We start from the raw sequence: 57,671 nt of genomic DNA, 5'->3' as shown, positions 1-57,671 counted from the left end.
CTGATCGCCTGCCAGCAGCCAAATACCGCAATCGCCAGAATGACCATACCGGCGGTGACCGATCCGACACCAAGCCAGGTAAAGGCCGACCCGGCAATCACACAGAGCGCCATGGCAACAGCAAGACCGGGAATATCCCCGACAAAGGCAACCTGTTTGCCGGTATCGCCATCCACACCCGCAAGCGGGAAGATCAGCGCCAGCAAGGCCGCAATCGCCGCGACGAGACAGAACTTGTCCAATTTCGTCCAGGTCATGACTTCACCCCCATCCGCGCAAGAACCCTGCGTTCACACCAGCCGACGATGACGACAAGGATGGCGGCCACAAACGCCGCGGTCAGAAGGGCCGACCAGATTTGAATGGTCTGTCCGTAATAGGAGCCCGCCAGCAAACGCGCACCAAGACCCGCCTGCGCACCGGTCGGCAATTCGCCGACGATGGCACCGACCAGACTGATCGCAATCGCAACCTTCAGGCTGGCAAACAGATATGGCATGGCGGATGGCAAACGAAGCTGCCAGAAGGTCTGCCATTTCGAGGCATTGTAGGTCCGCATCAGATCAAGCTGGATCACCTGCGGGGAACGCAGGCCTTTCACCATGCTGATCGTGACCGGGAAGAAGCAGAGATAGGTCGAAATGACCGCCTTTGGCACCAGTCCCTTGATCCCGATGGCGCCCAGAACAACGATGATCATCGGCGCGATGGCAAGGATCGGAATGGTTTGCGATGAAATCACCCATGGCATCAGGCTTTTTTCAAGCGTCATGACATGGACAATACCGACCGCCAGCAACACACCCAGCAACGTACCGATCCCGAAACCCAGAAGGGTCGAGGAAAGCGTTACCCAGCTGTGATACACCAGCGAGCGTTTCGACGTGATCTTGATCGCGAAGATGGAGTGATACATCTCGACCGCCACCTGATGCGGGGCTGGCAGGATCGGGCGATCTTGTGCCAGGGTATCTTCGATCAGCTGGCCCGTAGTCCAGGACTGATCAGCACGGTTGTAACGGTCAATCTGGGTCGGCGCGTTCATGAAAACTGCCCCGACATACCACAGAACAAGAAGGGCGATCAGAACAACGCAGACCGGCCCGGTCTGGCCAGACATCATGCGCGTCCAGGTCGATGGTCCGCGAACGGATCCGGTCATGGCAGCAGTGTTACTCGTCATTGCTGTGCCCCGCACGCAGCCCTTCCCGCACCCGATGCGCAATCTCGAGGAATTCCGGCGTTTCGCGGATATCAAGTGTGCGGTCTTTCGGGAAGTCGGTTTCGATCACGTCAATGATCCGCCCCGGACGCGGTGACATCACGACAATCTTCGACGACAGATACACCGCCTCGGGGATGGAGTGGGTGACGAACGCCACCGTCTTGTTGGTCCGCGCCCACAATTTCAACAACTGTTCATTCAGGTGATCGCGCACGATTTCATCAAGCGCACCAAATGGTTCGTCCATCAACAGCAGGTCGGCGTCGAACGACAGGGCACGCGCGATTGATGCGCGTTGCTGCATGCCGCCTGACAGCTGCCATGGGAATTTCTTTTCAAAACCATTGAGCTCAACCAGTTTCAGGGCCTCCTGGGCGCGCTTGACGCGCTCTTCCTTGGAGATCTCCATGATTTCGAGCGGCAAGGTCACGTTGCGTTCGATCGAACGCCACGGCAACAGGGCCGGTGCCTGAAACACATAGCCATAAGCACGCTTTTCACGCGCTTCGTGTGGCGTGACACCATTGATCGAAATCTCGCCGCCGGTGGCTTGTTCAAGGTCGGCAATCACGCGCAAAAGTGTGGTTTTGCCGCAACCCGACGGGCCGATAAAGGAAACAAAATCGCCTTCCTCGATGGTCAGATCGACATCGGAAAGGGCGTAAACGGGACCGTCTGCCGTCTGGAAGGTCAGCGACAGTTTCTTGATATCAACAACTGCTTTTTTCGATGCGGGCATCTCAGCAACATTATTGACGACTTGTTTTAGCGTCATGGGGTTTCCCCTGATCGTATGTCTCTCTCAGAACCAAAAGCGTCTCTTTTGGCACAGTCGATGGAAGCCTCCCTCAGGGACGTTGCCCTGAACCTTGTCGACATTGATCAAACGCATAAAGCCTTTGCCCGGTCGTTGCCGGGAACGGAGAATGATACCCCACCTGTCGATCAAGGCAAAACGGCGAGCAGCGCTTTGACCGCTCGCCGGTATCATGAAATCAGTTTCCGTCCGTCAGACGGGTATAGGTCGACGGGCGACGGTCACGGAAGAACTGCCAGTTGTCGCGAATTTCACGCACCATCGACATATCCATGTCATGGACCAGCAATTCGTCATTATCGCGCGATGCCTGTGCTTCGATTTCGCCGCGTGGATTGACGAAATAGCTCTGGCCGTAAAACTCGCCAATATCCCACGGCTGTTCGCGGCCAACCCGGTTGATCGCACCGATAAAGCACCCATTGGCGACGGCCGATGCCGGCTGTTCGAGTTTCCAGATATATTCCGACACCCCTGCGACCGTGGCCGACGGGTTGACGATATATTCCGCGCCATTGAGTGCTAAGGCACGCCAGCCTTCCGGGAAGTGCCGGTCATAGCAGATATAAACGCCAAGTTTGCAATACTGGGTATCAAAGACCGGCCAGTTCGATACGCCCGGCTTGAAGAAGAATTTTTCCCAGAAACCGGCGACATGCGGGATGTGGGTTTTGCGGTATTTGCCAAGATAGGTACCGTCGGCGTCAATCACGGCAGCGGTGTTGTAATAAACACCGGTAATGTCTTCCTCATAGATCGGAACAACGATCACCATTTTGTATTTGGCTGCCAACTCACACATCAGCTGTGTGGTCGGGCCATCAGGGATTTTTTCTGCGGCCGCGTACCATTTCTTGTCCTGGCTCGGACAGAAATAGGGCTGGGTGAATACTTCCTGAAAGCACAGAACCTGCACACCTTTTTTGCCCGCCTCTTCGATATAGGGCAGGTGCGCGTCGATCATGGCCTTGCGGATTTCTTCGGGGGACTGATCGGTTGAACCCTTAAGGCTCATTTGAATCAGGCCACCTCTCAGCTTTGACATCCGAGATACCTCCTTGATCTGATATTTTTATGTCCTTGCCACTTGTGTGGTCTGACGGACTTATGCCCGAACGCGCCCCAAGAACCCTGTTTGTTTTTTTACGGGTCCGTTCCCAGACAGGACGCGATCAGAAAAATCGCGAAACAGTTGTTTCCTCCGTGGCGTTGCAGACCCGTTTGTTTTTATTGGTTCTGCAAGCCGGGTGTCCCCTGCCCGATTGCGCAGGCAGGGAACGAAAATCGTAATCCTAGTCGATCTCTTTAAGCACTTCGCGCAATGTGCCGAACAGTTGATCAATGTGTGATTTTTCAAGGATCAGTGGCGGCGACAGCGCAATGATATCACCCGTGGTGCGGATCAGGATGCCCTTCTCAAATGCCTTGAGGAAGGCATTGAAGGCACGCTTGGTCGGGAAGCCTTCAATCGGCTCCAGCTCGATCGCACCGATCAGGCCAAGGTTACGGACATCCTTGACCAGCGGCAGGTCGATCAGGCTGTGCACCGCATCTTCCCAATACTGACCAAGTTCCTTGCCCTTGGAATACAGACCTTCTTCTTCGTAGGTCTCAAGCGTTGCCATGGCAGCCGCACAGGCAACCGGGTTGCCCGAATAGGTGTAGCCATGGAACAGCTCGATCATGTTTTCCGGGCCGGTCATGAAGGCATCATGGATTTCGTCGGTGGCAAACACCGCACCCATCGGGATGGTGCCGTTGGTCAGGCCCTTGGCGGTCGTGACCAGATCCGGCTGAACACCAAAGTAATCAACCGCAAACGGTGCACCCAGGCGACCGAAACCGGTGATGACTTCATCAAAGATCAACAAGATGCCATGCTTGGTGCAGATCTCGCGCAGGCGTTCCAGATAGCCTTTCGGCGGGATCAGAACACCGGTGGAACCTGCAACCGGCTCGACAATGACGGCCGCGATGGTCGACGGATCATGCAGCGCGCAAATGCGTTCCAGATCCTCGGCAAGGTATGCGCCATGTTCGGGCATACCGCGGGTAACACCGTTTTCATCCGGCAGGTAAGTGTGACGCATATGGTCCACACCGCCCAGCATCTGGCCGAATGTTTTGCGGTTACCCGAAATACCACCGACGGAAATACCGCCAAAGTTCACACCGTGATAGCCGCGTTCGCGACCGATCAGGCGGGTCCGCTGTCCATCGCCGCGTGCACGGTGATAGGCCAGTGCGATTTTAAGCGCGGTTTCAACCGACTCAGAACCGGAGTTGGTATAGAAAACGTGGTTGAGATTGCCCGGCATCAACTGTGCCAGACGGCTGGCCAGTTCGAACGCCTTGGGATGGCCCATCTGGAATGCCGGGGCATAATCCAGCTCGTCCATCTGTGCCTTGACCGCTTCGACGATTTTCGGACGCTTGTGACCGGCGTTGCAGCACCAAAGGCCTGCGGTGCCATCAAGGATGTCGCGGTTATCGTCGGTTTTGTAATACATGCCATCGGCCGACACCAGCATACGCGGGGTCTGCTTGAACTGACGGTTGGCAGTAAAGGGCATCCAGAACGCCGAAAGATCGTTCGGACGGCTAATTTTCGTGGTGGCTGTCATCAAAAGGTCTCCCGTACCTTTTCAAGTTCTTCCCTCGACCGGTTCGGTGGCGGGCCACCGTGCACCGGCATCTGATATTCTTCATCCCGTTTTCGCGAAAAGGTATCTGGCCTAATGACCAAAATGTCGCACATTCGTTTTCCGGGACGGCCCGACCTGTTGCGGGCACACAAACGTCGTTAGCATGAGACATGCCCACGCACTAGCGCTTTAATACCACCGCGGAACTGTTTCGAATATTCGACTGTCAAACACCATTTCGGCGACCCTGATTTTTATTTACGGCGTCTATTTTGTGTTTATCTTTCATCGGTACTGTTCGATATTTCGGACAAAACCGACTCTTGACCATGGCTTGGAACGACGCGCATAAAAAGTTTCTTTTTGATATTTGCAGTAGAGGTTATTTTAACCTGACCAAACGGTCAAGATAAATGACGCGATTTAGACAGCACGATTGAGATCCATCAAAATCGGCGCGAAACGGGACACAAAAATGAGCACAAAACCCGCAGTAAACGGCGCACACAAGGCCGCGATCCGACAGGAAAACGAAGAACAGATTCTGGCCGCTGCCGAACGGGTCTTTGCCGATTTCGGGTTCAAGGGGGCGACCACCGCGCGGATTGCCGAAATCGCCAATGTTCCGAAGGCCAATGTGCATTATTATTTCAGCACCAAAGAGGCGCTTTATCGTCGCATCATGGAAGATGTCTGCGACCACTGGCTCGAAGCGGCAATGACGTTCGATAACAGTGCCGACCCCGCCTTCATTCTGCGCGGCTATATCGAGGCCAAGATGGATTTGTCGCGCGTGCGTCCATACGGCTCACGGCTTTGGGCACATGAAATCATCCGTGGCGCCAAATTCTCGTCTGAATATATCTCGACCACGGTAAAAAACTGGCTCGATAGCCGTGTGGAGGTCATTCGGGGCTGGATTGACGAGGGCAAGATGGATGATGTCGAACCCTATACCCTGATGTACATGATCTTTGCCACCACCCAGCACTATGCCGACTTTGGCCGCCAGATCGAGATTTTCAATAATGACAAGCCGCTGACCGACGCACAGTTTGCCGAGGCCAAGGAAAATGTCGTACGCATCATATTGAAGGGTGTTGGCCTCGCCTGATCCTCAGGCGGAGCCGTTTTTGCGCCTTAAGCTACGTTTCTTGTGAACGCAAGTTGAATAGATTAGGCTTCGTTCATATCTGCATAATAGATAACAACGAGGAAACGAACGGGGCGGATCAAATGCGGCAAAAGCTGCCTTATGCCAAATTTATTAGAATATTCGCACTTTGCGCTATAATCTTGTCGACAACCGGAATTTTATCGCCGCTTGAGGCGCAGCAAGCAGACGCCAGAAAAACAACCTGTGACACCATCACCGTTGGTGGTCCGGCAAGCTGGCAACCGGTTTCCTATATCGCATCCGACGGTCGGCAAAGCGGTCTTGGCATCGATATCATCAAGGAATATGCCAAACGCCACGGTATTAAGGTTGAAATCGACATCGAACTGCCGTGGGCAAGAACGCTTGATTTGTTGCTTCAGGGCAAAATTGATGTCACTGCCGGTGCCTATTTCACTGATGAACGCCAACGGGTGTATCAATACAGCGATCCTTTCTACACCGATGAGATCATGGTCTTTCAGCATGTGGATCGGCGTTTCGGCTATAGCAAGATTGAAGACCTTCGGGGATATCGCGGGGCACGCCCGCATGGCGGCAGTCTTGGCAAAAAGATAGACACCTATTCAAGCCAGCAGCTCGACGTGATGTATTCACCGACCAATGATCGCATCTTTGACCTGCTGCGTGCGGGGCATGTGGATTATGTCCTGCTTGCGCGCTATGACGGATTGGCAACACTTCACAAACTTGGCGCGCAAGACACGATCATCGCGGTTGAACCACCTGTCGATCACAATCCGGTCCGTCTTATGTTTTCGCGCAACAGCCCGTGCGTTAAACATGTTGCACAGATCAACATGCTCATTGCAGAACTTGGTCAAAACGGAACCATTGATGACCGCACCAAATATCATCTGGAACAGACAGTGTTCAGCCTTGAAACCGGAAGCTAGATTTGGCTGAAATCCGCCCACTTCTGTATAGTTGTTTAGGATTGCGAGGAACCCAATCTGAGGTATTCCTCATAATCACAAAGTTTCAGCCACCCATGCTGTGCATACGACAATCACTTCGCGCTCTCTTTGCTTGTATTCCCGGGATATTGATCGGGGTCACGGTTAACCTGATGGCGCTTCCTGCCAATTCGCAAACCGCGGTCGCCCCGCATGAACGGAACACCACACCTGACAAAATCTGCCGAAAATTATCGGTCGGTGGTGCAAATGGTTGGGAGCCGATCGCCTATATCCGCGGCGACCAACAACAAACCGGACTTGCGATCGATATTTTGCAGGATTACGCCGAACGCAACGACTTGCGCCTTGATCTCAATCTCGACATTCCCTGGACACGCGCCATTCAGATGCTCAGCAAGGGCGAACTGGATGTGATTGCCGGCGCTTATTTCACCCAAGAGCGCGATCAGGTCCACTTTTACAGCGCGCCATTTGCCAATGACGACATCATGGTCTTTCAACGCAACGACAATCGTTTTCCGGTTGTCGAGCTGAGTGATCTGATCGGGTATGACGGCGCGCGTCCGCAAGGCGGCAGTTACGGCGATTATATCGACCGCTTTGCCGAGCAACGGCTGAACATGATTTTCTCCCCCACTGGCAATCGCATCTTTGACGTCCTGATGAATGGCAGGGTCGATTATGTGATGCTGGGACGCTTTGACGGGCTGACCAATATCTATCGCGATAATCTGATCGACGACATCTTCGTGGTCGAACCACCGATTGACAGCAACAAAGTCCATTTCATGTTTTCACGCAAAAGCCCCTGCATGGGCCATGTCAGAAACCTGAATATCCTGATCGAACAGCTTGCCGAAGACGGAACGCTTGATCAGTGGACCGAGAACCATCTTCTTGATGTGTCCGAAGGGGCGAGTTAACGGCGGCGTGTTGCCACAATAAAAAAGCAGGGCGCACACAACGCCCTGCTTTGTGTTTGGTCACCGTGATATATCGGGACCCTATTTTTGCATCACCGTTTCATCGGCCTTGGCCAGAACTGCATGCAGCAGAACCTGACCACCGGCATCCGACCAGTGTTTGTGGACTTCTTCGATCTCGTTATGTGAAATGCCATCAACACACGGGATGAAAATCATCGCGGTCGGGCACACTTGCGCCAAATAGCAGGCATCATGCCCCGCCCCCGAGACGATTTCACGCGCAGAGAACCCGCCAAGTTCTGCCCCCATGCGCACCGCATCGACACAGGATTTATCGAACGGCACCGGTGCGTAATAGAAGATCTGCTCAAGCTCGGTCTGAAGGCCGATCTCCTTGGCAATCTTTTCGACACCTTCACGCAGCGCCTTGTCCATATCGGCCAGAACCGCATCGTCGGGATGACGGAAATCGACGGTAAAGAACACCTCGCCCGGGATGACGTTGCGCGAGTTCGGATGGATTTGCATCATGCCGACCGTCGCACAGGCAAGCGGGGAGCGATCCAGACCGATCTTGTTGACCAGATCAACCACGCGTGCCGCACCAAGCAATGCATCCTTGCGGGTTTTCATCGGGGTCGGGCCGGCATGGGCCTCGACACCGGTGAATTTGATTTCATACCAACGCTGGCCCTGGGCATCGGTGACAATACCGATATCCTTGCCTTCATCTTCAAGGATCGGGCCCTGTTCGATATGGGCTTCGAAATAGGCCCCCATCGGATGGGCATCAATGGTCGCCTCGTCCGGCCCCATATAGCCGATCCGCTCCAGTTCCTCGCCCATGGTTTTGCCATCAACATCCGCACGGGAATGACCGTATTCAAGGTCAAACACCTTTGCAAAGACGCCAGATGCCACCATGGCCGGGGCAAAGCGCGAGCCTTCCTCGTTCGTCCAGCAAACGACTTCAAGCGGCGCTTCGGTTTCGTATTTGGCTTCATTGAGTGTGCGGATCACTTCAAGACCCGAAAGCACCCCGTAAACGCCGTCATACTTGCCACCGGTTGGCTGGCTATCAAGGTGGCTTCCCATCACCACTGGCGGCAGATCAGGGTTACGGCCTTCGCGGCGGGCAAAGATATTGCCCATCTTGTCGATCCGGATCGAGCAGCCCTCTGCCTTGCACCAGTCGATGAACAGATCACGGCTTTCACGGTCAAGATCGGTCAGCGCCAGACGGCAAACGCCGTCCTTTGCGGTTTTGCCGATCTTGGCCATTTCCATCAGGCTATCCCAAAGGCGGTCACCATCAATTGACAGGTTACGTACACTGGGTTGAGCAGTCATTCGTCAGTCCTTTTGGTTTTGGTGGCGTTTGCGCAGATGGCTTATTCAGCAGCCACGCGCATGGGATTAAGCGGATGTTCCGGCCAGGTCATCGGCGGCTTGTCGGTCTTGACCGGTTCCATGGTGATGCAATCGGGCACCGGGCAGATGTGATAGCAAAGGTTACAGCCAACGCATTCCTCATCGACCACTTCAAACAGACGGCCGCCTTCGGGCTTGTCGGTCATGGTGATTGCCTGGTGCGAGGTATCTTCACACGCGATATGGCAACGACCGCACTCGATGCAGTTATCCGGGTTGATCACCGCCTTGGTGTCGAAGTTCATGTTAAGCTCGTTCCAGTCGGAAACCTGCGGCACCGCTGCACGGGTGAACTGTTCGACACTGGTGTAGCCCTTGTCATCCATCCACTGGCTCATACCGTCAATCAGGTCATCAACCACGCGGAAGCCATAGATCATCGCAGCCGTGCAAACCTGAACGGCGTTCGATCCCAGCGCCATGAATTCAACAGCATCTTTCCAGGTGGTGATGCCCCCGATACCGGAAATCTCAAGATCGCGGGTTTCAGGCGTGCGGGCGATTTCAGCAACCATATTCAGCGCAATCGGCTTGACCGCCGATCCGCAATAGCCACCATGTGTGCCCTTGCCGTCAACAACCGGTTCCGGGATCATGTTGTCGATATCGACCGACACGATGGAGTTAACGGTGTTAATCAGTGATACGGCATCCGCACCGCCCTTCAACGCGGCTTCGGCCGACCACAGGATGTTGGTGATGTTCGGGGTCAGTTTGGTAAAGACCGGAATATCGACCGCATCCTTGACCCAACGGGTGACCTGTTCGACCATTTCAGGCACCTGACCGATGGCCGAGCCCATGCCGCGTTCGCACATGCCGTGCGGGCAACCAAGGTTAAGCTCAAGCCCATGCACACCGCTTTCGGCGATCTGCTGGGCCAGGTCCTTCCAGGCGCGTTCCTCGATCGGGGCCATCATCGATCCGATGATGACGTGATCAGGATATTCTTTCCGGCATTCACGGATTTCCTGAAGGTTGGTGGCAAGCGGACGGTCGGAAATCAGCTCGATATTATTGATCCCCAACAGACGGCGGTTCTGGTCATGGTGCGCGCCATAGCGCGAGGATACGTTGACCACGGGCGGATCGATGCCCAGCGTCTTCCAGACAACCCCGCCCCAGCCTGCTTCAAAGGCACGAACGACGTTGTATTTCTTGTCCGTCGGCGGCGCGGAGGCCAGCCAGAACGGGTTTAGCGAATCAATACCGGCGATTTTGCAGCTTAGATCAGCCATTTTCTCTCTCCCTTTGGCTAGCGTTTCACGCGGATTTCAGGAATGCATCAATGGCGATGGCGGCCTGTTTGCCGTCTTCGACCGACTGAACAGTCAAATCTTCGCCACTCTTGATGCAGTCCCCACCGGCGAACACGCCCGGGGCGGTTGTCTGATAGTTTTTATCGACCACGATCTTGCCGCCGGTGATCTCCATGCCGGCAAGGTCATCGGTTTTGATTTTCTGTCCGATGGCCTTCAAAATCTGGTCTGCACGCACTTCAAAGGTTTCGCCTGTGCCAACAAGCTTGCCATTGGCATCAAGTTCGGTTTTTTCGAACTCCATACCCATCAGCTTGCCATTGGCCTTGATCGCAACCGGCTTTGCCCAGTAACGCACGACAACGCCGTTGGTTTTGGCCAAATCCTGTTCGAACTCGGTCGCGGACATGTTTTCCGCACCCCGGCGGTAAACAAGGGTGACTTCCTCAGCCCCCAGACGCTTGGCCTGAACCGCGGCATCGATTGCGGTGTTGCCACCGCCGATGACGATGACGTTGTTGCCAACCGGCATGTCGGATTTCGGTTCGGTCTGACGCAGTTTTTCGATGAAATTGATTGCATCATCAACGCCCGGGAAATCTTCGCCCTTAAGACCCAGATCATTGGTCGACCCAAGGCCGACACCAACAAACACGGCGTCGTATTTGGCTTTGAGGTCGGCAAGGTTGATGTCCTTGCCAAGCGCCTTGTTATATTCGATTTCAATCCCGCCAATGCCCAAAAGGAATTCCACTTCGCGCTGGGCGAAATCGTTGGTCATCTTATAGGCGGCCAGACCATATTCATTAAGTCCGCCCGGTTTCGGCTTGGCTTCGAACACGACAACGTCATGGCCGAGCATCGCCGCACGATGCGCACATGAAAGGCCTGCCGGACCGGCACCGACAACGGCAATGGTCTTGCCGGTTTTCGGTGCACGTTTGAACGGATGAGGCAGATCGCGCGCCATCAGATGATCAACCGCGTATCGTTGCAGGCTGCCGATCTCAACGGCGGTATCTTCGGCGACGTTACGAACGCAGGCCTCTTCACACAGCACTTCGGTCGGGCAGGCCCGCGCACAGGTGCCGCCCATGATGTTGGCCGACAAAATGGTCTTTGCCGCACCATCCGGGTTGCCGGTGCTGATTTTGCGAATGAAGGATGGAATATCGATTGATGTCGGGCATGCGGTCACGCATGGCGCGTCATAGCAATACAGGCAGCGGTTGCTTTCCGCCATGGCCTGAAGCGTGGAATAGGCCGGATGCAGATCGGAAAAGCCGTCATCTGCGTCATTGTGACCAGCACCGCCATGAACGGCACCGGATTTTGAAGCTTGCTTGGCCTGCAAGGTGGTCATTTGTTTGTCTCCCTGCCAAAAAGGCGTCCTCTCCTGACGTCATCGAGAGACAAAACAAGAATGACATTACAATCGACCGCGGGCCAAAAATGATCGCAGCTACTGTGCGATCAGAATGCAATTATGGCGTTGCGTGGACGGGCGGGCCCGACCAACTCAGGGTCTCTCGTACTGACATTCTTGGCGTATCCGTCCGGCTTGAGCCGGATTGTTTCCCAGTATTTGATCTGCCGTGTGGTTATAGTTTCGGGGTTATCCCCGGTTGATACACGTGCAGATGCCTCTCTCTGACGGATACAGCATGTCCAATCCTGATCATTTGGTCAAGATTAAAAATCCGAATTCTTGGTTGGGTCGCAAAACACCTGCATCCACGCCGAAAAACCGGGGCCCGACACCACCAGACCCACATCGGATTACAGGCCACCGGACATCCGGTATGTCCCTGATTTGGCAACATTTTGTGCTGGCTTTATTTAGACAAACTAAAGTAACGTCATCGGACAAACCCACTTCGGAAAGCCTTCGATGACCCTTGTAAACGAGCCACCGACACCCTCCCCGACCGTCAACCGTCGGTGCGTGCCGTTGCCATGCCGTCTGATACCAACCCGACCGGGGATATCTGTGGCGGCTGGTTGATGTCGCAAATGGACCTTGCCGCCGGAACCGCCGCCGCACGCCGGGCCAAGGGCCGAACCGCGACCGTCTTTGTCGACAGCATGTCGTTCCTGCGTCCGGTTCATGTCGGCGATGAAGTGTCGTTCTTCACCGAAATCATCCATGTCGGGCGCACATCCCTTCGCATCCATGTGCAGGCCTGGCGCCAGACCCGGTTTGAAGAAACATCCGACAAGGTGACCGAAGGTATCTTTACCTTTGTCGCCCTTGACGAGGATGGCCGCCCGCGCCCGCTTGATCCCGACCCGGAAGACGCCTTGTTAGAGGCCTGATCGATCCGGTCGGACCCACTTTTTTTAAGCGTTCTTGCAAAACATTCCCACGCGCGCCGAAAAGTTCGGCGCGTTTTATTTTGTTTGGGCGTCAAATCACACGCCAAAACAGAACATCTTATTTTTATATCTCAACTTTTTGGCGAATTAGTTTCAGTTTTATGTATCATTCCCCGATGTCGTTTCACTTGGCGCTGGAAATGAAATTCGGGGGAACCGTCGTGTGCTGGTGTCAGGGACAAGGATGACATGGTACAGGCCGACACCTGTATTGCGAGAGGAAGTGGGAGAGCCTTATCCGACATTTCAGTCTCTGATCAGGAGAAGCACATGACCGATCAGCCAATTCTTGTGGGCTATGACGGAACAGATGCAGCACAGCGTGCCGTGGAATTCGCGGGCAAACGCGCAACAGCCGAAGGCTGCGCCATTCATCTGGTTTACGTTCTTGAATGGTCCCCCTACAGCTTCCTGTCGACACAGGAACTTGAAGAACGCCATCAACGGCGAACAGAAGAACTGTCGCGGGCGGAGGAAACCCTCAAGCCCGCGTTGGATGCGCTTAACAAACTTAAAATACCGGTAACTTCGGAAGTCCGTTACGGCCATTCCGGCGAGTTGATCTGCAAGATCGCCGAAGACAAAGGCGCCTGCCAGATCATCGTCGGCAGGAAGGGTGGTTCGACATTGAGCGCGCGGCTGCTGGGCAGTTTGCCGCTTACCCTGGTTCAGGCGTCGCCTGTTCCGGTCACTGTCGTTCCGTAAGGCAATCACGAATTTAAACCGGAGAACCATCATGTTCTGGAAAAAGACAGCAGCGGCCAGCGCCGTTGCAATGATGTCGGCCACCCTGCCGCAAATCGCACTTGCACAGGAAGTCGGCCTTGATGAAAGAATCAATCAGGCAATCGCACCGATTTCAAATGTGATTGCCGGCACCATGTTCTATTCCGTGCCGATTGCCGGCACGGCGTTTCCCCTTATTGTCGGCTGGCTTGTTGTTGCCGCCACCATTTTCACGCTTTATTTCGGCTTTGTTCAGTTCCGTCGCTTCGGCCATGCCATAGCGCTGGTCAAGGGCGACTATTCCCACCCCGAGGATGCCGGGGAAGTTTCCCACTTTCAGGCCCTTGCCACCGCCCTTTCGGGCACGGTCGGGCTTGGCAATATTGCCGGTGTCGCCGTTGCGGTTTCGATTGGCGGACCGGGGGCAACATTCTGGATGATCCTTGCCGGGTTGCTTGGCATGGCATCGAAATTCACCGAATGTACGCTGGGCGTTAAATACCGTAACGAATATGAAGACGGGCGCGTTTCGGGTGGCCCGATGTATTACCTGTCCAAGGGCCTGGCTGAAAAAGGCAAACCGGGATTGGGCAAGGTCTTGGCCGTCGTCTTTTCGATCTGCTGTATTGGCGGCGCTGTTGGCGGCGGCAATATGTTTCAGGCCAATCAGGCCTTCCAGCAGGTGGTCAATGTCACCGGCGGGGAAAACAGCTTCCTTGCCGGATCGGGCTGGCTGTTTGGTTTGGTGATGGCAATCATTGTTGGCGTCGTGATCATTGGCGGCATCAAATCCATCGCCAAAGTGACCGAAAAGATCGTGCCGATTATGGCGGTGATTTACGTCACCGCAGGCATGATCATTATCCTGTCGAACATCACCATGGTTGGTGACGCCTTTGCCCAGATCTTTGTCGGTGCCTTTACCGGGGCCGGTGTTGCCGGCGGTGTAATCGGCGCATTGATCCAAGGCTTTAAACGTGCAGCGTTTTCGAACGAGGCCGGCATTGGCTCAGCCGCCATCGCCCACGCAGCCGTCCGCACCAAGGAACCGGTGACAGAGGGCTATGTCGCCCTTCTTGAACCGTTCATTGATACGGTGGTGATCTGCACCATGACTGCCCTTGTGATCACCATCAGTGGCGAACTTAATTCCGGCCTGACCGGGGTTGAGCTGACCTCGGCGGCGTTTGCGTCGGCCTTTACGTGGTTCCCGCTGATCCTGGCACTGGCTGTCGTGCTGTTTGCCTTCTCGACCATGCTGTCATGGTCCTATTACGGGCTGAAAAGCTGGACCTATCTGGTCGGTGAAGGCAAGGGCAAGGAGATCATTTTCAAGCTGTTCTTCTGCCTGTGTGTGATCGTCGGTGCGTCCATGAGCCTCGGCCCCGTGATTGATTTCTCGGACTCCATGATCTTTGCCATGGCGATCCCCAACATCATCGGCCTTTATTTCCTGATGCCGGTGGTGCGCGGTGAGGTCAAACAATACTGGGCCAAGATCGAAAGCGGCGAGATCAAGAAGGTCAAGTAAGCCAAAACTTTGAAACGATTCCAAACACCCCTGCCCCTTGGCGGGGGTGTTTTGGTTGGCGCCCTGCAAGTCCGGCATGGCAGCTCATCACGGCCATAGCTATGCAAGGCTTGCGAAATATGCGATTTTAATCGGCACAGGCAGCAGGCTGTGATAGAAGCCGCGCCAGAGAGATTTCCCGCAGACGACCAAATAGAAAAGACCCGCAAGTGATGAGTAATCAATCGCGCCGTTCCGAATTGCTGATGCCCGCAGGCTCGCTCGAAAAGCTGAAAGTTGCTGTGCTCTATGGCGCAGACGCCGTTTACATGGGCACGCCGGACCTGTCGCTGCGTGTTAAAAGCCAGATGTCACTTGATGACGTGGTCGAAGGCATCGATTTCGCCCATAGCCATGGTGTGCGCGTTTACCTCACACTGAACCTGTTTTCGCATAACAAGGACATCGACAAGCTTCCGGAATATGTCGATACCGTGCGCAAGGTCCGTCCGGATGGCCTGATCGTGGCTGATCCGGGTGTTTTCATGTTTGTCCGTGAACATGCGCCGGAACTTGATTTGCATGTGTCGACACAGGCAAACGTATGTTCGTGGCAGTCCGTCAAATTCTGGCAAAGCATCGGTGCCAAGCTGGTCGTTCTCGGCCGTGAAGTTTCCTATGAGGAACTGACCGAAATCCGCGAAAAATGCCAGGACATCAAGATCGAGGCCTTCGTGCATGGTTCGATGTGCATGACCTATTCCGGTCGTTGCCTGCTTTCGAACTTCATGGCCGAACGTGGTGCGAACCAGGGGGCATGCGCCAACTCGTGCCGCTGGAAATACAAGGTCCACATGAAGCTTAAGGACGGCACGGTCAAGGAACTCAAACTGACCGAAGAAAACCTCGAGATGTTTGACTTCTTCCTCGAAGAAGACATGCGTCCGGGCGAGCTGATGGAAATTCAGGAGGACGAGCGTGGATCCTACATCCTGAACTCGCGCGATCTGTGCATCATGCCGAAACTTGAGGATTACCTGAAAATCGGGGTCGACAGCCTCAAGGTCGAGGGGCGCGGCAAAAGCCCGTATTACGCCGGGCTTGTTGCGCGCGCGTACCGCATGGCGATTGATGACTGGTACAAGGATCCGGAAAACTGGTCGGCCGAAGAATATATGAAGGAACTGGCGACCATCCCGAACCGGGGCTACACGCTGGCCTTCCATGACGGTCGCCTGACCAACTACGCACATGGCTATGACAGCAACACGAACGTGTCGGATTGGGAATTTGCCGGAATGATCGAGGAAGTCGAAGACGACGCCTTTATCATGTCGGTCAAAAACCGCATGCTGCCGGGCGACGTGATCGAAATCGTGCCGCCGCGTACGCGCCAGACGATCTTCATCCGCATGTATGAATTCATCGATGCCAAAACCGGCAAGGTCGGCGAAGCGGTGCATGCCAATACCCATCCGCGCATCCGTCTGCCGTTCAGCCTGTTTGAACAGGAAGACCCGGAATTCCTGAAACGTGAAATCCTGCCGATGACCATCGTGCGCAAGGAAAAGGCCCTGTCGGAAGATGAATGGCAGCGCCTGAAACTTGATCAGGAAGGCCACAAGATCGAGATGGGCAAAGGCAACGAAGAACGCTACGACGCGAAACGCGAAGCGCTTCAGACCGCCCTTGATGATCGCCAGAAAGAACGTTCTTTCCGCACCCCGCGTGTTGGCACCAAGGGCTGCTGTGGCCGGGGCTGCAATGGCTGCCTGATCTTCTGGCACGATGAAAGCTACGCCAAGGCGCGCGAAATTCTTGCCAAACGCAAACAGGGCGAAATGCTTGAAAAAGACGGCAAGACGATTGCTGCTGAATGAGCAGCCCACTTATCGCAAAGACAAAAACGGCAGCATTCGATTTCGATGCTGCCGTTTTTTTATTGGGTTACTTGATGGCGCGTTCGGCCTGTTGCTCAAGCCGATCAATCCGGCGGAGTGCAAACCAGCCCAGCACAAGAAACACAATCAGCAAGATCGGGCTGAGCATCGCAAGGTTTTGCTCAACCAGTTCGGACATTCCCGCTCCCAGGCTATGGCCAAGCCCATAGTAAAGCCCGACCCAAAGCAGGACTGACGCGATGCTAAGCGGCAGGAAGCGGATAAACGACATCGAACTCATGCCAACCGGGAACACCCCAAATGATCGCACCCCGTGCGGATAGCGGCACAGCAGGATATAGGCGACACCGTAATGCTCAAACAATCGCAGGGTCTTGCCCATCCAGTCTGACAGGGATTTGGGCAACTTGCGGACAATCGCATCGCCGTATTTACGCGCAAGGCCAAAGCGCAGCACGTCGCCCACAAGCCCACCGGCAATCATCGACGTAACCGCCGGCACGATCATCAGGCTTTCGGCCGCGACCAGCATGCCGGCAAATACCGGCAGGATGCTGGATTTGCTGACGCAATAGGTGAAGATCAGGATATAGACCAGATCCTGATGATCCTGAATCCACAGATTAATCGTCTCAAACACGGCACGTCCGCCTGCACTTATTGGATGGTGGTTCGCCTTCTAGGCCAAACCGGGCACACTTGAAAGTGTGCCCGATCACAGTTGCGGTGATTACGCCAGTTCGAACCGGATAGACTGAGCACCTTCCCAAAGCGTCATCTTGCCAAGCTTTTCAAGGTCTTCGAGATTGCTGGTGACCGTGATGAAATGGTTGCCCGCAAGCTGGCCGACCTTGGATGCGAAATGCACCCCGCCATAGGCCAGCAGGATTTCGGTTTCGCTGATGCCACCCGGATAAAGGATGATCTGGCCCGGGGCCGGGAAGCTGGTGTGGTTTTCGTAATCGACACCGAACTGATAATCGCCGAGTGGCATCCACACCCCCTCGCCGCTCCAGCGGACATGCACCGCCTTGCTTTCAAACGGCATGCGATCAAGGAACGCCTTGCAGGTATGTGGTGCCTTTTCGATTTCGAGCACCGCATCAAAGGTAAACGGACCGGCGGTAATTTTGATATTGGACATGATGTTTCCTATGAAATCAGGATGACCCACCCCAGCGACAGCGCCAGACTGATCAATGTAACGGGCACGCCAAGGCGCGCATAATCGATAAATGAAATCACCGTTCCGGCCTTTGCGGCCTGTTCAACGGCAATGATATTGGCAACCGAGCCAACAATCAGGAAGTTGCCCGACAATGTCGAAAAAATCGCCAGCGCATGCAACATTTCCGTGCTCCATTCCGGACCGAGTGAGAGCAACATCATCACCAGCGGCACATTGCCAATCGTATTTGACCCGGCCAGCGACACACCGGCCAGAACACCCGGATGATGGATTTGCAACGTGATCAGGACATCGCGAAACAGGCTGGCGATCACGTCATTTTGCGCCATTGCGCCGGTGACGATAAACAACCCGCAAAACAGGGCCAGCAAATGCCAGTCGACCCGCCCCAGAACCTGATCGGTCGAGAGACGCCGACTAAGCAGCAAGGCCCCCACCACCAGAAGCGACCAAAGCGCACGGTCTTCAACAAAGACAAAAATCGCGATCACGGCGATGGTCGCCAAAACCGCCTTGGTCAGGATGGTTTTATCAAGCGGGCGAACCGGTTGATCAACTGATCGCGCACTTGCATTTACCCCCGCCGCGGCGGCATGTGTTTGCCCGCGCATCATCGGGCTTCGCAAAATCACGACATAGACGACGCCAAGCGCCAGGAGTGCGGGCACAGCACAGGCCAGAACAAAGCCGATAAAATCAAGATTGCCAAACTCGGCAATCATCAGGTTTTGCGGATTACCGATCAGGGTGGCTGCCGATCCGGCATTGGCCGCACACGCCACCGCAATCACATAGGGTTTGGGATCAAGTCCGCGGGCAATCACACCTGTGATCAATACCGGCGTCACTGCCCAGACGACAACATCGTTGGTCAAAAAGGCCGATAGCACCCCGCACATGACGATCACCCCGGCCAGCAACCCGCCCGGCCCGCATTTCAGCGCGGTGATCCGATGCCCGATCCAGTCAAAAAAGCCGCTTGCCGCATATTGTGAAGACAGCACCATCAATGTCAGCAACACCGCAAGGGTGGCAAAATCAATCGATGCCAGCGCGCCATCGCGGTCAACCGCCCCGCTGATCAGCAAGATCACCGCGCCAAACACGGCAATGCCGGTGCGATTGATCGCAAGCCACGGCCAACGGCCCAGCGCCATGCCGATATAGACCAGAACAAAAACAACGGCGATCAGCCAATTCATAAAATGCCCCCATGACCACGGCGACTGCCGGGTTTCGGATAATGGCTACAGCGCCGCCGGGAAACGGTCAATCGGCTTGATATTCACGTTCCGGTTATGCGCAAATTGCAATGCCCCATACCGAAATGCGCCAACTGAAATTCTTGCAAAGCCCGAACGCAGCCATTTGAGCCATTTTGTGCGTTGCGACATCAGTTCTTCGACGATCCTGCGATTGTTTCATGACAAAACGGATGAAAATTTCACTTGCGCAGAAAAAGCAACGGGCGTACATGCGGACTTGCCCAAAGTCGCACGTGCCTGTGGTGGTCCTGCTTACTGGAACCCGTAGGACTTACTTAAAGCAACGACGGTGTAGGGCTTTTTTGGTCTCAGGTGGCGTCCAAATCCACCGACACTAAAGAGGCACACCATCATTGCCCACGTGCGGAACGGGAATTCCCCATTCCATAGCGAGGCAGACTTAACTTCGCAGTTCCGGTTGGCCCCGGGGCTAAACAGCACGCAAGTAGTCCGCGTCATTGCGCCTCCACCGCGCACACGCATCAGGTACATGCACGCTGCCATATCGTGGAATGGGAGAACGCCCCAATGGCAACTCAGCGTATTATTGATTTTCTCGCACAGAACCGCCCGGAAGGCCCGTGCCTTGTTGTTGACCTCGACGTTGTTCAGCGCAACTACGAGACCTTTACCCGTGCCCTGCCGAGCTCGCGCATTTTCTATGCCGTCAAAGCAAACCCGGCACCGGAAGTTCTGAGCCTGCTTGCCGATCTTGGCAGCAACTTTGACACCGCATCCGTCCCGGAAATCGAAATGGCGATGGCCGCTGGTGCAAGCCCGGACCGCATTTCGTTTGGCAACACCATCAAAAAGGAACGCGACATTGCGCGCGCTTTTGAACTCGGTGTGCGCCTTTATGCGGTTGATTGCGTCGAAGAAGTCGAAAAAATTGCCCGTGTCGCACCGGGTGCGCAGGTTTTCTGCCGCATTCTGACCGACGGCGTTGGCGCAGAATGGCCGCTGTCGCGCAAATTCGGTTGCGCGCCGTCCATGGCGCTCGAAGTTCTTCAGCATGCCCATCACATGGGTCTGGATGCGTATGGCGTGTCCTTCCACGTCGGGTCGCAGCAGTGCAACCTTGACGCCTGGGACACTGCCCTTTCCGAAGCATCGTCGATCTTCCGTACCTTGGCGGAAAAAGGCATTCACCTTCGCATGGTCAATATGGGCGGGGGCTTCCCGACCCGTTACCTGCGCGACATTCCGGCAACCGAAGCATACGGTGCGGCGATTGTTGATGCGCTTCACAACCACTTTGGCAACCACATGCCCGAAACCATTATCGAACCGGGCCGTGGCATGGTGGGTGATGCCGGCGTGATCAAAGCCGAGGTTGTTCTGATTTCGCGCAAACATGCCGACGATCCGGTGCGCTGGGTTTACCTTGATATCGGTAAATTCGGTGGCCTTGCCGAAACCATGGACGAAGCCATTCGTTATCCGATCACCACGATCCACGATGGCGGCGAAGTTGCCCCGTGCGTTCTGGCTGGTCCGACCTGTGATTCGGCTGACGTGCTGTATGAAAAGACCCCGTATGACCTGCCGGTCTCTTTGACCATCGGTGACGAGGTTCTGATCGAGGCAACCGGTGCCTATACCACCACTTATGCATCTGTGGCGTTCAACGGCTTCTCGCCGCTTGCCGCCTATATCATCTGACCCCATTCGGGAAAGATAGGCCAATGATCACAATTGATCGCGAAGGCGCATATTCGCACATTGAACGCGAAAAGCTGCTTGATCGCGTAATGGGTCAGGCGCGGTTTCAGAAATCGTCTGAAATCCTGCGCCGTAATCGGCTTCCGGCGGACGGTCTTGCGTTTGTCGCCCACGACGGCAAACAAATGATCGGCACCGTCCGGTTGTGGAATGTCAATGCTGGCGATGCAGGGGATGCATTGCTGCTCGGCCCGCTTGCCGTCGACAAGATCTATAGCGGGTCCGGCGTGGGTGCCGGTCTGGTTTATGCCGCCCTTAATGCGGCACAGGCAGCCGGTCACCGTTCGGTTCTTCTGGTGGGGGATCCGGACTACTACGCACGCTTTGGCTTCCATGCGGCCCCCGCAAGCGGGCTTTTGATGCCCGGCCATTTTGACCGTCATCGGTTCCAGGCGGTCCATCTTGGCAACGGCGATGGCTTGAGTGGTTCAACCGGCATGCTGCGTGCAACCGGGGCCATGGTCCACTAAGACATCAAAGCGATACGACAAAAAAATCCCGGCCCGGGTTGCCCCGGCCGGGATTTTTGTTTTCCGATCTTTACCGATCAGATCAGCAGGTCTTTTCCGACAACCAGCCGATAAACACGCCGTTCTGTTCAAGGCGTTCATGGGCAAAGCATTCGCCACCGGGATAGGCGCTATTGGCCGGGGTGTAGCGCACAATGTCTTCGCCGGGCAAAATGTTGGTCGTGGTTTCGACCTGTTCGGTATGGGCGGTGCCCATGCCATCAGACGTCACAAGACAATCATAACGCCCGCCATTGCCGTTGATGGTGCGGACACCGACCATGCCATGATCCATCGGCCAGGCTTTCAGCACCGACACCAGATCACCGGGATTTTTGGCAAGGCAGGCGGTGATGGCGGGCATCATGTCATCGAAATAACGTGTCCAGATGCCATCGCCCTGTCTTTTGAGCTCGGCCACCGAGACCACCGGGAAATCACCCGGTGCACGGGCCAGACTTGCGGCCTCGACCGGCATCGATGAAACCGCACAATGGAAATCGCCCGATGGCGTTGTCCAGATTGCATCGGCCCCCTTGCCCCGCAATTCGTACATGTCATTGCCATAGCCATATCCCGAACCGGTCGGCATCTGTGCCAGACTGATCGGTTCGCGTCCGCGCATTTCGACAATGGCGCGTTCCGCGTCATGATCAAATGTCACGGCAAAGCGGCTTTGATCATCGCAGATAAACAATTCCGGGCCGGTCATCGGATCCGGGGTGCTGTTAAGCTGGCTTAACATCGCCTCGATCCGGCTGAGCGCCACCTTGCTTTGCGATAATGCGCCGCTGATTTCATGTTCATCGGGCTGGCTGGATGTGCCGTTGACGGTTTTGGTGCCACTGGAAAAGCGCCCCTGGGCGAAATCAAGTGTCAGGGTGTAATGCAGCGGTGCGTCGCTTTGCTCCCCGCCGTAATTGACCCGTTTGGCGTCCTCTGCAAAGCGCAGCAATTGACCGTTGCGGTAATAAAGTTTGACGTCGCTTGATCCGTAATCACCAAGATCGCGATGTTCATCAACCAGAAGCGGTTCGCCATCCGTCGTCACATAGGCCTTATAGGTCACGGTGTGATCGGATGCGGAATACTGGCCGGGAATGACACGCATGTCGGCCAGTTTGGCCTCGATCGCTGCGATGTCGTCAGGCACGTCCGAACCGTCGCCATTGCGCGCACCGTCACCCTGAACGCGCGACACCTGGCGAACGACGATATCGACATCGCTTGGCGCACCGCGGGTCAGGACCGGGTAGCTTTGATCATTGCGAAACAGAAGATCGCCATTGGCATTGACGATTTTGGCTTCGACCGCATAGCTGTGACGCGGCTCGATATCATCAAGATCATAGGGCAGGATGAAAACCATCGGCGGGTTTGCCACCGGCTGGCGCAGCGATGCGATTTCCACCGATGGCGCGTCAGCGCGCGAGACATCAAGCAACCGCACGACAAGGAAGGTATTGTCCGGCGAAAGTGCGATCCGTTCACGGTAACTGACCGATCCGGTGACGCTGTTGCTTGGTGATTGCAGGGCGGCACAGCCCGACAATATTGCGACCACGCCAAAGGCAATAAGCGCCCTTGCCCACATGGTTGCGGCGGTAACAGGTTTCATTTTAACCCCGGCTTGCTCGTATTTTTGGTGATGTGTTCTGCCACCACATAATGGTGACGCCAAACATACTGAAAACCAAGGCCAAAAATGGGCAAATCGCGCCAATTACCCGATTTAGGGCACCCAAGGGGCTGTTTGGCGCGATTTGCCCGTAAGGCGATGCAATCCTGACGGAAAATGCCTAGCCGGCAAACGGGTGGCACAATTGACCAGCGACCTCTGTGCGGATCGACAACAGCGCGCCTTCAAGCGGATTGCCATTGCCCTCCAACCCGACCGCGGCCGAAGTGATATAAAGCGTCTTGAGATCCGGACCACCAAACACGCAACTGGTCGGCTGGGTCACCGGCAGTTCGATGATACGATCAACACTGCCATCCGGCGCAAAGCGGATCAGACATCCCCCGCCCCACCGCGCATTCCAGATATAGCCATCGGCATCCATCGCCGAGCCATCCATATTGCCGCGATCCTGCGGACCAAAGAACACCTTGGGATTGGATGGCACGCCGGTTTTCATGTCAAAGTCATAGACATTGAGCGTATTGGTGATGGTATCGCCAAAGAACATCTTTGTGCCATCGGCCGACCACAACAGCGTGTTGGAAATGCCGATATTCTCGCCAAAACGCGATGTCTCGCCGTCCGCCGTGACACAGTTCAGCGTCCCGGTCGAAATCGTGACGGGCAGGTCTTCGCCATTCGGCCCGATATTGTTTTGCATGGTCCCGATCCAGAACCGGCCCATCGGGTCGACCCGGCTTTCATTTGATCGGTTGCCCGGATGATCGCCATCGGGGGCGACAAACGGGGTGGTTTTGCCACTGTCGGGATCCAAAAAGGCCAACCCGTCGGCAAGGGCTACCAGAAGCCCGCCTTTTTGCCGTGGCACGATGGCGGCAACCGGCTGATCAAATACCCAGCTGCGCGATCCGCCGTCATCCGGGCGGAGCGCATAGGCTGTCTTTCCGACGATATCGACCCAGTACAGAACGCCATCTTCGGCGTCCCAATGCGGGCCTTCCCCCAGTGTGCATCGCAGATTTGGCAAAACGGTTTTTACGTTAGACATGGGTTCTCCCTGATCACGGCGCGTCTGTTTTGGCGCCTTGTAATTGTATGACCATTCTTATCGCGGCAAACCGCCCGATGCGATCAAAATCATAAGCTTTCATTGCTAACCGGAATGATGCCCGCTGAAAAGTAATTTTATATGATGATTGGATAGGCTGCTTTAATTTTCCGCAGGCTGCAATCGCAACTCGGTTGCATTTAGAGAAAGTAATTGATAAGCATTCTCAGACTTTACAGCGCGCCTGCTTGCCGCGATCCGGCGATGGCGCAGTTTCCATTTCCCGGCGCATGAGTTTCCGTCCATGTTCGACCTGAAAGACGTCGCTTTCAAAAGTGATGGCAAAAAGCCAAAGACGCTGCTTGAGGACATCACGGTCGGCTTTCCGACCGGGGCGTTCAGCGCGATTGTCGGCCATAACGGATCGGGCAAAAGTACGCTGATCAAGCTTCTGGCGCGCAAAAACAAACCGGCATCCGGGGCCATCGCACTCGACGGACAGGACCTTGCCGATCATGGCACGCGCGATTTCGCCCGCAAGGTGGCCTACCTTCCGCAAAACCCGGTTGTCCCTCCGCATTTAAGCGTGCGCGAACTGGTGGCCTTTGGCCGCTATCCATGGCGCGGGGCGTTTGGGCGGTATCGCGACGAAGACCACGCCAAGATCGATCGGGCAATGGACCTAACCCACGTGACGGAGTTTTCCGACCGGCTGGTCGCAAGCCTTTCGGGTGGGGAACGCCAGCGGGTCTGGCTTGCCATGCTGCTGGCACAGGATGCGCCGGTGCTATTGCTGGATGAGCCGACTTCTGCCCTTGATGTCGGTCATCAGCGCGACATTTTGCAACTGGTCGCCAACCTTAAGGATCAGAACAATCTGACCGTCATTGCCGTCTTGCATGACATCGACATGGTCGGGCGTTTTGCCGATCACATTCTGGCACTGCGCGGCGGGCGCACTTGCTGGCAGGGCACGCCACACGATTTCATGAATGGCGATACGCTGCGCGATATTTTCCAGACTGATATCGACGTCATCAAACTCAGCAACCCGGACCGCTTCATAAGCTATGTCGCCTAGCTGCTTGCGCACGTCTCCACATCAACAGGGATCAGGGAAATCATGATATCAAAACCTTGGATTGGCTGCATTGCGGCGCGCCTTGTACTTGTCACCGGAATGGTTAGCGCATGTGTCACGGCCCAGCCCGTCATCGCCGAGGAAACCTTTACTCATGAGTTGGGTGAGATCAGGCTTGATACCCACCCGACCCGCTTTGCGGTTTCCAACTGGGCCCTGACCGAAAGCCTGATCGCGCTGGGCATTGATCCGGTGGCGATCCCGGAATCTGATGGATACCGCGCCTGGGTGGTGGAACCCAAACTGCCCGAAAGCTTCACCGACCTTGGCACCCGACGGGAGCCCAACTTTGAAGCCCTTCGCGATGCCAAGCCGGACGCCATCCTGATCAGCACCGATGTCGCCATGGCTTATGAAAAGCTGTCTGGCTATGCGCCGACACTCGTTTATTCGATCTATAATACCGGCAGTGACGAACCCGCCATTGACCGGGCAGAAACCCTGTTGCGCAATGTCGCCAAACTGGCCGGTAAACCGGACGCCGCCGAGGATGTGATTGCATCGGTCAATGCCCGGATCGAAGCCGCCGCCGCGCGCATCCGCGATCATGTCGGCGATGATGCGAAATTCGCTGTTGTCCGCATTCTTGATGAGTCGCATTTCCGCATTCATGGCAAGACGTCGCTGTTTGGCTCCGTCCTTGGCCGCATGGGATTTGCCAATGCCTGGGACGGGGATGTCAATGGCTGGGCGTTTCATAATGGCGATGTGTCAGATCTGGCCAAGATGGGCGATGTGCAATTCGCCTATGTCGAGCCGATCGCACCGACCACACGCGAAACCCTGTTTAATTCCGCGATCTGGAAAGCCATGCCGTTTGCGCGCAACGACCACGTCCATGCCATCCCGGCAAGCTGGACCTTTGGCGGGGTATTGTCCGCGGCACGCTTTGCCGAGTTGCTGGCCGACGCGGTTACCGGGACTGACACCGCCGCAAGCGGTTCGTAAGGGACATCTGGCATGAACATCCTTCGCGCGCTTGTTTGTCCGGTTTTGCTGTGTGCTGCCCTGATCGGTGCACATGCGTCAACCGCCATTGCCGATCCGATCGAGATCGAACATGAACGCGGCACTTTGCGCCTCAATACCCCGGCCACGCGGGTGGCGACCATCAACTGGGCCTTTACCGAAAGCGTCATTGCCCTTGGCCTTGATCCGGTCGCCATTGCCGACCCGCAAGATTACGTCGACTGGGTTGCCAAGCCGGACCTTCCGCAAAGCTTTGTTGACCTTGGCCAGCGTTCATCGCCCAATCTGGAAGCCCTTCGTGCGTCAAAACCGGACCTGATCATTTCCGTGCCCGATCTCGGAATGTCCTATGAAAAACTGGCCGCGATTGCGCCGGTTCTGGAACTCAGACTGTTTGATGGCAAGCGCCCCGCCTTTGAAACCGCGCGCGAGGTCTTTGGCAAAATCGCCAAGGCCACCGGGCGCGAGGCAGAGGCCAAAGCCTATCTTGCCGAATTTGATCAGGAATTGATCAAGTATGGCGACCGCATCAAAACCGCCATCGGGCCCGATCAAACAATCAACGTTGTGTTCTTCTTTGATGAAAGCAATGTCGGTATCTTTGCCGATATCTCGCTCCCCGGTTCGGTGATGACGGCAATGGGCGTGCCGGTCGCCTATGACGGGGAGGTCAACAAATGGGGCTTTGGCCGCGGCGGGCTGGAGATACTTGCCCCCTATGCCAAGGAAACGCTGGTCTATACCAATCCGGTGCCCGAAATTGTGCTTGATAAACTTCTTAATTCCCCGATCTGGAAGGTGATGGACTTCACCCGCAACAACCGGGTTTATGAATTGCCGGTGGTCTGGGCCTATGGCGGGGTGCCGTCCGGGCTTCGTTTTGCCAAACTCCTGACCGAGACCATTGAAAACGGCCCGCAATAATGAGTAACTCGGTACTTCAAGCTTCAGGCAGGTCCGGCTTTCCCGGGACGCTGTCCATTCCAGCAATTCTGACAGGCATTCTGGGACTGTTGACCCTTGCCGTGCTGGTAATTGATTTCTGGCCGTATCTTGCCGGTGGACAGGCAACACAGGCCCTGTTCAGCCCGGATGAAACCGATTTCGATCAAATCCTGTTTCATTACAGCACCCTGCCCCGCCTTGCGATGGCATTTCTGTGTGGGGCGGGTCTTGCACTGGCCGGGGCCGCGATCCAGACAGTTTTGCGCAATCCGCTGGCATCGCCAACAACCCTTGGTGTCGGGGCAGGTGTTGAATTTGCCCTGACTCTGTTTGTGTTGCTGGCCCCGGCATCGCTTGCCATGTTTCAGGAGGCCTTTGCCCTTGCCGGTGGTTTGATTGCACTGGCGGCGGTTTATCTGATTGCCGCCAATCGTGGCAATGCGACGCTGTGGCTCATTCTCGCCGGGATGATCGTCAATCTGCTGTTGCAGTCGGGATCGCAGATCATCCTGCTGTTTAACGAGCAATATCTGCAGTCGATCTTCATGTGGGGGGCTGGTGATCTGGCCCAGAATGGTTGGGAGGATACGCAGTTTGTCTGGCCGCGTGTGCTGATCGGCATGATTGCCATTCTGGCCCTGTCGCGCCCGCTTGATCTTCTGGCCCTTGGCGACGATACGGCAAGTTCTCTGGGCGCGAAGGTTACGGTTCTGAGGCTGCTGATCCTTGGACTTGCCGTTTTCATCACCGCATCGGTGATTTCGGCCGCAGGCATGATCGGCTTTGTCGGGCTTGCCATTCCTGCGGCCCTGCGGATTGCCGGGTTGTCGCGATCGCGTGATTTGATGATCTATTCGGTTTTCACCGGTGGCTTTGCCCTTGTCGTGATTGATTTTCTGGTGCGCCAGTTTAACGAATTTGGTGGCGATCCCTTGCCAACCGGGGCCGCCACCGCACTATTTGGCGCACCGTTCATCATTTTCATGTTGCGCAAGGCGCGCATCATGCCCGGCAGTCAAAGCGACGATCAGCACAGAGATCAACAGATCGTCTCGAAAACCGCCCTTTCGATTACGCTTTCTCTCAGTCTTGTCATCGGTGTGGTGTTTTCATTGTTCGTCTCGCTGGATGGCAATGGTTTTGTCGTTCTGGGCTGGCAGGATAGCAGTTTTGATATCCTGATCGGGCGGTCAGAACGCACCTTTGCCGCGATGATTTGCGGCGCCGCCCTTGCGGTTTCGGGCACGCTTATTCAGCGTGTCGGGCGTAACCCGCTGGCAAGCCCGGAAATCACCGGGGTCAGTTCGGCCACCGCACTCGCCATGATCATGGCACTGGCGATTTTCGGTTTTGGCCAGCGCGCGGAATTGATGGTGATCGGGGCTGCGGGCGGAATTGCGTCGCTTCTGGTGTTGCTGGCACTCTGTCGCAAATTCACCCATGCGCCGCATTACATGTTACTCAATGGTCTGGCCATGACCGCCATTTTGGGCGCGATTGTCCGCATTGTTTTGACCCGCGGCGGCACGCAGACATCGATGCTGATGTCCTGGCTGGCCGGGACGACCTATTTCACCAATATGGACGAGGTGATGATTGTCGCTGCCGTCACCGGTGTGCTTCTGGTGGTGGCAATTGCGCTCAAGCGTCCGCTTGAACTGGCATCGCTTGGCACGGATCAATCCGTGTCATTGGGTCTCGGGATATCCGGCTTTCAGTTTGCCATGATGCTGCTTGCTGCCATTCTGGCGGCCAGTGCAACCCTTCTGGTCGGGCCGCTCAGCTTCGTTGGGTTGATGGCACCGCATCTGGCGCGCGTGGCGGGATACCGCCTTGCCGGCGGTCATTTGCTCGGCGCTGTTCTGATCGGGGTCAATGTCATGATGGTGGCCGAGTGGCTGGCACGTAACATGATTTATCCGGCACAACTGCCGACTGGCCTGATCGCCGCCCTGATCGGCACGAGCTACTTCCTGATCCTTGCTGTTCGTAAACGGTGATCACAGGCGTCATGGCATTTCATGACGCCTGTCGAAATCTGGTCTGTTCGCGTTAGCCGTTTGGCGGGATGTAGTCGCCGTCAAACTTCAACAGATCATCCTTGATGTCATACCAGTCGGGTTTCGACGCCGTATGGATATGCACGGATGGGCGGATTTTCGGATCATCATCAAGGGCGGATGCCGCCACAACGTAAATGTCGCCCGAAGACAAATCACCAAGCGACGTGCCGCATTCCTTGCAAAAGCAGCGGTCAAACTTTGCGTCCGGCCCCTTATAGCGACCAATCACCTCTTCACCGGTCAGCATATGAAGATCATCCGCCTTGCCAATCACCACGGCGGAAAACACACCCGCCGCCTTGCGGCAGCGCGAACAGTGACAATAGCTTAGCGATGATGGTTCGCCGGAAATTTCGAACGTAACCTTGCCGCACAGGCAGCTTCCCTTGATCATTTTTAAATCCTGTTATGTGAGCCCTTCAAAAAGAACATAACATGAACATTTATCACATTCCAACCCCGGATCCGCATTCAGCCCCCGATCCGTTAGCGGTCCGACGGCGGCCAATCACGGGCAAGGGCAAATGCGGCATCCAGCGTCGCAACATGTTTGACGGGGAATGGCAGCATCCGGGCAAAGTTGCTTTGTTCCGGGTCCTCATCATCGTGACGGTGAACCGCGCCATCGCCGTGATGGTGCCCCTCATCAACCCGGATCAGGCCCTTGGCAAAGACGTTCAACCGGTCGCGGTTTTGCTTGAACCAGATGGCAGCCTGTTTGCGGATTTCGTGATCCTGATCGGCAAATCCCGACACGCGGAAAATCAGAATGGCCGGATCGTGGCGGGCGGCCAGTGCTTCAAGCGCCGCGATATAGGCCTTACCATCCGCATCACTTTGCCGATCAATCATTTCAAATAGGACGATATCCAGGGCCGGATTGCTTGATCGAAACATATTGATTTCCTTTACGCGCACGAGCCCGGCGGGAAACCGCCGGGCCGTTGGATGGGTCCATCCGATGCAGATGCCGTCATCAGAATTCGCGGCGATAACCGATCGTCACGGTACGGCCATGCCCGGCAACCGAATAGCCACGCAATGCGGTTGCCGCCGGATTTTCGTAGCTGGTATCAAGGATGTTTTCGATCCCGAAGCGCGCCGTCCCGCCCAGCAGCGGATAGTTGCCCGACAGGTTGAAAACAAGGCTCGGCTTGATCTTGGCATCTTCGATCTTGTAACGGCCCGCCGTGTAAGTCCCGTCAAAGCGCATATTGAGATCACCCCAGACGTAACTGTCGACATAACCGGTAAAGCGGAACGGCGACGGGATGCGGTTGTTGGGAAGCCAGCTATCCAGATCACCGTCTTCGTTGGTGTCATAACGGCCTTCGACATAGGATGCCAACGCCCCGACATAGGTATCATCCGAGATGTCATATTCGCCGGTCAGCTCGGCCCCGATGATGCGTTCCTTTTCCTGGCTGAGCTTGTTTTTCGAGGAATCATAGTTATCACCGCGCTCATTGGTGCTCATATAGATCGCACCGGTGGAGCGGAAATCGGTTCCGTCATAGCGGGCCGCCAGTTCATAGGTTTTGACCTTTGAGGCCTCGACATCAATGTCATTGAAGTTAAGCGGGATGGACGTGCCACTCAGTCCGGCGCGACGGGTATAGGCACCAACATCCGGGACAGAAAAACCTTCGCTATAGCTAAATGATGTATCGATCCGGTCGGTCCAGTGTACCACGGCAGATGCATTGTAGGTCACCGCATCATAAGTCGTCTCGCCGCCGGTAAAGGCCGCGGCAAGAAGGATCTGCTGCGGGGTGCCGCCGTTGTAGCGCATATAGCTCGGACGGGTGAAATCCTTGACCGTCAGATCATATTCCTCGTAACGCACACCACCGGACAGATCGAAATACTTTGTCACAGGTGCTGAAAGCTGGGCAAAGATGGCGTGACCTTCCTGCTCCATCGGGGCGCCGATATCCCGCCCGCTGACAGTTTCATATTTGACATCGTCAAAGGTCAGATCCCCACCCCATGTCAAGGTCAACCCCTCATAGGCAGCATCAAGATTGGTGTCGGTTGACAATTTCACACCGTATTTGACGGTATCAATGACGGATTGCCCCAACGGATCTTCAATCGCACCGTTGCTCGCAAGCGAGACAAGACCGGGGTTGTGCGACGCGTTATATTCGGCACGCGCAGCCTGTTTGTAGCTGTCATTGTAAAACAGTTTCAGATCGCCAACGCCGATCTTGCCGAAATCAAACTCGTATCCGGCAGTGAAATACTGGCTTTCATCTTCAAGCGGCTGCGCCAGATAGGGGCTGTCATAATTGACCGACACCGGGTCGGTAGAAAGGTCGGCATAATATTCGATATCCTGACGGAACCGCACGACTTCCGAGGATAGAAACAGGCGATGGCCATCGGCAACCGTCACACCGACCTTGCCAAACACATTGAGGTCTTTGGCATTATCGAACCCGCCCTGCCCTAGCATAGCGTCAGAAGGCACCTGATTGCCGTAACCGTCATAGGCATTACCGGTTTTCGAACCGGTGATGCTGGCCGCCAGATCGACCGCGCCAAAACCACCGCTGCCCGAAAGGGTCAGCGACGGCGAGAAGCTGTCACCGATATCGTCGGTGTAGCTTTTGACATGGGCATCAACGATAAACACGTTTTTGCCGACTTCACCGGTCTTGGTGATGATGTTAATCGTCGCCCCGGTCGCGCCATCCCCGTTCATCGCGTTTGAGCCCGGAATGACTTCGATGCTCTCGACTTGCTGGATGTCGATCATTGAAAGAATGCGGCTGCTGTTGCGCAGCGGCGTGTTGCGGGCAATCCCATCAACAAGGACCTGAACATCACGGCCACGGAAGGTTTCGGTGCTGGAGATCAGGCTTTGGTCATCAAACATGAAGCCCGGCACGTTGTTGCGGATGACATTCGTGATATCGCTGCTTTTGGCCGACTGGGCTTCGATCTGATCAGGGCCGATCACCACGACCGACGGCGACATGGTGGCAATCGATCTGCGTGAACGGGTAGCGGTCACGACGACTTCGGGCAGGATCACCTGGCCCTGCGCATCGCCGGTGATGGTCGTAGCCGGTTTGATGATGACGCTGTCGTCAGAGACGAATTCAAACGCATATCCCGACCCCGACAGAAGGTTTTGCAAAGCTTCGCGCGCGGACATGTCGGCGGTCAGCGCACCACTTTCGATGCCCGAAAGATCACCCTGCACGACAAGCTGCAAGCCGAACTGATCGGCAAGCTGATCAAGGGCGGTGCGCAGATCCCCGGCGGCGACCGTTACCGACTGTGCGGTGTCAGATGCGGTTTGCGCCAAGCCTTGCGGGACCGATGCAATCATCAGTGTGGCAAACAGGGCTGTGCTGCCCAAAAGACGGGACATTCCGAATTTTCTGGTTTCCCCAAAAGTCACGATATTCAAGTTCGAACCCCTTCGCATGAGAATAATAATGCAAATCACTATTACCTTCATGACGAACACCGCCGCGGAATGAGGAGGTTAAATTTTCTATTTTTTTGAAATTATTCTGAACCCGCCCGGAACAGTGCGGTCTGTCAGGCCATAGGCCGCCAGAATGGCCCCATAGGCCCCATCCGGTTTGGTCAGATCGAAGCTGCCCGAAACAGTGATATCGCCCAAGCGCGGATCGCGAACGAAGCTGATACCGTCCATCAAAGGCGAAAGACGGGCAAACAACTCATCAATCGGCATGTCATTGACCACCCAGCGACCATCGCGCCATGCGCCAACCCGATCCAATGCCACCATACCATAATGCATGTCGCCATCCGCATCCTGCCAGGATGCCCGACCGGCGGTCAGACGGGCGAGTTTTGCCGTCCGACTTTCAAGATCGACCGTGCCTTCGGACACCTCAACCCGGACATGGCCACCCCATTTCGAGGCGCTGAATGCCGTACCGACCGCCGTTACTGTCAGTTTGTTCAGGTGAATACGAAGCGGTCTTGTGCTGTCCTTGGCGACTTCGATAAACACGCCACCTTCTTGCACGGTCAGATCGCGATACTGATCGCCATAGGCCAAGGCAACGCGCGTGCCCGGTTCCATCCAGATGCGTGATCCGTCAGACAGCTCATGAACTTCACCGACAACATCGGGATTACTGGCCGCAATCAGATCGGCATCGGGTTGAAACGCGGAATAGCCCCAAAGGCCCAGCAGCAACAGAATGGTGAAAATCGCCAGCATCGGGCGGGCGCGGCGTTTGGCTGATCGCATGCCCGGCAGGCGATTGTTGCCGCCTTCAAGCGCGCCTAATCGTTCAAGGTCACGCCGAACAGCTTCGCTATCAAAGCCGGTGTCATGATCAGGTTTGCGCGATCCAGTCGAATGGTCTTCATCGTCTGAAAATTCGGCGGCAGCGATTTCCATGCCCTGCCATGTCTGGCGGGCCCGGATCAGGCGTGCAGGGTTTTTCGGATCAGCCGCCTGCCAGCGTTCAAAGGCGATTTCTTCAGCGGCACTTAGTTGCACATCATCAAGGCGTACAGCCCAGTAATCGGCAATGTCGTCATTGCTTTGGCAGTCGTCGGGATAGCGGAATTCGGTCATGGCAGTGTCGTTACCCGGCTTCTGACGGAGGGGGCTGTTGTATGTTTGACGAACGGGCCGCGCAAAATAGGATGTTTAATTTTCATGGCGCGCCAGCACCTGTTTGCAATGTCCAAGCGCCTGACGCAAATGCTTTTCGACCATATTGCGACTGATGCCAAGTTGTTCGGCCACTTCCAGTGTGCCCAGATGATCGCGCTTGCACAGCAAGAACACCTCGCGACAGCGCGGCGGCAGATCATCAATCGCGCGTCGGATGATCCCAAGCCGCTGGCGATCAGAACTGATCTGTTCGGGGGTGACGGACTGGCTGCCGGCGCCATCCATCTCGCTGATCTCGGTCGGGTCGGTGAATTCAACCGGATTGCGATTGTGTCGACGCAAGGCATCAATCGCCAGATTGGTCGCCATGCGCATCAGAAAGGCTGGAGGATTTGCAATGTCAGCCGGGTCAATATCGCGATGGCGCAGTTGCACATAAAGATCCTGCAACACATCCTGACTTTCGTCGCGCGCCGGCAGATATTTCTGCACCTGTCGCAACAAACGGTCATGGTATTGCTGATAAAGACTATCCCAGGAACGGTCACAGACCGTCATAGCTGCACATCCAGAATTCGATAATGATAACTGTTATCATTATCGTTTATGCTTATAAGCAATCCTGACCATGCGTCAATTCAAAAAGCATAGGCCCCTTCGACCATTCCCCGTGGGAAAGTCCCGGGTTTGAAAGCCAGCATCGCGATACGAAGATCTTGCTGCGTTCGCTACACAACAACTGCCGATTTAAGCCCTAGCCTTGTGTCGGAGCTGTTCTAATCACAGCATGCAAAACCGCCAGACGGTGCGAGTCCCGGCACAGAAACTCCACATGCGGTCTCAGAGCGGCATTGCTTCGCACTCTATTCATCGGAAATTTCCGCCCAAAACCTACCCTAAAGAATAGGATCATACTGTTTATCTGTCGTATAAATTAGATTTCGCTCGACAAGAGCGATATTTTACTTATAGTTGTTACTATAGCTTTATCACTAATTGCGAACTTTACACGTAGTAAACCATCGCCACTTTCTAGGTAGGAAATCCAATGGCACTCAACATTATATCCAACTATGCGGCAAATGTTGCGCATCGCAACTTGTCTGCTTCTGACGAGATGGCGACCCGTTCGCTGTCGAAGCTGTCTTCTGGTACCCGTGTTGTTTCTGCACGTGACGATGCCGCCTCCATGGCCATCGGTGCGCGTTTGAATGCAACCACCCAGGCCCTCAAAACCGCAACCGTCAACGTTGGCCAGGCCAATTCGATGCTCCAGATCGCTGATGGCGGTATGGCAACCATTGATGATGTTCTCGTTCGTATGAAGACGCTGGCTGTCCAGGCTTCCTCTGGCAACCTGTCCGATACCGAACGCGGTTTCCTCAATGACGAATTCGTCCAGCTGCGTGACGAGATCGACCGGATCGCTTCATCGACCAACTTCAACGGTATTCAACTGCTTGGCGATGGGGGTGATGTTGCAATCAATCTCACACCTGCCACCAACAATGAAGCGCTCACGCCTGCTTTCGGCTTTGACCGTTTCGCGATCACAGACAACAATTACTGGGCACAGGACGTAGCTGCAGATGGCGTCGACGATAACGGCTTAGAGATAAGAATTAACGAAGGTTCCGGCGAGCAGGTCATCATGACTGTGATTACCGCGATTGACGGCTCGATCGAGCGGACCCAGTCCATTGATATCACCGATTTGGCGGCAACCGGCGGAACGCGAGCGATTGCTGCCGGTGAAAATGCCGTGCTGAACTTTGACGAGTTGGGCCTTTCAATCACGGTCAACACCAACTTCTCCGACACCGTTGATTATGTTAGGGCTGGTACCGCAGGCTCCAACGATTTCGGCTTTGGTTCGGTCAACACCGATTTCATGGGAACTGGCGTCGACACATCCACTGGCCAGCTCTTTTTCATGGAAGAGGACGCAGGCCAGCAGCTTTCCGACACGATTGAGTTCCAGGTCGGTGGCGGCAACACCGCCAATGATCGCCTTTCGATTAACTTGAGCGCCGTTGACTCTGCGGTACTTGGGTCATCTGGTCTCGGTCAGGAAACGCTCGAAGATCTTGGGGCTAACGCGATTAACACCGCTGCTGGTGCCCAGAATGCTGTTGAAGTTGTGACGCGTGCGATTGACGACTTGCAGCGCGCCCGTGCCGCAATCGGTACATCCCAGAACCGTCTGGACTTTGCCGCCCAGAACCTTGCATCGACGCAGGAAAACACGGAATCAGCGCGTTCCACCCTGCTTGATCTGGATGTTGCCGCCGAAATGACCGCCTTTACATCCAAACAGATTTTGGTTCAGTCCGGTGTTGCCATGCTGGCCCAGGCCAACCAGATGCCGCAAAACCTGCTGCGGTTGCTGCAAGGCTAACGGACCACATCCGACAAACTTTTTGACGTGCCTGCCTGTTGCAACAATGGCCCGAACGAAACTCGTTCGGGCCATTGATTTTAGGCGGATCTAAGATCGAAAGAGGATCTTATATCAGTCTTCGAAATGGCCCTTGGCGGCAAAACCACCGCCCTGATAAATCACAGCCGGGTCATGGCGATCTTCGGGCGGGAAAGTAGCCTCGATCTCGGCACGGAACTGTTCGGAGCTGTCTTGCGGTTTCCAGCCAAGGAAGTCCGCGTGATCATTGCTCCACCATTTCGATGTGTTGTCCGAAACGCCATACATCACGAGATGGCCGGTCATCGGGGCGTTAAAGATCGCCTTCATCAGGGAGATAAAATCACGCGGGCTCATCCAGGTGGACAACATGCGGCGATCCTTTGGCTTCTCAAAGCACGAGCCAATGCGCACCGAGACGGTTTCAACATCGAACTTGTCGAAATAATAGCTTGCCATCGCCTCGCCGTAACATTTCGTCACGCCATAGAGGCTATCGGGGCGCTGTTCGGATGTGTCATCCAGTTTGGTCGTGCGTTTGTGAAAACCAATCGCATGGTTGGAGCTGGCAAACATGATGCGCTTGACGCCGTTCTGACGTGCCCCCTCATACAGGTTATAGGTGCCTGCAAGATTGGCCTGAAGCAAATCATCAAAGGCCGCCTCGATCGAAATACCGCCAAGATGAATGATGCCATCGATATCCTTGGTCAGGTCAATCACGGCTGCACGATCCGACAGATCGCATTGCACGACTTCTTCGTTTGGGCCAGCCGGATCCATTGGGGAAATATCAGACAGGCGAATGACATTGGCATAGCCCTTAAGCCCTTCGCGGCAGATCTTGCCAAGGTTTCCACCGGCACCGGTGATCAGCAAACGTTTCATAATTATCCTCTTTGGTATCACTCTTTGCCCGCGATCAATTGCCGAACACAAGGTTCGGAAGCGTCAATGAAATCGCAGGGATATAGGTTGTCAGCAAAAGGGCCGTCAGGATCGCCAGATAAAACGGCCAGATCGTCTGCACGGCCTTTTCGATTTTTACCCCGCCGATTGCGCAGCCGACAAACAGGCACGAACCCACAGGCGGTGTACACAGGCCAAGGCCCAAATTCATCATCAAAACCATGCCGAACTGGATCGGGTCCATGCCGAACTGCATGGCAAGCGGCAGGAAGATCGGCGTGCAAATCAGGATGAGGGCCGCCATATCCATGATCATGCCGGCAACCAGCAACATGACATTGATCAGAAGCAGCACCATGATCGGATTGTCGGTAATCCCGGTGATCGCATCGGCAAGGGCATCCGGCACCTGATAAAACGCCAGCATATAACCATAGGCGGACGCGCAACCGACCAGCAGCATCACAAGCGCGGTTGTCTTGGCCGATTGTTTGACCGCGGCAATAAAACCGGCCCAGCTCAGCTCACGATAAACCAACCCGGTAATGATCAGCGCATAGGCGACACCGATCGCCCCTGATTCGGTTACGGTGAACACACCGCTTAAGACACCCCCGACAATAATGACGGCGGTAAAGAAGCCCGGCAGAGCACGAACCGCCGTGCGCCAAACCACTGCCCAGCCCGGGAACGGTTCCGCCGGATAGCCGTGCTTGATCGCAACCAGCCAGGTCGCAAGCCCGAGCAAAAGGCACATGATAATGCCCGGCACCACACCGGCCATGAACAGCTTGGAAATCGAAATGCCGCCACCGGCCGCCACCGCATAGAGGATCATGTTGTGGCTGGGCGGGATCATAATCCCGGCGATTGATGAGGTCACGGTGACGTTGACTGCATAATCCGCGCGATAGCCTTCCTTTTTCATCACCGGGATCAGGATCGAGCCAAGCGCCGATGTATCGGCCACAGCAGAACCGGAAATGCCACCAAACAGCATCGATGAAAACACGTTCACAATGCCAAGGCCGCCGCGACGACTGCCGACAAGGGCGGTGGCAAATTGCACAAGCCTGGTCGCGATCCCGCCGTGAAGCATCAATTCACCGGCAAAAATAAAGAACGGAATGGCCAGCAGCGAAAAGGCCGAGATCCCCGATCCGATACGCTGAAACGCAATCAGGGTCGGAAGGCCTTCGACAAAGAACGCACCAAGGGCGGCAATGCCAAGTGCGATGGCAACGGGCATGCCGATCAGAATACCAATGGCAAACACGCCCAGAAGAATGGTCATGCCCATGTTATTTCACGTCCTCGTTCAAAAGATCATCATGGTAAATGCGGGCCTGGGAAATGGTTTTCCACCGCGCCGCGATCTTGAGGATATGAACCACGCTGTAAAACATGATCCCCGCACCACACACCGCCATCGGAACGGACCGCAAGCCATCTGAAATATGAATGATCGGCATGGTCTTGGCCCAGTTAAACGCGACCAGATCCATCGCCCCGATCAGCATCCAATACCCAAACCACGCCGATGCGCCATACCCGATGGCAGCAACAATGGCGGCCATTTTCGGCGGCAATGCATCGCGGAAAAAGGAAACGGAAAGGTGGCTGTTGTCGCGGATGCCAGCAGCTGCGACCGGAAAGGTAATCAGCACAATCAGAATAAGCGAAACCTGTTCGACCCAGGTCGGTGTTTCATTGAGGACATAACGCCCGAACACCAACCAGGCGAAACTCGGGATCAGTGCGACAAGGGCCAAACCACCAATCAGGTTCAGCACCCCGGCAATCCCACCGCCCAAGCGATCAATCACATTAACAAAACGAGAAAACATCTACGCGCTACCAGAAACAGATAAACGACGAATATACTAAGCGCAGCCAAAAAGAAGGGCGACGATATTATCGCCGCCCTTCAGATATTTAAGGCCTTATTTCTGCGCGTCCTGGATCGCCTTGACCAGATCGGCAAGATCCGGGTTGGCTTTCAGGAAGTTGTCATAGACCGGCTGCATGGCATCCTGGAAAGCCTGCTTATCGGCGATCTCGTTCACTTCGATGCCCGCAGCAATCACTTTTTCCTTGGACTGCTCTGCACGATCGGCCCATGCGGCACGCTGTACGGTGACCGATGCTTCAGCTGCTTCGTGGACGATTTTCTTTTCCTCGTCCGACAGGCTGTCATAAAGCGCCTTGTTCATGCACAGGCATTCCGGAAGGATCAGGTGCTGGGTGACGGAATAGTATTTCGCCGCCTCAAAATGGCCGGAGCTGTCATAAGACGGGTAGTTGTTTTCTGCACCGTCAATCACGCCGGTTTTCAGCGACTGATAGACCGAGCTATAGGCCATCGGGGTCGCGTTACCGCCAAGCGCATCAACCATCTGAACATAAAGATCGTTGCTCATGACGCGGAATTTCAAACCATCAAGGTCCGCCGGGGTATTGATCGGACGCTTGGAGTTATAGAACGAACGCGCACCAGAGTCATACCAACCGAGCGGCTGCAGGCCAGCTTCGATCAGGCCATCGGCGATCTGCTGACCAGCCGGGCCATCCATGACGTCATGCATGGCATCGACGCTTTTGAAGATGAACGGCAGTGAGACAACGTTGGCTTCGGGGGCGACTTCACCCAGCGGGCCGAGGTTGAAAACAGCCCAGTCCAGACCACCCAGACGAACCTGCTGGATCGCATCAGGCTGATCGCCCAGAACGCCGCCGTGGTAAACCTTGGCTTCCAGATCGCCACCGGACTTTTCATTGATCAGCTTGGCGAATTCTTCCATGCCGGTCGAAACCGGGTATTCCGGCGGATGAATGTTCCAGCCGCGCCATTCCTTGGCCTGCGCACCAGATGCCAGCGCCACCGACACGGCAGCCGCCGCAATCGTCAGCGTTGTGGTTTTGATAAACTTGTTCATTTTAGGTCCTCCCAGACAATCTGTTGTCTATTTCATTGAAGCATTTTGCCCTTTTGGGTCTTGTTCTTATCATTTAATCCTACAATTCAGCACTTGTAAACATAACTGTAAGATTTGTTAACAACTAAGTTGCGAACGGCATCAAATTCCCGATAACCGATTGCAGTTTTAGCGTCCCATTCTGCCTCCCCGGCAGGCGAACCCGCCGGGAAATAACAAGTCGTATGTCGCGCGTTGGCGACCCTCCATCAGGCAGCGCGAAGGGCCGCGTCGCCGTATGCCTTGCGGATCACATCGGCCAGCATGTCATGTTCCGCATCGGTCAAATCGGTCAGCGGACTGCGCACCGGGCCGGTATCGCGCCCGATCACGCGCATGCCCGCCTTGACGATGGAAACGGCGTAGCCCTTTCCACGATTGCGAATATCCAAATACGGATAGAAAAATTCGGTCAGTGCGCGGCTCATCGCGGCGTCATCGTCGCGGCCAAGCGCGTCATAGAAATCAAGCGCCTGCTGCGGCAGGAAGTTAAAGATCGCCGATGAATAGGTTGTCACCCCGGCTGCCTTGTATGCCTTGGCAAAAACCTCGGCTGTCGGCATGCCGCCGATATAGGACAGACGATCCCCGATCACGGTGCAAACCTTGGTGACCATTTCGATATTGCCATGACCATCCTTGAACCCGACCAGGTTCGGGCAGACGTCACACAGCTTGGCAAGTGTTTCGGCCGTAATAATCGAATTGTCGCGGTTATAGACAATCACGCCGATATCGACCGCATCACACACCGCCTTCACGCGGGCAAACAGGCCTTCCTGTTCGGCACCAACCAGATATTGCGGCAACAGCAAAAGACCATCCGCACCGGCGTCCTCGCAGGCCTTGGCAAGTTCAACCGCCATTGCCGTGCCATATCCGCACCCGGCAATGATCGGGGTATTGCCGGCAACTTCCTTGGCCGCACGCACGGTTTCGACCACCTCGGCCGGGGTCAGGGAAAAGAATTCCCCGGTGCCACCGGCGGCAAACAGGGCGGTTGCCGGATATTGCGACAGCCAACCGACATGCGTGCGATAGGTCGCAAGATCAAGCGCGCCCTCGGCATCAAAAGGCGTTACCGGAAAAGAAAGCAACCCGGCGCCAATCGCCTTTTTCATCTCTAGATAGTGCATCAAGCGTCCCTAATGTCTGAATACGTCAAATAACTATGACGATTCTATAAATTCATCATATCACTTTGTCAAACATAATACTCAGACTTTCTAAAATCGCCATAAACCCCAGAAAACATGGATTTCATGCGCATTCCGGCAATGTGCGACTTTGGAATGAATTAGGAATATCTGGTTGATTTCACCGAATCGCGGCAATTGGTATGATGACTTTGACAACAAAGCCCGCTAGGCTCTGGCGACCAAATCAATTGCCACAAACAAGAAGACCGGGAATGACTGATATCACCGCTGCCAGCCGCATCCTTGCCGATGCCTTTACCACCCACACCCTGATTGATCCCCTGCCTGCTGACATTGCGCCCAAGAACTTTGAGGAGGCCTATGCCATTCAGGACGCCACCCTTGCCACGGTCGGCATTGCGCAGGCGGGCTGGAAGCTTGCAGTTGCCACCCGTGCGGCACAGGAAAAGATCGGTGCGGATGGCCCGCTGGTGGGGCCGTTGCTGGATGGGCGTATTCTTGGCGATGGCGCGACACTGACCACCGACGACATCCATTTTCCCAATATCGAGGCGGAAATCGCGGTTGTCATGGACAGCACCCCTGCCCCGGATGCGACATCAAGCGATATCCTTGATCATATCAGAAGCATGCATCTGGCAATCGAGATTGCCGATCGCCGCTATCACGAAAAGCAGGACCCGATCCAGACACTGGCAGACCTGAATTCGACCAGCCACTTCATCCTGGGTGCTGAAATTGACGGCTGGCGCGATCTTGGTTTTATCGGCGGCAAAGTCACCACCAAAAGTGACGGTGAAATCCTTGCCAGCAATGATGATCCGGATGCCTGGCCAGAGATCTTTGGTGGGCTTGAATATCTGGTCGGGTTCCTTGCCAAGCGCGGCAAAAGCCTTAAGGCAGGTGACGTCATCACCACCGGCGCCTGCGCGCTTCCGACCATTACGCCGCATGGCAAGATCGAGGCGATCTTTGAGGGGCTTGGCACTGTGACGGCTGAAATCAAAAAGCTCTGATCAAACCGACCCCAAAGAAAAAGGCCATGCAGATTTCCCTGCATGGCCTTTTTGGTTTTTGCGGGCCTCTTAGCGGGGCTGCGCGCGCCGCTCGCTATTTTCGCGGAACTTGGTCACTGGCACACCGGGCACTTCAACGCGCAGCTTGACCAGCTTCCCGGCATGGGGGAACTCAGCACGCTTTTCCGGGCTGTATCCTTCCTGATGGCTGGTGACATACAGCGTCTTCATGTCCGGCCCGCCAAAGCACGGCATGGTCGGATTGGGCATTGGCATCGGGATTGATTTCAAAAGCGTCCCGTCCGGGGCAAAGCGATTAAGGTTACCCGCCGACACACCCGCCGACCAATAGCATCCTTCGGCATCCACAGCACCGCCATCCGGACGGCCAAGCGTATCATCGAGATCAAGATAACGCGTGCAGTTGGAAATGTTGCCGGTGGCGACATCAAAATCCCAACGATTGACCCACGGCCCGCGTGAGTCCGAGTGATACATTTTCGATCCGTCGCCGGACCAGGCAATGCCGTTGGAAATCTTGAAACCGGTTGCCTTTTCCTCGATCTTGCCATCAGCCGTAATACGATAGAGCGAGGCAATTGGCATCTTTTCAGGATTGTCATCCATGGTGCCGACCCAGAACGCGCCATCCGGGCCAATCTTGCCATCATTGGTGCGGCTGTTGATCCCGTCTTCAATGCGACACAGCGGCGCGCGCGCATCGGTTTTCGGATCAAGGAAAAGGATATCTTTGCGCAGAGCCACGATAATGCGGCCCTGATCGGTCAGCCCGAAACAGCCAAGCTCGCTGTCAAAGGTCCATGTCTTGCGAAGGCCCGTGGCGATATCAAGCGCATGCAGTTTGCAATTAAGGATGTCTGTCCAGTAAAGCCGATTATTGGCCGCATCCCAATTGGGGCATTCCGCCAAAGTGAAAGTCTCATCACTGAGAATTTCCGGCTGATACATTACACCACCGGTCATCACACACTCCCAAATTCATATGATTAATTTTTGTTGTGTCTGGTTTGCCAGTCCGGGGCCCTGTTCGTCAACAGGATTTGTGCCCGCTCCTGCCCGTATCCGTCAGGCCGGGCAGCACATCTGATTACTTGTCGCGGGCGTGATCGGTGACGCGTTGGCGGGCCTGATGCAGGTGATAGCGCATCATCAATTCGGCACTATTGCCATCATGACCAAGGATCGCATCATAGATCTGGCGGTGTTCGGAAAGCACCTTTTGCGCACGTTCGGCCGAGCCACCACGCGTGATATTAAGCGCCACACGCATGGATTTCGACATCACTTCATGCAGGGAATTAAGGATGGTCACGAAAATCTCGTTACCGCTGGCGCGTGCGATTGCCATGTGAAAGGCCAGATCGGCCTTATCGGCAATATCACCGGCTGATACCCCGTCTTCGAGCAGTTTAAGCGCATTTTCAATTTCGCGATGATGGCGGGGGCTGGCCCGTTCGGCGGCCATGCGGGCCGTTGTGCCCTCAATCGCAGAACGTGCTTCAAAGCAACGCAGAAGCCCCGCGACATCACTGACACCACCAAACTCGATCAGGCCTTGTGGCGGGCGTTTTTTGACAAACGACCCGACCCCTTGGCGGGCATAGACCAACCCATCGGATTGCAGTTTGCGCAAGGCTTCGCGCACAACCGGGCGCGACACCCCAAAGGACGCACAGATTTCATTTTCCGAGGGCAGCTTGGCACCTTCGGCAAGGTTGCCCGAGATGATTTGTTCAAGGATCTGACCATAAAGCTGATCGGCAAGCTTTTCGCGCTTCTGAACCCTTAAAAGCAATTCCGACATCCGTCCCCCGGACTTGTTATCTTGTAAAACTTACTTGTAAGTTTTTATCGATAAACTTCTGGTCGGTAAAGCCTTTGCCGATCTGCCCGCCGTTTCGGATCAATCCACCAGCGAATAGTCGCGGTTGCCCGGTTTGCCGAAAACCTCGTCCTCGTCGACCAAGCCGCTATCGGGTGTTTCATGCAAGGTCGGGATCAGCGTCATTGTCCCGGTCAGCGTCTGGTTGTTATCAAGCACGACAAGATCGCCGAGTTCCTTGAATTCCGGACGGTTATGAACGTTTGGCACGTGCGATACCGGCTCGACACAGAATGTCTTGCCGTCTTCGGGGATATAGAATTGCACGTTTGAAAGGCTGTCGCTTGCCAGCATCTTCACACTGTAACCGGCATCCTGCCAGACCATGTCGGCTTCAAGGTGCCAACCGGCATAATGGGCATCAAGTGCCAGGTTATGGCGGATCATGCGACCATCGGAAAAATCGCGGCCCAGATCAATCACCGTGCGCGCAGTCGGCAGCATATCCTCGTCGGTTGCGAAACTGTCAGAGGCAATAAAGGCGACCGAAACATCTTCGCCGCCCGGGAACCAGGGGTGCAGGCCAATACCATAGGGCATCGGTGTTCGGCCCAAATGACGCACACCGATTTCGATGGTCACATCCCCCTCGGTGACCTTGATTTCCTGCCAGGCGACATAGACAAAGCCGCTTTGCGGGTCGTCATGTTTGTGATTGAAGCGCAGCGTATCAACCGTCGGGCGTTCGATCTGCCATTCCGAGGACCGGCCAAAGCCATGAATGGCATGCGGGCTGGGTGGGCGATTGGCCGGGACCTTGACGATGCGGCCATCAAACTCGAACTCGGCAAAGGCCAGTCGGTTGGCAAACGGCACCATCGGGAAACAGCCCAAATTTGACGGATTGCCCGATGCAATCGCCTCCGGAGTGACCGGACGCAACAAATTGATAATGCCCTTGCCATCCGGACGGATCCAGTCAATCCGCGATATCGCCCCGCCGTCTGGGACAATTCCGATCTGAAAAGGACCACTGTTCCAACGGTATTCAGGTTCGCCTTTTTTGGCCATTCCTGTGTGCCTCAAATCCAACCAAAATCATATGATGACTTTACAGAACCACTATCGTTCGATTAATTGAAGATGGTAACTGTAATGGCGCAAACAAAGATTAACGCCAACCCGCCATTTTTTATCTGGTTGTTTTACACCGGAATTATCGGATACGCAAAATGAACAAACCCCGTGTGTCGGCCGCCCCGCGCAAAATATCACTGACCGAAAAGGTCATTGCCAGCCTGCGCCAAGAGATCGAAAGCGGGCAACGCGAACCCGGAAGCAAATTGCCGACCGAACCGGTCCTGACAGAACAGTTTGGCGTCAGCCGCACCGTGATCCGCGAGGCTATTGCCGCCCTTAAGGCCGACGGTTTGCTGGAACCGCGTCAGGGTGCCGGGGTATTTGTTCTCTCACCGCAAACGCGGGCCAATGATAAATCGATCTTTGCGGTTGATTACGCGCAAGTGTCCGACGTTCTGGAAATTCTTGAACTGCGCATGGCGGTCGAGATCGAGGCGGCCGGACTTGCCTGCACGCGAGGCTCTGTCGCGCAGCAAACCAAGATTTACGAGGCGATGGCCAAGATGGAACGCGCCCTTGAAAAGGGCGAGCCGACCGAACAGGCCGATTTCGAATTTCACAGCGCGATTGCATCCGCCACCAACAATCGCCGCTTTGCCGAGTTTCTGGAACATCTGGGCGACAAAACCATCCCGCGCGCGCAATTGCGCCGTCGCCCGCCAGAGGCCGAAGACCAAAAGGCCTATATGCAGATGATCACCGGTGAGCATCGCAGGATTTATGATGCGATTGCCGCGCGCGACGAAGATACCGCCCGCAAGGCGATGCGCGATCACCTCAGCCAAAGCCAGACCCGCTATCAGAAACTTCTGACCCAGCGGTAAGCGGCGCTAAACCGCAATCGCCTGTGCCAACATCGACATGTCGGAAATAACAATGTCGGCGCCTGCTTCATAAAGTCGCTGGCTAGCCCCTTCGCGGTCATCGGCATAATGCCCGCCGCCGACAAAGCCGATGCATTTCATGCCCGCCGCCCGTGCCGCCGTCACCCCGGCAACAGAATCCTCGATCACGATGGCATCACCCGGGGCATATCCCATGGCATCGGCCGCATGCAGGAAAAGATCCGGAGCCGGTTTGCCGTTTTCAACGAAATCCGCGCTATAAACACGCCCGTCAAACCACGGGCCAAGGCCCGTGACCTGCATGGTTTTTTCAAGCCGTTCGACAGAACTGCTTGATGAAATGCAAAAGGCAATGTCGCGTGCCTGAAGGACGGTCAGGACGGTTTCGATCCCGTCAATCTTGGTCAGGTCGCGGTCATAGCGGTCAAACAGCATTTTATAGTAATACGGTTTGAATTCCCCACTGACATCGCGGCCGGTCTGGGTTTTGATATATTCAATCGGTGCGGAACTTGATCGTCCGGTAAATCGGTCCGATACGTCGCGCAGACTGAGCGGCGCGTTAAAATGATCCAGCACATCGACAAGCGTTGCCAGCGAGATCGGTTCGCTATTGACCAGAACGCCGTCACAGTCAAACAGGACAACACGGCAGGCGTCAAACAGACCCTGGATGTCTGATGCTGACGTTACGATACCGGCCCCGACATCATCGGTCGGGCCTTGGACATTGTTTCCTCGGGCCATGTTGAACCTGGCTTGTGTGATTTATGTTATCGCTACAGCGTAGCTAAGAGATAAGTTCAGCGTCAACAAAAATGAACATTTGACCAATTAATGAACTTTTGATCAACTCAGGCAAAATTGAGCCCAAAGCAGACGAAACAACAGCCCAAACAAAAGATCACCCGGCATCGGAGAACCCCCGAAAAGCCAGGGGATATGCGGAGGAGTACCCGATCATGAGTCCCACTTACCCCTGTTTTGTCGGTGTCGATGTCGGCACCGGAAGTGCGCGCGCCGGCGTGTTTGACGCCAATGGCAAATTGCTTGGCAGCGCCGCACACGCGATTGCGATGAACCGCCCGAAACCCGATTTTGTCGAACAGGATTCCGAGAATATCTGGCAGTCGGTCTGTCAGTCGGTCCGTGATGCCATGGCCAAATCCGGGGTCCCCGCACAAAAGGTCGCCGCCATCGGGTTTGATGCCACCTGCTCGCTCGTGATCCGCGATCAGGATAACAAACCGCTGGGCGTCACCCCCAATGGTGCGGACAACTGGGATGTGATTGTCTGGATGGACCACCGGGCCGTGCGCGAGGCCGAGGAATGCACCGCCACCGGCGCCAAGGTGCTGGAATATATCGGCGGGACCATGTCGCCCGAAATGGAAATCCCCAAGCTGATGTGGCTGAAACGCCATCACAATGCCGCCTGGCAGAAAATGGGCGCGGCGTATGATCTGGCCGATTTCCTGTCATTCCAAGCAACCGGCAGCAACGCCCGGTCCTGCTGCACAGTAACGTGTAAATGGACCTACCTTGCCCATCAGGATGAGCCATGGGATCGCGATTTCTTGAAAAAAATCGACATGGAAGACCTGAATGACAAGATCAACATGCATGACAGTGCGCTTGCGGTTGGCGAACTGATCGGGTCCCTTTCCGGACAGGGGGCGGCCGACCTTGGCCTGACGACTGATTGTGTGGTGGGTGCGGGGCTGATTGATGCCCATGCCGGGGCGCTCGGTACACTTGGCGAATATCTTGATGGCAACCTTGATCAGCATTTTGCCATGATCGCGGGGACATCGACCTGCCATATGGCGCTATCAAAGGAACCGCGCTTTATCAAGGGTGTCTGGGGCCCCTATTTTGGCGCGATTGCCCCGAACCTTTGGCTTAATGAAGGTGGGCAGTCGGCGACTGGTGCGTTGCTGGATCATATCGTTGCCATGCATCCGTTTTCCCATGACATGGGCCGCGATGCCCACAAGCTTGCCGGTGAAAAACTGATGCCGATGATGGCAGAAAAAACCGATCTGGCACCGCGCCTGCATGTCCTGCCCGATTTCCATGGCAACCGATCACCGCTGGCCGATCCGGAGGCGCTTGGCGTGATTTCCGGCCTGACACTTGATCAGAGCGAGGAAAGCTTCCTGAAGCTTTATTGGGCGACTGCGTGCGCGATTGCCTATGGCACGCGCCATATCATCGATGCGATGAATGATACCGGCTATGACATCACCCACATCCATCTGAGCGGCGGGCATACGGCCAGCAAGGTACTGGTCAAGCTTTATGCCGATGTCACCGCCTGCACGGTTGTGATGTCCGATTGCGAGGAGCCGGTGCTGCTGGGATCGGCGATGCTGGCCGCAGGTGCCCTTGATGCAAAAGGCGGCCTTGCCCGGGCCGCTCGCCAGATGGCTGGCAAGGAAACCGCCCACGCACCAGATCCGTCAGCCAAGGCTGAACATGATCGCAGATACGCGATTTTCCATCAGATGCACGCGCACCGTCAGAGCCTTGATAGCATGAGCAAAACCTGATTTTTGCCTGCCCAAAAGTGCGATATCTACGCCGTTCGTGCGGGTTTGGCACGGCGCCCCCTATCCAAAAGGCGCTTGACCTTATTGGGGGTTGCGGTCAAAACAAAAGGGCCGATGCAAACGCATCGGCCCTTTCTTTCGCACGCGCAACGGCGGGGTCGGGGGATCATGCAGATTAGAGCCTTGATGTTCTATATCTGCACCGTCACGGCGCGATGCCGTTTAAGGCCAGCCTTTTGATCAAGGCTGGCCTTAAATTTTATTCAGCAGGATGTTCGTGGGCAGCCTGGACTTCGTCCTTTTTCTTCCGGTTCTTGGCAAAGGTGCCAACAATCAGAACAAAGAACAGCGGCACGAAGAAGATCGCAAGCACGGTTGCGGCAATCATCCCGCCCATCACACCGGTACCCACGGCCACGCGAGCCCCGGCACCGGCACCGGTCGAAATTGCCAGTGGCACGACACCCAGGGTAAAGGCCATCGACGTCATGATGATCGGACGCAGACGTTGACGGGCGGCCTCCACAGTTGCCTCAAGAAGCCCCATGCCCTGGTCATAAAGTTCGCGGGCGAACTCGACAATCAGGATGGCGTTCTTGGCCGACAAACCAATCGTGGTCAGGATGGCCACCTGGAAATAGACGTCATCAGGCAGACCACGCAGCATCGCTGCGATCACCGCACCAAGGACACCCAGCGGCACGACCATCATCACCGAAATCGGAATGGCCCAGCTTTCATAAAGCGCCGCCAGACACAGGAAGACGACGATCATCGACAGGGCATACAATGCCGGTCCCTGTTCGCCTGCTTCGCGTTCTTCATAGGACAGTCCCTGCCATTCAAGGCCGATACCCCCCGGAAGCTTGTCCACCAGTTCCTGCATTGCGTTCATCGCGTCACCCGATGCCACACCCGGGGCGGCAGAGCCCTGAATGTTGAGCGACGACAGACCGTTGAAGCGTTCCAGACGCGGTGATCCGTATGTCCATTCACTTGTCGAGACAGCCGAAATCGGCACCATCTCGCCCATCTGGTTGCGGACATACCAGTAATCCATGTCTTCGGGCATCATGCGGTATTTGGCATCTGCCTGCATATAGACGCGCTTGACCCGGCCGTTTTCGATGAAGTCGTTGACGTAGCTTGAGCCCCAGGCCGCAGCCAATGTCTGGTTGATGTCAGCAATGCTCACGCCAAGGGCGCTTGCCTTTTCCTGATCAATATTGACGTTCAGCTGCGGGGTATCATTGAGGCCATTCGGACGCACACCGACAAGACGCGGGTCCTGTGATGCCATGCCCAAAAGCTGGTTACGCGCCGCAATCAGGGCATCGTGACCAATGCCACCACGATCCACAAGCTGCAGGTCAAAGCCGTTTGCGGTACCAAGTTCGATAATCGCCGGCGGTGCAAAGGCAAAGACCATGGCTTCGCGGATACCCGCAAACGCGCCATAGGCACGGCCAATCACCGCATCAACCGATTGATCCGGGCGGGTACGTTCCGACCAGTCTTTCAGGTTCACGAACGCAATACCGGCGTTCTGGCCACTCCCGGCGAACGAGAAGCCGGCAACCGTGAACAGACCATCGATGTTTTCCGCCTCGTTCTCCATGAAGTGTGTTTCAAGCTTCTTGAGAACATCAACGGTGCGTTCCTGAGACGCACCAGCCGGAAGCTGGACCATGGCAAACATGATGCCTTGGTCTTCTTCTGGCAGGAACGATCCCGGCAGCCGACCAAACAGCGCAATCAGGGCCGCGACAAGAATGCCGTAGACGAACAGATAGCGCCATTTGCGGTTCACGACATGGCCAACACTGCCTTGATAGAAGTTGTTGGTCTTATCGAACCCACGGTTAAACCAGCCAAACGGACCTTTCTTCTTGCTCGGATCTTCGTGACCGGGCTTAAGCATCGTCGCACAAAGTGCCGGTGTCAGAACAATCGCCACAACCACCGAAAGCGCCATGGCCGAAACGATCGTGACCGAGAACTGGCGATAAATCGCCCCCGTAGACCCGGCAAAGAACGCCATCGGCACAAACACGGCTGACAGCACCAAGGCAATACCAATCAGCGCGCCAGTAATCTGGCCCATCGATTTCCGCGTTGCTTCGCGTGGCGGAAGACCGTCTTCGTGCATCACACGTTCGACGTTTTCAACCACAACAATCGCGTCATCGACCAAAAGGCCGATGGCCAGCACCATGGCAAACATGGTCAGCGTGTTGATCGAATAGCCAAAGGCGGCAAGGATCCCGAAGGTACCAAGCAAGACAACCGGCACGGCAATCGTCGGAATAAGCGTTGCCCGCCAGTTCTGCAGGAACAGGAACATCACCAGGAAGACGAGGACAATCGCCTCGAACAGGGTATGGACCACTTCCTCGATCGACACTTCGACGAACGGCGTCGTGTCATAGGGATAGACGATCTCGATGCCTTGCGGGAAGAACGGTTTCAGTTCTGCCAGACGGGCCTTGACCGCATCTGCGGTATCAAGCGCGTTGGCACCGGTAGCAAGGTTGATGCCGATACCGGTTGCCGACTGCGCATTGTAGCGCCCGACGATGTTATAGCTTTCGCCGCCGATCTCGATGCGGGCAACATCGCCAAGACGCACCTGCGAGCCGTCGGTTTCGACCCTTAGCAGGATGTTGGAAAATTCATCGACTGTCTGAAGTTTGCTTTGGGCGGTGATGGTTGCGTTGATCTGCTGACCGTCAACCGACGGCGCGCCGCCAATCTGACCGGCAGTGACTTCGGTGTTTTGTGCCTCGATGGCATTGTTAACATCCATCACCGTCAGGTTATAAGACAGCATCTTGTTCGGATCGAGCCAGATGCGCATCGCATGCTGCGCACCGAATACCTGAACCGAACCAACACCGTTCACACGGGCAATCGGGTCTTCCACCGACGAAACAACAAAGTCCGAAAGGTCTTCGGCATCCATCGATCCGTCTGCCGAGACAAAGCCGACAACCATCAGGAACGAGCCGCTGGACTTGCTGACGGTAACACCCTGCTGCTGCACTTCGGTCGGAAGCGACGACATGGCAGCCTGCAGTTTGTTCTGCACCTGAACCTGGGCGATGTCCGGATTGGCTTCGGGCTCAAACGTCAAGGTCACTGTTGCCTGACCGTTCCCCGAAGACGTCGAGGACATATAACGCAGGTAATCAAGCCCGTTCATCTGTTGTTCGATCACCTGGGTGACCGTGTTTTCAACAGTTTGGGCCGATGCCCCCGGATAGGTTGCCTCGATCTCGACCGACGGCGGTGCAATCGACGGATACTGTTCGATTGGCAACTGCCAAAGCGAAAGTCCCCCCGCCAACATGATCACCAGGGCGACAACCCAGGCGAAGACGGGGCGATCAATAAAGAATTTTGCCATTGAATAAGTCCTTATTCGGCGGCTTTGGCGGTTTCAACGGGCTGTGGCGCAACCGGGGCACCCGGTCCGATACGCTGGATGCCATCAACAATGACTTGCGCGCCATCTTCGATACCGGCCGTCACCAGCCAATCCTGTCCCTGCGACTGCTCAATCGTCAGATCCTTGGAGGCCACTTTGCCATCCTCGACGACATAGGCATAAGCCGAGCCATCCGGGCGGCGCATTACCGCTTTTTGCGGCACAAGGAATGCGCCCTCAAGATGCCCCTGACGGACCTGACCACGGACAAACATACCGGGCAGAAGCGTGCCGTCCGGGTTCGGGAAGACAACGCGCAACCGCACCGTGCCGGTGGTTTCATTCACCGTCACATCGGAAAACTGCAAGGTGCCCTTGTGCGGATATTCTTCACCGGTGGCATCAATGATCAGGGAAACCTCGATCTGGCCTTCCTCGATACCCTTGATGCGACCATTGCGGATGGCTTCCTTGATCTTCAGCAACCGGCCACCGGCCTGGGTCACATCAACATAGATCGGATCAAGCTGGGTGATGGTGGTCAGTTTTGCCGACTGATTGGCGGTCACAAGCGCACCTTCGGAATAATCCGACGAGCCGATCTGACCGGAAATCGGTGCGGTGACCGTGGTGTAGGCGAGATTAATGCGCGCCTGTTCAAGCTCGGCACGTGCCGCGGCAACCGCTGCCTTTGCCTGTGCTTCGGCGGCGACAGCATCGTCATAGGTTTGCTGGCTGACGGCCTGCGATTTGATCAGCGGGTCATAGCGCGACCGCGTCTTGGTCGTCTGATCAAGGGTGGCGCGCTGACGGGTCAGTTCGGCCTGGGCTGCATCAACCCGCGCCAGGTAAACTTCCTGATCAATCATATAAAGCTGCTGACCGGCTTCAACAAACGCACCCTCGGTGAAGTTGCGTTCCTTGATAATGCCATCGACCTGCGGGCGGATGTCTGCCTGACGGAAGGCAACGGTACGACCGGGCATTTCCTCAACCAGGCCAACAGTCTGCGCGTTCAGCGTCACGGTACCGACCGGGGTCGCCTGTGGCTGTTGCTGGGCGGCTGCCTGTTGGTCGCCTTCGCTCTGCTCGCTGCAGGCTGCTACAAGCACGACAAGCGCTGCCATACCAGCGAATTTCAAACAAGATCGCATGGACAAAATGCTTATTCCTTCTAAGTCCGCGCAAAGCCGTGTGGTGTGCGCTTTGCCATTGCTTTTATAAATACTGTACGGTACAGTACACATTGTGCGCTGCACGATCAAGAGCCAAAAACAGCAGAGCCAAGAAAGATGAGTGAAACGCCCGAAAAGCTTGAAAAACAACATTCTCGCGGTACTGCACGCCGTCGTGCAATGATGGATGCTGCATGGGCGTTATTGCTTGAACGTGGCTTTGCTGGCGTGACCCTCAATGACGTGATTTCAAAATCTGGCGGGTCGCGCACAACCCTGTACGAAGCGTTTGGCGGAAAGGATGGTTTGCTGGCTGCGGTCATGACCGAGCAATGCAAAGAATTCTCAGCCGAACTGCATATTTCGCTGGAAACCGATCTCCCTCCCCGTGATGCCCTTACGGACTTCGGCACGAAACTGGCCCAAAAGATTGTAACCGAGGAAGTCGCCCGCTTCACCCAGATTCTGTATTCCGAAGGCCAGCATTTTCTACCCTTGATCGAGAAATTCTTTGAAGTTGGCCCCGACAGCACGCGCAAGCACCTTGCCGATTACCTTTCAAGGCAACAAAAGCTTGGCAATATGATCGTCGACGACCCGGAACATTCGGCGGAAATGTTTGAATCCATGGTCATCGGAGACTGGCTGTCGCGCATCATGAAACACAATCCGCGCCCGCCAATGACCGATCAGCAGATTGCTGAACGTGTTTCCCGCGCGGTTGAGACCTTCCTGTGCGGTGTCGCAACACCACAAGCGCGTGACACGTTCGACTGCGCGAACAAATAACTCCCCCTTCGTCGTCGCTGACCAGCTTTATAGCCAGCCCCTCCTGACAGCATCCTGTCAGTTATGACCGATCGTGGCGAAATTCCCCAAGGGTGACCTGCATCACATCTGAATTACTTTGCCCTAACATTACCAAATTTGGGGTAAACTCTGGCCTGCGTTACCAACAGAGGGCGTATTTCCCCCTTCTGGCAAGCAAAAGGATCCCGTCATGCAGTTGCGAAAGGCACTTACCGGCTTTGGCGTTCTGGCAATTTCGATTGCCGGCCTGACCACCCGTGCCGACGCTATTTCCGTCGAAGATGCCCGGACTGCCGTTGATGCGATCCTGATGCAATCGGGCATTTCCGCGACCGAGGTCGATGCCCGCCCCGTGGATGGCGATGCGGTCGAACTGGTTTATGACGCGGTTTCCCTTGATCTCAGCGGCTATTCCAGCCCGCGCCAACTGGCGATGGATGACGTTCTGGTCACGGTGCGCGATACCGATAGTGCAAATCAGGTTGATCTTGATGTCAAACTGCCCGAACAGGCCAAAATGCTGGCCGAGGCAACCACGGATCAACGCGACCTGACGCTCCGCAATGTCGGCGGTTATCTGCGCTGGGATACCGCGCGCAATGTGCCGGTTACCTTTGACGGATTTGCCGATTTTCTGGTCGGGGACGAGCCGGTTTCGCGCAAGCACTGGCTGATCAATGGCCTGATCATTCAATGGCTGCCGGAAATGGCCAAGATCGCCTGGCAGGCGGCCGAGTGGACGGGCCCCAACCGCGAAAAGCGCGGCTCGATCAAATCGGCCAACTTCACGCTTTATCCTGATAAAGACGGCGCAACCCACCTTGATTATTCCCATGATGGTTTGTGGCTGCCAAGCCTTCTGCAGCCGCGCACGGTGCGGGTCAAAACAAGTAGTGCCGGCCTGCCCTGGTCGGATGCCCAACCGATCATTGCAAAGGGTTTCAACGATATCCTGACCGGCACCGCCCCGCGCTTTGCCCGCCGCCAAATCGGCGATGCGCTGTGGAAAAAGGCCGCCCAGAACGGTGCCCCGGTCAAGGTTGATGAATTCTATGTTGAATCCCGCGGGCTTGAGGCGCTGGGTTCTGGCGAATTCCTGGCACAGGCCGCCGCACGCTATGGCTTCACCGGTGATTTTGATTTCAGACTTCTGGGTCAGGAAAAGCTGGTTGACCTTTTGGGAACCCCCGACAACCCGACCATCCTTGGCGCGCTTGTTCCCTTTGCCGTGAACGGCCTTGCCGCCGGACGTCCGGGACCACAAGGCACCACCGAATATGATGGGCAGTTGCTGCCCGATGGGCGGGTTGTCGTCAACGGCCTGACGGTCTTTCGTACTGCCGACGGCAGCTAGGTCCTTATACCCCGTCCCGAAAAATCAAGCGGCCGCCCGTCTTAATGATGGGCGGCCGCTTCTGTTTAAAGGCTTCGCGTTACCAGCTGTATTTCAGGGTCGCCAGAACCGTACGACCTTCGCCGTAGTAACGGCTGCCGAATGTATTTGAAGAAACATATTCCCGATCAAACAGGTTGGTGGCGTTCACGGACAGACTGACGTCATCTGTCACGGCATAGTTGATGGCTGCATCAAACACGCTGTTTGACGGCAGGGTTTCGGTATTGCCATCATTGCGCTGACGTTCACCGACAAAACGCACACCACCGCCAAGGGTCAGATCGCCAAGCGCGCCCTGCCCCGGGATGGTGTAATCAAGCCAGGCTGAAGCCTGATGCTTGGGCACGTTTGCCGGGCGGTTGCCGATGTTGGCTGCCGTGGCATCATCCTTGATTTCAGCATCAAGGAAAGTATAGGCCACCGTCATGTTCGTCTGCTCACCCAGCGACATTTTACCTTCAAGCTCAAGTCCGCGCGAATTGATTTCGCCAATTTGCTTGTAGGTAGCGGACCCGGAATCGTACTGTGAGACGTTTTCCTGGGTCAGATCAAACACCGCCGCCGTAAACAGTGCATCGATTGCTTCTGGCTGGTATTTCACGCCAAGTTCGTATTGCGTTCCTTCCTGCGGCTTAACCCCATCCGGTCGCGACGCCAGGCTGGAATAAACTGGCTGGTAGGATTCCGAATAATTCCCATAAACCGACACTTCGTTGGTCGCCTTATAGGTCAGACCAAAACGCGATGTGAATTTGTGATCATCACGTTCGTCGGTCGTACCACTGCTGATCGTGTCAGTGTCGCTTTGAACATAATCGAAACGCCCGCCAACGGTTGCGATCCAGTCGTCGGCAATCGTCAACTGTTCCTGCGCATAAAGGCCATAGGCCGCCTGGGTAATTTCGGTATCTGAGGTGAAATCGATATCGATACACGACATCCCGCAATAGGATGGATTATAGGGATCAATCGGACTGGCCGTGCCATCAAAGCGGCGTTCACGGTTCTGATCGCGGTTGTAATCCAGCCCAACCAACGTCTTGCTGTCGAGGGTATCGTTGATGGCAGTGTCATACTGTAGCTGGTTATCAATGGCGAAACGATCAAGTTCACCGTAAATCGCAAAAGCATATCGATTGCCAAGCGGCGTGGTATCGTTGAGATAGACCGTTTCATACGTCAGATCGACATGGGTGTAGCGCGCATTCTGACGAAACTCGAGCTTATCATTGATCTGGTGCGACAGCTCGTAACCGATATTAGTTTCTTCGGTATCGAAATTGTTGAAGTCAGGCTCCCCGAAGAACGCATCACGGCTCGTTTCGATCCCGGCTGGAAAGCCATAACCAAGGCCGCTTTCCCGGTCGCTATAGCTCGTCAGGATGGTCAGCTTGGTATCCGCATTGGGGGCATAGGTAAAGGCCGGTGCGACATAGATGCGGTCATCCTGCGAATAGTCCTGTCCGCGCTCGGCATCCTGCCACAAGGCCGTCAGGCGATAGGACCAGTTGCTGTTTTCGCCAACCGGACCCGTCACATCGCCCGCGCCGCGCAGATGATTTTCACCAAAGGTGGTCATAACTTCGCCGCTGGCTTCATCCTGCGGGCGCTTGGTTGTCATATTGACCAAACCGCCCGGGGCATTCATGCCAAAAAGGCTGGATGTCGACCCCTTGAGCACATCAACCTGCTGCAGGCCATAGGCCTCCGGACGACTGTTGGTAAAATTGTAAATCCGCGATGGCAGCCCGTCACGGTATGCCCCAAGATTCTGCTGCCCGAAACCACGGATACGAACATAGTCATAGCGGACATCCGAACCATATTCGCCCGCCTGCACACCGGCAGTATAGGCCACTGCCTGCTGCAGATCTTGAACGTTGCGGGTTTCCATTTCTTTCTGCGTCACCACCGAAACCGCCGATGAATCATCCAAAATGGGCGTATCGGTTTTGGAAGCGGTCCGCGAGCGCGATGCAACAA

50 protein-coding genes (2 of these 50 only partly in view) are annotated in these 57,671 nt (G+C 55.5%); 19 read left to right on the top strand and 31 right to left on the bottom strand.

The features are described 5' to 3' along the window. The 5 genes from TH4_RS15805 to aptA all read right to left on the bottom strand — a co-directional run. Window positions 1–257: the 5' portion of an ABC transporter permease gene (locus tag TH4_RS15805; RefSeq protein ID WP_064781867.1), read on the bottom strand. Its footprint begins 901 nt before the window's first position; the window shows 257 of its 1,158 coding nt (coding positions 1–257); the start codon lies at window positions 255–257; its stop codon lies beyond the left edge, outside the window. Then, the gene (locus TH4_RS15800) at window positions 254–1,162 is read right to left on the bottom strand and encodes an ABC transporter permease (RefSeq protein ID WP_083997142.1); all 909 of its coding nucleotides are present in this window, start codon (window positions 1,160–1,162) and stop codon (window positions 254–256) included. The genes TH4_RS15805 and TH4_RS15800 overlap by 4 nt, the downstream gene beginning before the upstream one ends. 10 nt (window positions 1,163–1,172) lie before the next feature. Continuing rightward, window positions 1,173–1,964 carry an ABC transporter ATP-binding protein gene (locus TH4_RS15795; RefSeq protein WP_008890125.1) on the bottom strand — a complete coding sequence of 264 codons (792 nt, stop codon included), beginning with the start codon at window positions 1,962–1,964 and terminating at the stop codon, window positions 1,173–1,175. Between the two features lie 256 nt (window positions 1,965–2,220). Next, window positions 2,221–3,087 (bottom strand): nitrilase-related carbon-nitrogen hydrolase, encoded by an 867-nt coding sequence (locus TH4_RS15790; RefSeq protein WP_008890127.1) that lies wholly within the window; start codon window positions 3,085–3,087, stop codon window positions 2,221–2,223. A gap of 247 nt (window positions 3,088–3,334) precedes the next feature. Beyond that, on the bottom strand, window positions 3,335–4,666 hold the full coding sequence (gene aptA / locus TH4_RS15785; protein ID WP_008890128.1) for an omega-aminotransferase AptA: 1,332 nt from the start codon (window positions 4,664–4,666) through the stop codon (window positions 3,335–3,337). Between the two features lie 496 nt (window positions 4,667–5,162). Here aptA and TH4_RS15780 point away from each other — a divergent pair, with 496 nt between their 5' ends. The 3 genes from TH4_RS15780 to TH4_RS15770 all read left to right on the top strand — a co-directional run bounded on the left by TH4_RS15780 (window position 5,163) and on the right by TH4_RS15770 (window position 7,707). Beyond that, a complete protein-coding gene (locus TH4_RS15780; RefSeq protein ID WP_008890129.1) occupies window positions 5,163–5,801 on the top strand; it encodes a TetR/AcrR family transcriptional regulator in 639 nt (212 codons plus the stop codon). A gap of 182 nt (window positions 5,802–5,983) precedes the next feature. Beyond that, complete coding sequence (locus tag TH4_RS15775; RefSeq protein ID WP_167351226.1) at window positions 5,984–6,760, top strand: substrate-binding periplasmic protein; 777 nt, start codon at window positions 5,984–5,986, stop codon at window positions 6,758–6,760. Window positions 6,761–6,933: 173 nt separating this feature from the next. Further along, window positions 6,934–7,707 (top strand): substrate-binding periplasmic protein, encoded by a 774-nt coding sequence (locus TH4_RS15770; RefSeq protein ID WP_064781864.1) that lies wholly within the window; start codon window positions 6,934–6,936, stop codon window positions 7,705–7,707. Window positions 7,708–7,788: 81 nt separating this feature from the next. Here TH4_RS15770 and TH4_RS15765 read toward each other — a convergent pair whose 3' ends face one another. The 3 genes from TH4_RS15765 to TH4_RS15755 are packed head-to-tail and all read right to left on the bottom strand — an operon-like array spanning window position 7,789 to window position 11,763. Beyond that, complete coding sequence (locus TH4_RS15765; protein ID WP_063087951.1) at window positions 7,789–9,060, bottom strand: Zn-dependent hydrolase; 1,272 nt, start codon at window positions 9,058–9,060, stop codon at window positions 7,789–7,791. 41 nt (window positions 9,061–9,101) lie between these two features. After that, the gene (preA, locus tag TH4_RS15760; protein WP_008890132.1) at window positions 9,102–10,379 is read right to left on the bottom strand and encodes an NAD-dependent dihydropyrimidine dehydrogenase subunit PreA; all 1,278 of its coding nucleotides are present in this window, start codon (window positions 10,377–10,379) and stop codon (window positions 9,102–9,104) included. 25 nt (window positions 10,380–10,404) lie between these two features. Beyond that, the gene (locus tag TH4_RS15755) at window positions 10,405–11,763 is read right to left on the bottom strand and encodes an NAD(P)-dependent oxidoreductase (RefSeq protein ID WP_064781863.1); all 1,359 of its coding nucleotides are present in this window, start codon (window positions 11,761–11,763) and stop codon (window positions 10,405–10,407) included. Between the two features lie 593 nt (window positions 11,764–12,356). On the opposite strand from TH4_RS15755, the gene TH4_RS15750 reads away from it, so the two are divergent. From TH4_RS15750 to TH4_RS15735, 4 genes are all read left to right on the top strand, one after another. Then, the gene (locus TH4_RS15750) at window positions 12,357–12,716 is read left to right on the top strand and encodes an acyl-CoA thioesterase (protein WP_064781862.1); all 360 of its coding nucleotides are present in this window, start codon (window positions 12,357–12,359) and stop codon (window positions 12,714–12,716) included. A 330-nt stretch (window positions 12,717–13,046) separates the two neighbouring features. Further along, window positions 13,047–13,481, top strand: a complete 435-nt coding sequence (locus TH4_RS15745) for a universal stress protein (RefSeq protein ID WP_064781861.1) — start codon at window positions 13,047–13,049, stop codon at window positions 13,479–13,481. A gap of 31 nt (window positions 13,482–13,512) precedes the next feature. After that, a complete protein-coding gene (locus TH4_RS15740) occupies window positions 13,513–15,033 on the top strand; it encodes an alanine/glycine:cation symporter family protein (protein WP_064781860.1) in 1,521 nt (506 codons plus the stop codon). Between the two features lie 212 nt (window positions 15,034–15,245). Next, a complete protein-coding gene (locus tag TH4_RS15735) occupies window positions 15,246–16,892 on the top strand; it encodes a U32 family peptidase C-terminal domain-containing protein (protein WP_008890140.1) in 1,647 nt (548 codons plus the stop codon). Window positions 16,893–16,959: 67 nt separating this feature from the next. On the opposite strand, the gene TH4_RS15730 is transcribed toward TH4_RS15735, so the two are convergent. From TH4_RS15730 to TH4_RS20695, 4 genes are all read right to left on the bottom strand, one after another. Then, complete coding sequence (locus TH4_RS15730) at window positions 16,960–17,553, bottom strand: DedA family protein (RefSeq protein ID WP_064781859.1); 594 nt, start codon at window positions 17,551–17,553, stop codon at window positions 16,960–16,962. Between the two features lie 90 nt (window positions 17,554–17,643). Beyond that, window positions 17,644–18,057 carry a DUF3830 family protein gene (locus tag TH4_RS15725; protein WP_008890142.1) on the bottom strand — a complete coding sequence of 138 codons (414 nt, stop codon included), beginning with the start codon at window positions 18,055–18,057 and terminating at the stop codon, window positions 17,644–17,646. A gap of 8 nt (window positions 18,058–18,065) precedes the next feature. Then, the gene (locus tag TH4_RS15720) at window positions 18,066–19,304 is read right to left on the bottom strand and encodes an ArsB/NhaD family transporter (RefSeq protein WP_064781858.1); all 1,239 of its coding nucleotides are present in this window, start codon (window positions 19,302–19,304) and stop codon (window positions 18,066–18,068) included. A gap of 45 nt (window positions 19,305–19,349) precedes the next feature. Next, window positions 19,350–19,496 carry a hypothetical protein gene (locus TH4_RS20695; RefSeq protein ID WP_157097769.1) on the bottom strand — a complete coding sequence of 49 codons (147 nt, stop codon included), beginning with the start codon at window positions 19,494–19,496 and terminating at the stop codon, window positions 19,350–19,352. Window positions 19,497–19,895: 399 nt separating this feature from the next. Here TH4_RS20695 and TH4_RS15715 point away from each other — a divergent pair, with 399 nt between their 5' ends. Both TH4_RS15715 and TH4_RS15710 read left to right on the top strand, forming a co-directional pair. Next, a complete protein-coding gene (locus TH4_RS15715; protein WP_008890144.1) occupies window positions 19,896–21,029 on the top strand; it encodes a type III PLP-dependent enzyme in 1,134 nt (377 codons plus the stop codon). 23 nt (window positions 21,030–21,052) lie between these two features. Next, window positions 21,053–21,559, top strand: a complete 507-nt coding sequence (locus TH4_RS15710) for a GNAT family N-acetyltransferase (RefSeq protein WP_064781857.1) — start codon at window positions 21,053–21,055, stop codon at window positions 21,557–21,559. A gap of 82 nt (window positions 21,560–21,641) precedes the next feature. On the opposite strand, the gene TH4_RS15705 is transcribed toward TH4_RS15710, so the two are convergent. Together TH4_RS15705 and TH4_RS15700 are read right to left on the bottom strand one after the other, a co-directional pair. Then, window positions 21,642–23,216: a YbaY family lipoprotein gene (locus TH4_RS15705; RefSeq protein WP_064781856.1), complete on the bottom strand. Its 1,575-nt coding sequence runs from the start codon at window positions 23,214–23,216 to the stop codon at window positions 21,642–21,644. A gap of 181 nt (window positions 23,217–23,397) precedes the next feature. Beyond that, window positions 23,398–24,288, bottom strand: coding sequence for an SMP-30/gluconolactonase/LRE family protein (locus tag TH4_RS15700; RefSeq protein ID WP_064781855.1), 891 nt, complete (start codon window positions 24,286–24,288; stop codon window positions 23,398–23,400). A gap of 304 nt (window positions 24,289–24,592) precedes the next feature. Between TH4_RS15700 and TH4_RS15695 the strand changes: the two genes are divergently transcribed. From TH4_RS15695 to fhuB, 4 genes are read left to right on the top strand one after another with little or no spacing between them, the layout of a single operon-like run. Then, window positions 24,593–25,369 (top strand): ABC transporter ATP-binding protein, encoded by a 777-nt coding sequence (locus TH4_RS15695; RefSeq protein WP_063087930.1) that lies wholly within the window; start codon window positions 24,593–24,595, stop codon window positions 25,367–25,369. A gap of 42 nt (window positions 25,370–25,411) precedes the next feature. Continuing rightward, window positions 25,412–26,377 carry an iron-siderophore ABC transporter substrate-binding protein gene (locus TH4_RS15690; protein WP_064781854.1) on the top strand — a complete coding sequence of 322 codons (966 nt, stop codon included), beginning with the start codon at window positions 25,412–25,414 and terminating at the stop codon, window positions 26,375–26,377. A gap of 12 nt (window positions 26,378–26,389) precedes the next feature. Further along, a complete protein-coding gene (locus TH4_RS15685) occupies window positions 26,390–27,322 on the top strand; it encodes an ABC transporter substrate-binding protein (protein WP_064781853.1) in 933 nt (310 codons plus the stop codon). Next, a complete protein-coding gene (gene fhuB / locus TH4_RS15680) occupies window positions 27,322–29,343 on the top strand; it encodes a Fe(3+)-hydroxamate ABC transporter permease FhuB (RefSeq protein WP_064781852.1) in 2,022 nt (673 codons plus the stop codon). The genes TH4_RS15685 and fhuB overlap by 1 nt, the downstream gene beginning before the upstream one ends. A 52-nt stretch (window positions 29,344–29,395) precedes the next feature. Here the strand turns inward: fhuB and TH4_RS15675 are convergent, their stop codons facing one another. The 5 genes from TH4_RS15675 to TH4_RS15655 all read right to left on the bottom strand — a co-directional run bounded on the left by TH4_RS15675 (window position 29,396) and on the right by TH4_RS15655 (window position 34,579). After that, window positions 29,396–29,800, bottom strand: coding sequence for a GFA family protein (locus TH4_RS15675; RefSeq protein WP_064781851.1), 405 nt, complete (start codon window positions 29,798–29,800; stop codon window positions 29,396–29,398). Window positions 29,801–29,892: 92 nt separating this feature from the next. Next, window positions 29,893–30,303, bottom strand: coding sequence for a hypothetical protein (locus tag TH4_RS15670; RefSeq protein ID WP_064781889.1), 411 nt, complete (start codon window positions 30,301–30,303; stop codon window positions 29,893–29,895). 79 nt (window positions 30,304–30,382) lie between these two features. Further along, window positions 30,383–32,788 carry a TonB-dependent receptor gene (locus tag TH4_RS15665; protein ID WP_064781850.1) on the bottom strand — a complete coding sequence of 802 codons (2,406 nt, stop codon included), beginning with the start codon at window positions 32,786–32,788 and terminating at the stop codon, window positions 30,383–30,385. A 126-nt stretch (window positions 32,789–32,914) separates the two neighbouring features. Next, window positions 32,915–33,979, bottom strand: coding sequence for a FecR family protein (locus tag TH4_RS15660; RefSeq protein ID WP_064781849.1), 1,065 nt, complete (start codon window positions 33,977–33,979; stop codon window positions 32,915–32,917). A gap of 75 nt (window positions 33,980–34,054) precedes the next feature. Then, window positions 34,055–34,579, bottom strand: coding sequence for an RNA polymerase sigma factor (locus TH4_RS15655; RefSeq protein ID WP_064781848.1), 525 nt, complete (start codon window positions 34,577–34,579; stop codon window positions 34,055–34,057). Between the two features lie 490 nt (window positions 34,580–35,069). Here TH4_RS15655 and TH4_RS15650 point away from each other — a divergent pair, with 490 nt between their 5' ends. After that, on the top strand, window positions 35,070–36,419 hold the full coding sequence (locus TH4_RS15650; RefSeq protein WP_064781847.1) for a flagellin N-terminal helical domain-containing protein: 1,350 nt from the start codon (window positions 35,070–35,072) through the stop codon (window positions 36,417–36,419). 114 nt (window positions 36,420–36,533) lie between these two features. Here TH4_RS15650 and TH4_RS15645 read toward each other — a convergent pair whose 3' ends face one another. From TH4_RS15645 to kdgD, 5 genes are all read right to left on the bottom strand, one after another. Continuing rightward, window positions 36,534–37,328, bottom strand: a complete 795-nt coding sequence (locus tag TH4_RS15645; protein ID WP_064781846.1) for an NAD-dependent epimerase/dehydratase family protein — start codon at window positions 37,326–37,328, stop codon at window positions 36,534–36,536. A gap of 34 nt (window positions 37,329–37,362) precedes the next feature. After that, window positions 37,363–38,649, bottom strand: a complete 1,287-nt coding sequence (locus tag TH4_RS15640) for a TRAP transporter large permease (protein WP_064781845.1) — start codon at window positions 38,647–38,649, stop codon at window positions 37,363–37,365. Window position 38,650: 1 nt separating this feature from the next. Then, window positions 38,651–39,196, bottom strand: a complete 546-nt coding sequence (locus TH4_RS15635) for a TRAP transporter small permease (RefSeq protein WP_008890159.1) — start codon at window positions 39,194–39,196, stop codon at window positions 38,651–38,653. Window positions 39,197–39,292: 96 nt separating this feature from the next. Then, window positions 39,293–40,285: a TRAP transporter substrate-binding protein gene (locus tag TH4_RS15630; RefSeq protein ID WP_063087906.1), complete on the bottom strand. Its 993-nt coding sequence runs from the start codon at window positions 40,283–40,285 to the stop codon at window positions 39,293–39,295. Window positions 40,286–40,533: 248 nt separating this feature from the next. After that, window positions 40,534–41,460: a 5-dehydro-4-deoxyglucarate dehydratase gene (gene kdgD / locus TH4_RS15625; protein ID WP_064781844.1), complete on the bottom strand. Its 927-nt coding sequence runs from the start codon at window positions 41,458–41,460 to the stop codon at window positions 40,534–40,536. A gap of 275 nt (window positions 41,461–41,735) precedes the next feature. On the opposite strand from kdgD, the gene TH4_RS15620 reads away from it, so the two are divergent. After that, a complete protein-coding gene (locus TH4_RS15620) occupies window positions 41,736–42,500 on the top strand; it encodes a 2-keto-4-pentenoate hydratase (protein WP_064781843.1) in 765 nt (254 codons plus the stop codon). Window positions 42,501–42,569: 69 nt separating this feature from the next. On the opposite strand, the gene TH4_RS15615 is transcribed toward TH4_RS15620, so the two are convergent. The 3 genes from TH4_RS15615 to TH4_RS15605 all read right to left on the bottom strand — a co-directional run bounded on the left by TH4_RS15615 (window position 42,570) and on the right by TH4_RS15605 (window position 45,414). Then, entirely contained in the window at window positions 42,570–43,484 is a 915-nt protein-coding gene (locus TH4_RS15615; RefSeq protein ID WP_064781842.1) for an SMP-30/gluconolactonase/LRE family protein, read from the bottom strand. A gap of 124 nt (window positions 43,485–43,608) precedes the next feature. After that, window positions 43,609–44,325 (bottom strand): FadR/GntR family transcriptional regulator, encoded by a 717-nt coding sequence (locus tag TH4_RS15610; RefSeq protein WP_008890164.1) that lies wholly within the window; start codon window positions 44,323–44,325, stop codon window positions 43,609–43,611. Window positions 44,326–44,424: 99 nt separating this feature from the next. Further along, a complete protein-coding gene (locus TH4_RS15605) occupies window positions 44,425–45,414 on the bottom strand; it encodes an aldose 1-epimerase (RefSeq protein WP_063087898.1) in 990 nt (329 codons plus the stop codon). A gap of 161 nt (window positions 45,415–45,575) precedes the next feature. On the opposite strand from TH4_RS15605, the gene TH4_RS15600 reads away from it, so the two are divergent. Beyond that, window positions 45,576–46,307, top strand: coding sequence for a FadR/GntR family transcriptional regulator (locus TH4_RS15600; protein WP_064781841.1), 732 nt, complete (start codon window positions 45,576–45,578; stop codon window positions 46,305–46,307). A gap of 6 nt (window positions 46,308–46,313) precedes the next feature. On the opposite strand, the gene TH4_RS15595 is transcribed toward TH4_RS15600, so the two are convergent. Continuing rightward, window positions 46,314–47,075 carry an HAD family hydrolase gene (locus TH4_RS15595; RefSeq protein ID WP_083997137.1) on the bottom strand — a complete coding sequence of 254 codons (762 nt, stop codon included), beginning with the start codon at window positions 47,073–47,075 and terminating at the stop codon, window positions 46,314–46,316. Between the two features lie 215 nt (window positions 47,076–47,290). Here TH4_RS15595 and TH4_RS15590 point away from each other — a divergent pair, with 215 nt between their 5' ends. Beyond that, window positions 47,291–48,880 carry an FGGY-family carbohydrate kinase gene (locus TH4_RS15590; protein ID WP_064781887.1) on the top strand — a complete coding sequence of 530 codons (1,590 nt, stop codon included), beginning with the start codon at window positions 47,291–47,293 and terminating at the stop codon, window positions 48,878–48,880. Between the two features lie 259 nt (window positions 48,881–49,139). Here TH4_RS15590 and TH4_RS15585 read toward each other — a convergent pair whose 3' ends face one another. Beyond that, window positions 49,140–52,286, bottom strand: coding sequence for an efflux RND transporter permease subunit (locus TH4_RS15585; protein WP_064781840.1), 3,147 nt, complete (start codon window positions 52,284–52,286; stop codon window positions 49,140–49,142). A gap of 11 nt (window positions 52,287–52,297) precedes the next feature. Next, window positions 52,298–53,434 carry an efflux RND transporter periplasmic adaptor subunit gene (locus TH4_RS15580; protein ID WP_245227934.1) on the bottom strand — a complete coding sequence of 379 codons (1,137 nt, stop codon included), beginning with the start codon at window positions 53,432–53,434 and terminating at the stop codon, window positions 52,298–52,300. A 165-nt stretch (window positions 53,435–53,599) separates the two neighbouring features. On the opposite strand from TH4_RS15580, the gene TH4_RS15575 reads away from it, so the two are divergent. Next, window positions 53,600–54,271 (top strand): TetR/AcrR family transcriptional regulator, encoded by a 672-nt coding sequence (locus TH4_RS15575; protein ID WP_064781838.1) that lies wholly within the window; start codon window positions 53,600–53,602, stop codon window positions 54,269–54,271. A 211-nt stretch (window positions 54,272–54,482) separates the two neighbouring features. After that, the gene (locus TH4_RS15570; protein ID WP_064781837.1) at window positions 54,483–55,646 is read left to right on the top strand and encodes a hypothetical protein; all 1,164 of its coding nucleotides are present in this window, start codon (window positions 54,483–54,485) and stop codon (window positions 55,644–55,646) included. 79 nt (window positions 55,647–55,725) lie between these two features. On the opposite strand, the gene TH4_RS15565 is transcribed toward TH4_RS15570, so the two are convergent. Next, a protein-coding gene (locus tag TH4_RS15565) for a TonB-dependent siderophore receptor (protein ID WP_064781836.1) crosses the window boundary here: on the bottom strand, window positions 55,726–57,671 show its 3' portion. 466 nt of this gene lie beyond the right edge of the window; only the last 1,946 of its 2,412 coding nucleotides appear in the window; the start codon falls outside the window, past its right edge; it ends in the stop codon at window positions 55,726–55,728.

The sequence above is a fragment of the Thalassospira tepidiphila MCCC 1A03514 genome (assembly GCF_001662875.1).
Taxonomy (GTDB): domain Bacteria; phylum Pseudomonadota; class Alphaproteobacteria; order Rhodospirillales; family Thalassospiraceae; genus Thalassospira; species Thalassospira tepidiphila.
This window is presented reverse-complemented; position numbering and strand designations above follow the sequence as displayed.

Excerpts from the sequence above, each read along its gene's own strand:
- TH4_RS15800 (WP_083997142.1), bottom strand. The coding sequence starts at position 1,162 with ATGACCGGATCCGTTCGCGGACCATCGACCTGGACGCGCATGATGTCT.
- TH4_RS15795 (WP_008890125.1), bottom strand. The coding sequence starts at position 1,964 with ATGCCCGCATCGAAAAAAGCAGTTGTTGATATCAAGAAACTGTCGCTG.
- TH4_RS15790 (WP_008890127.1), bottom strand. The coding sequence starts at position 3,087 with ATGTCAAAGCTGAGAGGTGGCCTGATTCAAATGAGCCTTAAGGGTTCA.
- aptA (WP_008890128.1), bottom strand. The coding sequence starts at position 4,666 with ATGACAGCCACCACGAAAATTAGCCGTCCGAACGATCTTTCGGCGTTC.
- TH4_RS15780 (WP_008890129.1), top strand. The coding sequence starts at position 5,163 with ATGAGCACAAAACCCGCAGTAAACGGCGCACACAAGGCCGCGATCCGA.
- TH4_RS15770 (WP_064781864.1), top strand. The coding sequence starts at position 6,934 with ATGGCGCTTCCTGCCAATTCGCAAACCGCGGTCGCCCCGCATGAACGG.
- TH4_RS15765 (WP_063087951.1), bottom strand. The coding sequence starts at position 9,060 with ATGACTGCTCAACCCAGTGTACGTAACCTGTCAATTGATGGTGACCGC.
- preA (WP_008890132.1), bottom strand. The coding sequence starts at position 10,379 with ATGGCTGATCTAAGCTGCAAAATCGCCGGTATTGATTCGCTAAACCCG.
- TH4_RS15755 (WP_064781863.1), bottom strand. The coding sequence starts at position 11,763 with ATGACCACCTTGCAGGCCAAGCAAGCTTCAAAATCCGGTGCCGTTCAT.
- TH4_RS15750 (WP_064781862.1), top strand. The coding sequence starts at position 12,357 with ATGCCGTCTGATACCAACCCGACCGGGGATATCTGTGGCGGCTGGTTG.
- TH4_RS15745 (WP_064781861.1), top strand. The coding sequence starts at position 13,047 with ATGACCGATCAGCCAATTCTTGTGGGCTATGACGGAACAGATGCAGCA.
- TH4_RS15740 (WP_064781860.1), top strand. The coding sequence starts at position 13,513 with ATGTTCTGGAAAAAGACAGCAGCGGCCAGCGCCGTTGCAATGATGTCG.
- TH4_RS15735 (WP_008890140.1), top strand. The coding sequence starts at position 15,246 with ATGAGTAATCAATCGCGCCGTTCCGAATTGCTGATGCCCGCAGGCTCG.
- TH4_RS15725 (WP_008890142.1), bottom strand. The coding sequence starts at position 18,057 with ATGTCCAATATCAAAATTACCGCCGGTCCGTTTACCTTTGATGCGGTG.
- TH4_RS15720 (WP_064781858.1), bottom strand. The coding sequence starts at position 19,304 with ATGAATTGGCTGATCGCCGTTGTTTTTGTTCTGGTCTATATCGGCATG.
- TH4_RS20695 (WP_157097769.1), bottom strand. The coding sequence starts at position 19,496 with ATGTCGCAACGCACAAAATGGCTCAAATGGCTGCGTTCGGGCTTTGCA.
- TH4_RS15715 (WP_008890144.1), top strand. The coding sequence starts at position 19,896 with ATGGCAACTCAGCGTATTATTGATTTTCTCGCACAGAACCGCCCGGAA.
- TH4_RS15710 (WP_064781857.1), top strand. The coding sequence starts at position 21,053 with ATGATCACAATTGATCGCGAAGGCGCATATTCGCACATTGAACGCGAA.
- TH4_RS15705 (WP_064781856.1), bottom strand. The coding sequence starts at position 23,216 with ATGAAACCTGTTACCGCCGCAACCATGTGGGCAAGGGCGCTTATTGCC.
- TH4_RS15700 (WP_064781855.1), bottom strand. The coding sequence starts at position 24,288 with ATGTCTAACGTAAAAACCGTTTTGCCAAATCTGCGATGCACACTGGGG.
- TH4_RS15695 (WP_063087930.1), top strand. The coding sequence starts at position 24,593 with ATGTTCGACCTGAAAGACGTCGCTTTCAAAAGTGATGGCAAAAAGCCA.
- TH4_RS15690 (WP_064781854.1), top strand. The coding sequence starts at position 25,412 with ATGATATCAAAACCTTGGATTGGCTGCATTGCGGCGCGCCTTGTACTT.
- TH4_RS15685 (WP_064781853.1), top strand. The coding sequence starts at position 26,390 with ATGAACATCCTTCGCGCGCTTGTTTGTCCGGTTTTGCTGTGTGCTGCC.
- fhuB (WP_064781852.1), top strand. The coding sequence starts at position 27,322 with ATGAGTAACTCGGTACTTCAAGCTTCAGGCAGGTCCGGCTTTCCCGGG.
- TH4_RS15675 (WP_064781851.1), bottom strand. The coding sequence starts at position 29,800 with ATGATCAAGGGAAGCTGCCTGTGCGGCAAGGTTACGTTCGAAATTTCC.
- TH4_RS15670 (WP_064781889.1), bottom strand. The coding sequence starts at position 30,303 with ATGTTTCGATCAAGCAATCCGGCCCTGGATATCGTCCTATTTGAAATG.
- TH4_RS15665 (WP_064781850.1), bottom strand. The coding sequence starts at position 32,788 with ATGTCCCGTCTTTTGGGCAGCACAGCCCTGTTTGCCACACTGATGATT.
- TH4_RS15660 (WP_064781849.1), bottom strand. The coding sequence starts at position 33,979 with ATGACCGAATTCCGCTATCCCGACGACTGCCAAAGCAATGACGACATT.
- TH4_RS15655 (WP_064781848.1), bottom strand. The coding sequence starts at position 34,579 with ATGACGGTCTGTGACCGTTCCTGGGATAGTCTTTATCAGCAATACCAT.
- TH4_RS15650 (WP_064781847.1), top strand. The coding sequence starts at position 35,070 with ATGGCACTCAACATTATATCCAACTATGCGGCAAATGTTGCGCATCGC.
- TH4_RS15645 (WP_064781846.1), bottom strand. The coding sequence starts at position 37,328 with ATGAAACGTTTGCTGATCACCGGTGCCGGTGGAAACCTTGGCAAGATC.
- TH4_RS15640 (WP_064781845.1), bottom strand. The coding sequence starts at position 38,649 with ATGGGCATGACCATTCTTCTGGGCGTGTTTGCCATTGGTATTCTGATC.
- TH4_RS15635 (WP_008890159.1), bottom strand. The coding sequence starts at position 39,196 with ATGTTTTCTCGTTTTGTTAATGTGATTGATCGCTTGGGCGGTGGGATT.
- TH4_RS15630 (WP_063087906.1), bottom strand. The coding sequence starts at position 40,285 with ATGAACAAGTTTATCAAAACCACAACGCTGACGATTGCGGCGGCTGCC.
- kdgD (WP_064781844.1), bottom strand. The coding sequence starts at position 41,460 with ATGCACTATCTAGAGATGAAAAAGGCGATTGGCGCCGGGTTGCTTTCT.
- TH4_RS15620 (WP_064781843.1), top strand. The coding sequence starts at position 41,736 with ATGACTGATATCACCGCTGCCAGCCGCATCCTTGCCGATGCCTTTACC.
- TH4_RS15615 (WP_064781842.1), bottom strand. The coding sequence starts at position 43,484 with ATGACCGGTGGTGTAATGTATCAGCCGGAAATTCTCAGTGATGAGACT.
- TH4_RS15610 (WP_008890164.1), bottom strand. The coding sequence starts at position 44,325 with ATGTCGGAATTGCTTTTAAGGGTTCAGAAGCGCGAAAAGCTTGCCGAT.
- TH4_RS15605 (WP_063087898.1), bottom strand. The coding sequence starts at position 45,414 with ATGGCCAAAAAAGGCGAACCTGAATACCGTTGGAACAGTGGTCCTTTT.
- TH4_RS15600 (WP_064781841.1), top strand. The coding sequence starts at position 45,576 with ATGAACAAACCCCGTGTGTCGGCCGCCCCGCGCAAAATATCACTGACC.
- TH4_RS15595 (WP_083997137.1), bottom strand. The coding sequence starts at position 47,075 with ATGGCCCGAGGAAACAATGTCCAAGGCCCGACCGATGATGTCGGGGCC.
- TH4_RS15590 (WP_064781887.1), top strand. The coding sequence starts at position 47,291 with ATGAGTCCCACTTACCCCTGTTTTGTCGGTGTCGATGTCGGCACCGGA.
- TH4_RS15585 (WP_064781840.1), bottom strand. The coding sequence starts at position 52,286 with ATGGCAAAATTCTTTATTGATCGCCCCGTCTTCGCCTGGGTTGTCGCC.
- TH4_RS15580 (WP_245227934.1), bottom strand. The coding sequence starts at position 53,434 with ATGGCAGCGCTTGTCGTGCTTGTAGCAGCCTGCAGCGAGCAGAGCGAA.
- TH4_RS15575 (WP_064781838.1), top strand. The coding sequence starts at position 53,600 with ATGAGTGAAACGCCCGAAAAGCTTGAAAAACAACATTCTCGCGGTACT.
- TH4_RS15570 (WP_064781837.1), top strand. The coding sequence starts at position 54,483 with ATGCAGTTGCGAAAGGCACTTACCGGCTTTGGCGTTCTGGCAATTTCG.